Source organism: Burkholderia sp. AU30198 (assembly GCF_020419825.1).
GTDB lineage: Bacteria > Pseudomonadota > Gammaproteobacteria > Burkholderiales > Burkholderiaceae > Burkholderia.
Genome location: NZ_JAIZSA010000011.1, coordinates 222890 through 274148, shown reverse-complemented (window position 1 = coordinate 274148; position 51259 = coordinate 222890). Strand labels below are relative to the sequence as shown.

Annotated in this window: 44 protein-coding genes and 5 pseudogenes (1 of these 49 only partly in view); 29 read left to right on the top strand and 20 right to left on the bottom strand. The window is 63.7% G+C overall.

The annotated features are described in order from the left end of the window. Nucleotides 1-43: 43 nt before the first annotated feature. Entirely contained in the window at nt 44-1447 is a 1404-nt protein-coding gene (locus LGN19_RS24350) for a GntP family permease (RefSeq protein ID WP_122948269.1), read from the bottom strand. A gap of 316 nt (nt 1448-1763) precedes the next feature. Here LGN19_RS24350 and LGN19_RS24345 point away from each other — a divergent pair, with 316 nt between their 5' ends. The 5 genes from LGN19_RS24345 to LGN19_RS24325 all read left to right on the top strand — a co-directional run bounded on the left by LGN19_RS24345 (nt 1764) and on the right by LGN19_RS24325 (nt 7523). Further along, a complete protein-coding gene (locus LGN19_RS24345) occupies nt 1764-3242 on the top strand; it encodes a sigma-54 interaction domain-containing protein (protein ID WP_226217563.1) in 1479 nt (492 codons plus the stop codon). Nucleotides 3243-3296: 54 nt separating this feature from the next. Continuing rightward, nucleotides 3297-3824 (top strand): BON domain-containing protein, encoded by a 528-nt coding sequence (locus LGN19_RS24340; protein ID WP_226217562.1) that lies wholly within the window; start codon nt 3297-3299, stop codon nt 3822-3824. Nucleotides 3825-3885: 61 nt separating this feature from the next. After that, nucleotides 3886-4158 (top strand): hypothetical protein, encoded by a 273-nt coding sequence (locus LGN19_RS24335; RefSeq protein WP_122948266.1) that lies wholly within the window; start codon nt 3886-3888, stop codon nt 4156-4158. Nucleotides 4159-4261: 103 nt separating this feature from the next. Continuing rightward, nucleotides 4262-4561, top strand: coding sequence for an H-NS family nucleoid-associated regulatory protein (locus tag LGN19_RS24330; protein ID WP_122948265.1), 300 nt, complete (start codon nt 4262-4264; stop codon nt 4559-4561). A gap of 604 nt (nt 4562-5165) precedes the next feature. Further along, entirely contained in the window at nt 5166-7523 is a 2358-nt protein-coding gene (locus LGN19_RS24325; protein ID WP_226217560.1) for a GNAT family N-acetyltransferase, read from the top strand. 655 nt (nt 7524-8178) lie between these two features. Here LGN19_RS24325 and LGN19_RS24320 read toward each other — a convergent pair. Next, on the bottom strand, nt 8179-8730 hold the full coding sequence (locus tag LGN19_RS24320) for a hypothetical protein (protein WP_122948263.1): 552 nt from the start codon (nt 8728-8730) through the stop codon (nt 8179-8181). 173 nt (nt 8731-8903) lie between these two features. Then, complete coding sequence (locus LGN19_RS24315) at nt 8904-9725, bottom strand: IclR family transcriptional regulator (protein WP_226217557.1); 822 nt, start codon at nt 9723-9725, stop codon at nt 8904-8906. 663 nt (nt 9726-10388) lie between these two features. On the opposite strand from LGN19_RS24315, the gene LGN19_RS24310 reads away from it, so the two are divergent. Continuing rightward, nucleotides 10389-11237, top strand: coding sequence for an ureidoglycolate lyase (locus LGN19_RS24310; RefSeq protein WP_174957869.1), 849 nt, complete (start codon nt 10389-10391; stop codon nt 11235-11237). A gap of 132 nt (nt 11238-11369) precedes the next feature. On the opposite strand, the gene LGN19_RS24305 is transcribed toward LGN19_RS24310, so the two are convergent. Further along, a complete protein-coding gene (locus tag LGN19_RS24305) occupies nt 11370-11753 on the bottom strand; it encodes a VOC family protein (protein ID WP_226217555.1) in 384 nt (127 codons plus the stop codon). 253 nt (nt 11754-12006) lie between these two features. Between LGN19_RS24305 and LGN19_RS24300 the strand changes: the two genes are divergently transcribed. After that, nucleotides 12007-12651: a CGNR zinc finger domain-containing protein gene (locus tag LGN19_RS24300; RefSeq protein WP_226217573.1), complete on the top strand. Its 645-nt coding sequence runs from the start codon at nt 12007-12009 to the stop codon at nt 12649-12651. Nucleotides 12652-12683: 32 nt separating this feature from the next. Here LGN19_RS24300 and prpR read toward each other — a convergent pair whose 3' ends face one another. Then, nucleotides 12684-14666 carry a propionate catabolism operon regulatory protein PrpR gene (gene prpR / locus LGN19_RS24295; protein ID WP_226217553.1) on the bottom strand — a complete coding sequence of 661 codons (1983 nt, stop codon included), beginning with the start codon at nt 14664-14666 and terminating at the stop codon, nt 12684-12686. Nucleotides 14667-14836: 170 nt separating this feature from the next. Between prpR and prpB the strand changes: the two genes are divergently transcribed. The 4 genes from prpB (at nt 14837) to prpF (ending at nt 21103) form a co-directional block, all read left to right on the top strand. Next, nucleotides 14837-15730 (top strand): methylisocitrate lyase, encoded by an 894-nt coding sequence (gene prpB, locus LGN19_RS24290; RefSeq protein WP_011353756.1) that lies wholly within the window; start codon nt 14837-14839, stop codon nt 15728-15730. Between the two features lie 310 nt (nt 15731-16040). Further along, nucleotides 16041-17213 carry a 2-methylcitrate synthase gene (prpC, locus tag LGN19_RS24285; protein ID WP_122948256.1) on the top strand — a complete coding sequence of 391 codons (1173 nt, stop codon included), beginning with the start codon at nt 16041-16043 and terminating at the stop codon, nt 17211-17213. 78 nt (nt 17214-17291) lie between these two features. Beyond that, on the top strand, nt 17292-19886 hold the full coding sequence (gene acnD, locus LGN19_RS24280; RefSeq protein WP_122948255.1) for a Fe/S-dependent 2-methylisocitrate dehydratase AcnD: 2595 nt from the start codon (nt 17292-17294) through the stop codon (nt 19884-19886). Nucleotides 19887-19912: 26 nt separating this feature from the next. Then, the gene (gene prpF / locus LGN19_RS24275) at nt 19913-21103 is read left to right on the top strand and encodes a 2-methylaconitate cis-trans isomerase PrpF (protein ID WP_174957865.1); all 1191 of its coding nucleotides are present in this window, start codon (nt 19913-19915) and stop codon (nt 21101-21103) included. A gap of 57 nt (nt 21104-21160) precedes the next feature. Here prpF and LGN19_RS24270 read toward each other — a convergent pair whose 3' ends face one another. From LGN19_RS24270 to LGN19_RS24240, 7 genes are all read right to left on the bottom strand, one after another. Then, nucleotides 21161-22099 carry an alpha/beta hydrolase gene (locus tag LGN19_RS24270; RefSeq protein ID WP_226217552.1) on the bottom strand — a complete coding sequence of 313 codons (939 nt, stop codon included), beginning with the start codon at nt 22097-22099 and terminating at the stop codon, nt 21161-21163. 33 nt (nt 22100-22132) lie between these two features. Then, on the bottom strand, nt 22133-23287 hold the full coding sequence (locus LGN19_RS24265) for an acyl-CoA dehydrogenase family protein (RefSeq protein WP_122948252.1): 1155 nt from the start codon (nt 23285-23287) through the stop codon (nt 22133-22135). A 38-nt stretch (nt 23288-23325) separates the two neighbouring features. After that, nucleotides 23326-24648, bottom strand: coding sequence for an MFS transporter (locus tag LGN19_RS24260; RefSeq protein ID WP_226217550.1), 1323 nt, complete (start codon nt 24646-24648; stop codon nt 23326-23328). A 10-nt stretch (nt 24649-24658) separates the two neighbouring features. Further along, nucleotides 24659-25711 (bottom strand): porin, encoded by a 1053-nt coding sequence (locus LGN19_RS24255; RefSeq protein ID WP_226217548.1) that lies wholly within the window; start codon nt 25709-25711, stop codon nt 24659-24661. Nucleotides 25712-25795: 84 nt separating this feature from the next. Continuing rightward, nucleotides 25796-26596, bottom strand: a complete 801-nt coding sequence (locus LGN19_RS24250) for an enoyl-CoA hydratase/isomerase family protein (protein WP_226217546.1) — start codon at nt 26594-26596, stop codon at nt 25796-25798. Beyond that, the gene (locus tag LGN19_RS24245; protein ID WP_226217543.1) at nt 26593-27813 is read right to left on the bottom strand and encodes a CaiB/BaiF CoA transferase family protein; all 1221 of its coding nucleotides are present in this window, start codon (nt 27811-27813) and stop codon (nt 26593-26595) included. Before LGN19_RS24245 ends, LGN19_RS24250 begins: the two co-directional genes overlap by 4 nt. Before the next feature lie 64 nt (nt 27814-27877). After that, nucleotides 27878-28660, bottom strand: coding sequence for a crotonase/enoyl-CoA hydratase family protein (locus LGN19_RS24240; RefSeq protein ID WP_122948248.1), 783 nt, complete (start codon nt 28658-28660; stop codon nt 27878-27880). A gap of 134 nt (nt 28661-28794) precedes the next feature. Between LGN19_RS24240 and LGN19_RS24235 the strand changes: the two genes are divergently transcribed. The 4 genes and pseudogenes from LGN19_RS24235 to LGN19_RS24220 form a co-directional block, all read left to right on the top strand. Next, nucleotides 28795-29562 carry an IclR family transcriptional regulator gene (locus LGN19_RS24235; protein WP_226217540.1) on the top strand — a complete coding sequence of 256 codons (768 nt, stop codon included), beginning with the start codon at nt 28795-28797 and terminating at the stop codon, nt 29560-29562. A gap of 86 nt (nt 29563-29648) precedes the next feature. After that, on the top strand, nt 29649-30701 hold the full coding sequence (locus tag LGN19_RS24230; RefSeq protein WP_226217538.1) for a CaiB/BaiF CoA transferase family protein: 1053 nt from the start codon (nt 29649-29651) through the stop codon (nt 30699-30701). Nucleotides 30702-30842: 141 nt separating this feature from the next. Next, on the top strand, nt 30843-31091 hold the full coding sequence (locus tag LGN19_RS24225; protein ID WP_174957857.1) for a type II toxin-antitoxin system Phd/YefM family antitoxin: 249 nt from the start codon (nt 30843-30845) through the stop codon (nt 31089-31091). Then, nucleotides 31084-31362, top strand: a pseudogene (locus tag LGN19_RS24220) (type II toxin-antitoxin system RelE family toxin); the annotation flags it as partial. The gene LGN19_RS24225 and the pseudogene LGN19_RS24220, both read left to right, overlap by 8 nt. 117 nt (nt 31363-31479) lie before the next feature. On the opposite strand, the gene LGN19_RS24215 reads toward LGN19_RS24220, so the two are convergent. Beyond that, nucleotides 31480-31923, bottom strand: a complete 444-nt coding sequence (locus tag LGN19_RS24215; protein WP_122948244.1) for a PaaI family thioesterase — start codon at nt 31921-31923, stop codon at nt 31480-31482. 269 nt (nt 31924-32192) lie between these two features. Here LGN19_RS24215 and LGN19_RS24210 point away from each other — a divergent pair, with 269 nt between their 5' ends. Beyond that, the gene (locus tag LGN19_RS24210; protein WP_226217536.1) at nt 32193-33812 is read left to right on the top strand and encodes a methyl-accepting chemotaxis protein; all 1620 of its coding nucleotides are present in this window, start codon (nt 32193-32195) and stop codon (nt 33810-33812) included. Here LGN19_RS24210 and LGN19_RS24205 read toward each other — a convergent pair. Then, complete coding sequence (locus LGN19_RS24205) at nt 33785-34894, bottom strand: AGE family epimerase/isomerase (protein WP_226217534.1); 1110 nt, start codon at nt 34892-34894, stop codon at nt 33785-33787. The genes LGN19_RS24210 and LGN19_RS24205 overlap by 28 nt on opposite strands. A gap of 114 nt (nt 34895-35008) precedes the next feature. On the opposite strand from LGN19_RS24205, the gene LGN19_RS24200 reads away from it, so the two are divergent. Beyond that, on the top strand, nt 35009-35707 hold the full coding sequence (locus tag LGN19_RS24200; protein WP_174957853.1) for an MgtC/SapB family protein: 699 nt from the start codon (nt 35009-35011) through the stop codon (nt 35705-35707). A 526-nt stretch (nt 35708-36233) separates the two neighbouring features. Here the strand turns inward: LGN19_RS24200 and LGN19_RS24195 are convergent. The 3 genes and pseudogenes from LGN19_RS24195 to LGN19_RS24185 form a co-directional block, all read right to left on the bottom strand. Further along, a pseudogene (locus tag LGN19_RS24195) lies at nt 36234-36626 on the bottom strand (IS481 family transposase); the annotation flags it as partial. A gap of 84 nt (nt 36627-36710) precedes the next feature. Further along, a pseudogene (locus tag LGN19_RS24190) lies at nt 36711-36971 on the bottom strand (IS110 family transposase); the annotation flags it as partial. 8 nt (nt 36972-36979) lie between these two features. Beyond that, nucleotides 36980-37774: a hypothetical protein gene (locus LGN19_RS24185; RefSeq protein ID WP_226217575.1), complete on the bottom strand. Its 795-nt coding sequence runs from the start codon at nt 37772-37774 to the stop codon at nt 36980-36982. A 621-nt stretch (nt 37775-38395) separates the two neighbouring features. On the opposite strand from LGN19_RS24185, the gene LGN19_RS24180 reads away from it, so the two are divergent. The 5 genes from LGN19_RS24180 (at nt 38396) to LGN19_RS24160 (ending at nt 43413) form a co-directional block, all read left to right on the top strand. Beyond that, nucleotides 38396-38689, top strand: coding sequence for a helix-turn-helix transcriptional regulator (locus LGN19_RS24180; RefSeq protein ID WP_226217532.1), 294 nt, complete (start codon nt 38396-38398; stop codon nt 38687-38689). A gap of 12 nt (nt 38690-38701) precedes the next feature. After that, nucleotides 38702-39049 (top strand): hypothetical protein, encoded by a 348-nt coding sequence (locus LGN19_RS24175; protein ID WP_226217530.1) that lies wholly within the window; start codon nt 38702-38704, stop codon nt 39047-39049. Between the two features lie 265 nt (nt 39050-39314). Next, on the top strand, nt 39315-39695 hold the full coding sequence (locus LGN19_RS24170; RefSeq protein WP_226217528.1) for a hypothetical protein: 381 nt from the start codon (nt 39315-39317) through the stop codon (nt 39693-39695). Nucleotides 39696-39725: 30 nt separating this feature from the next. After that, on the top strand, nt 39726-41216 hold the full coding sequence (locus tag LGN19_RS24165) for a DUF3987 domain-containing protein (RefSeq protein WP_226217526.1): 1491 nt from the start codon (nt 39726-39728) through the stop codon (nt 41214-41216). A 1030-nt stretch (nt 41217-42246) separates the two neighbouring features. Next, nucleotides 42247-43413, top strand: coding sequence for an inovirus-type Gp2 protein (locus LGN19_RS24160; protein WP_226217524.1), 1167 nt, complete (start codon nt 42247-42249; stop codon nt 43411-43413). An 867-nt stretch (nt 43414-44280) separates the two neighbouring features. Here LGN19_RS24160 and LGN19_RS24155 read toward each other — a convergent pair. The 3 genes from LGN19_RS24155 to LGN19_RS24145 all read right to left on the bottom strand — a co-directional run bounded on the left by LGN19_RS24155 (nt 44281) and on the right by LGN19_RS24145 (nt 47050). After that, nucleotides 44281-45720, bottom strand: a complete 1440-nt coding sequence (locus LGN19_RS24155; protein WP_226217522.1) for a toll/interleukin-1 receptor domain-containing protein — start codon at nt 45718-45720, stop codon at nt 44281-44283. Between the two features lie 121 nt (nt 45721-45841). After that, on the bottom strand, nt 45842-46258 hold the full coding sequence (locus LGN19_RS24150; RefSeq protein ID WP_226217520.1) for a DUF2513 domain-containing protein: 417 nt from the start codon (nt 46256-46258) through the stop codon (nt 45842-45844). A gap of 57 nt (nt 46259-46315) precedes the next feature. Then, nucleotides 46316-47050, bottom strand: coding sequence for a hypothetical protein (locus LGN19_RS24145; RefSeq protein ID WP_226217518.1), 735 nt, complete (start codon nt 47048-47050; stop codon nt 46316-46318). A 484-nt stretch (nt 47051-47534) separates the two neighbouring features. Here LGN19_RS24145 and LGN19_RS24140 point away from each other — a divergent pair, with 484 nt between their 5' ends. The 7 genes and pseudogenes from LGN19_RS24140 to LGN19_RS24110 form a co-directional block, all read left to right on the top strand. Then, nucleotides 47535-48602, top strand: a complete 1068-nt coding sequence (locus LGN19_RS24140; RefSeq protein ID WP_226217516.1) for a hypothetical protein — start codon at nt 47535-47537, stop codon at nt 48600-48602. Between the two features lie 909 nt (nt 48603-49511). Continuing rightward, on the top strand, nt 49512-49829 hold the full coding sequence (locus tag LGN19_RS24135) for a hypothetical protein (RefSeq protein WP_226217514.1): 318 nt from the start codon (nt 49512-49514) through the stop codon (nt 49827-49829). A gap of 69 nt (nt 49830-49898) precedes the next feature. After that, a pseudogene (locus tag LGN19_RS24130) lies at nt 49899-50066 on the top strand (translation initiation factor IF-1); the annotation flags it as partial. Nucleotides 50067-50400: 334 nt separating this feature from the next. Further along, nucleotides 50401-50685 (top strand): hypothetical protein, encoded by a 285-nt coding sequence (locus LGN19_RS24125; protein ID WP_009906957.1) that lies wholly within the window; start codon nt 50401-50403, stop codon nt 50683-50685. Between the two features lie 47 nt (nt 50686-50732). Continuing rightward, nucleotides 50733-50941, top strand: a pseudogene (locus tag LGN19_RS24120) (hypothetical protein). A 33-nt stretch (nt 50942-50974) separates the two neighbouring features. Next, complete coding sequence (rpsU, locus tag LGN19_RS24115) at nt 50975-51187, top strand: 30S ribosomal protein S21 (RefSeq protein WP_009906956.1); 213 nt, start codon at nt 50975-50977, stop codon at nt 51185-51187. 18 nt (nt 51188-51205) lie between these two features. Next, nucleotides 51206-51259, top strand: the beginning of a protein-coding gene (locus LGN19_RS24110) for a hypothetical protein (protein ID WP_262390476.1). Its footprint extends 144 nt past the window's final position; 54 of the gene's 198 nt are visible here — the first part of the coding sequence; its start codon is at nt 51206-51208; the stop codon falls past the right edge of the window.

Below are 51259 nucleotides of genomic sequence, written 5' to 3'. Positions count from 1 at the left end.
GCCCGCCGGGCGGCGGCCCGGAGCCGGGCCGCCGCGGAGGGTGTTACACGAGCCCCGTCGTGTAGTACACGGCGATCACGAAGAACACGGCGAGCGTCTTGATGATCGTGACCGCGAAGATGTCGCGATACGACTCGCGGTGCGTGAGGCCCGTGACCGCGAGCAGCGTGATCACCGCGCCGTTGTGCGGCAGCGTGTCCATGCCGCCGCTCGCCATCGCGACGACCCGGTGCAGCACGTCCAGCGGGATATTGGCGACCTGCGCACCCTTGATGAACAGATCCGACATCGCGGCGAGCGCGATGCTCATGCCGCCCGACGCCGAGCCCGTGATGCCGGCGAGCGAGCTGACCGACACGGCCGCGTTGACGAGCGGGTTCGGAATGCTCTTCAGCGCATCGCCCACGACCAGGAAGCCCGGCAGTGCGGCGATCACGCCACCGAAGCCGTATTCCGACGCGGTGTTCATCGCGGCGAGCAGCGCGCCGCCGACGGCGGCCTTCGAGCCGGCCGCGAAGCGATCGCTGACGCGCTTGAACGCGGTCAGCACCACCAGCACGATGCCCAGCAGCAGCGCGGCCTCGACCGACCAGATCGCGACGACCGTCTTGATCGACGCCGTGACCGGCGCGTGCACGCCCGGCAGCACGTCCGGCGCGACCGTGTACGACGCGGCGCCGTACCACTGCGGGATCAGCTTCGTGAACGCGAAGTTCGACACGCCGACGAGGATCAGCGGCAGGATCGCGAGTGCGGGATTCGGCAGCGACGTCGTCTCGACGCGCTCCGGCTCGTTGACGAGCGACGTGCCGTAGCCTTCGCCCTTCGCCATTGCCGAGCGGCGGCGCCATTCCAGGTAGCTGAGGCCGACGACGATGATGAACAGCGAGCCGATCGTGCCGAGCGCCGGTGCGGCCCACGCGGTCGTCTTGAAGAACGTGGTCGGGATGATGTTCTGGATCTGCGGCGTGCCGGGCAGCGAATCCATCGTGAACGAGAACGCGCCGAGCGCGATCGCGCCGGGCATCAATCGTTTCGGAATGTTGCTCTGGCGATAGAGCTCGGCCGCGAACGGATAGACCGCGAACACCACGACGAACAGCGACACGCCACCATAGGTGAGCAGCGCGCACACCGCGACGATCACCGCATTCGCACGCGAGCGGCCGATGTAGCGGATGGCTGCGTGGACGATCGACTCGGAGAACCCGGAGAGTTCGATCACCTTGCCGAACACCGCGCCCAGCATGAACACCGGGAAATACAGTTTGACGAAGCCGACCATCTTCTCCATGAAGATGCCGGAGAAGACCGGGGCGACGGCGGCGGGGTCGGTCAGGAGCACCGCGCCGAGCGCGGCGATCGGCGCGAACAGGATCACGCTGTAGCCGCGATACGCGGCAAACATCAGGAACGCCAGCGCGGCGAGGACGATCACGAAAGACAAGGGAGTCTCCTAATGGCTTTGGTTGTTGTTCGATCGCGCGATGCGCCGCGGACCGGCTCAGGTTCGTGCAGGTTTCGTGCCATCGGCCGGATTGCGCCGCCGGACATGGGTCCGCCGGAGACCGGCGGGCCCGCGCCGGTCGTTGTCTGACGATTCTACATAAAACGTCTCCATCCGGAGACGAAATGGCCGTCCGGCCAGCCCGTGGAATCGGGCAGGGCTTTCCCGGACAACGCATCGCGGCGTGTCTCCAAAGTGAGATAATCCGTCTCGATCGGGAGACAACCGGTCGAAAATACACGGAGACGAAGACACGATGATGAACGACTGGGCCCGCCTGCCCGTCAACTACGGCGACGTGCTGCGGCGCGCCGCCGAGTCGCTGTTCCGGACCTTCGAGGATTCGAGCGCGGGCACGGTGGTCGTCGATCGCGATGCGCGCGTCGTGTGGATGAACGAGCGGTACGCGGCGCGTTTCGGTTTCGCCGATCCGCAGCAGGCCGTCGGCCTCGACTGCGAGGCCGTGATCCCGAACAGCCTGATGCGCGAGGTCGTGTCGACCGGGCAGCCGATCCTGCTCGACATCATGGAGACGGGCCGCGAGCCGCTCGTCGTCACGCGCTTGCCACTGAAGAACGAGGCCGGCGAAACGGTCGGCGCGATCGGTTTCGCGCTGTTCGACCAGTTGAAGACGCTCACGCCGATTTTTTCCCGCTACGCGCAGCTTCAGCAGCAACTGATCGCGACGCAGCGTTCGCTCGCGCAGGCGCGCCGCGCGAAATACACGTTCGCGAGCTTCGTCGGCACGAGCGCCGCGAGCCTCGAAACCAAGCGCCAGGCGCGCCGCGCCGCGCAGGTCGATTCGCCGGTGCTGCTGCTCGGCGAGACGGGCACCGGCAAGGAACTGCTCGCGCATGCGATCCACGCGGCGTCGGCGCGTGCACTCCAGCCGCTCGTGACCGTCAACGTCGCCGCGATTCCCGACACGCTGCTCGAAACCGAATTCTTCGGTGCGGCGCCCGGCGCGTACACGGGTGCCGATCGCAAGGGGCGCGTCGGCAAGTTCGAGCTGGCCGATCGCGGCACGCTGTTTCTCGACGAGATCGGCGACATGCCGCTGCCGCTGCAGGGCAAGCTGCTGCGCGTGCTGCAGGACAAGGAATTCGAGCCGGTCGGCTCGAACCGGATCGTGCGCGCGGACGTCCGGATCATCGCTGCCACGAGCGCTGACCTGCCGGCGCTGGTCGCGGCGGGGCGTTTTCGCGCGGATCTCTATTACCGGCTGAACGTGCTGACGATCCACGCGCCGCCGCTGCGCGAGCGCGCGTCCGACATCGCGGCGCTCGTCTACGCGACGCTCGAGGAACTGGCCGCGCAGCACGGGCGCGCCGCCCATTGCGAGCTGACCGACGATGCGCTGCGGATGCTGTGTGCGTATCCGTGGCCGGGCAACGTGCGCGAGTTGCGCAATACGCTTGAACGCGCGCTGATGCTGTCGGATCGGTCGGTGATCGACGCGCGTGCACTCGCGCCGTTCCTTGGGCCGGTGCGTGTATCGACGGACGGCGCCGCATCGGCGCAGCGGGCGGCCGTAGCGCCGGCCGAGCGGCGGGCGGGCGAGGTGCCTGCCGCGTCGGCCGCTTCGTATGCCGATGCGTTGGCGGCGTGGGAGCGCCAGTTCCTGACCGATGCGCTGGCGGCCTGCGACGGGAAGGTGGTGGAAGCGGCCGCGCGCATCGGGATCGGCCGCGCGACGCTGTACAAGAAGCTGGCGGCGCTGGGTATCGACCGGTAGGCCGATCGGCAAAGCCGACGCGGTCGGACGTGACGCATCGAACAGGAGATCACGATGAAGCGGATCGGCATCGCAGGGTGGCTGACGATGGTGCTGGCGACCACTGCGCTCGCGCAGCCGGGCGACGTCGACGCGCCCGAGGCGCGGCGCAACTGGTACAACGATCCGTTCATCGCGCTGTCGCAGGACGTGGCCGAATGCCCGTTGCCGCTCGGCCCGTGGATGACCCGGGCCGAGATGACGGACGATGCGCATTACCGGGCGGAGCGCGGCACCACCTGCTGGCTCGCGCACCGCTGCTCGAAGCCGAACTCGTATCTGTATGACGCACCGATCGCCGACGCGGTGAAGACGCACTTCGCCGGCTCCGATCGGTTGCATGGCACGAGCCTGTGGATCACCGTGCAGCGGCGTTTCATTTACGTCGAAGGATGTGCGGATACGGCGTTCGATCACCAGGCGTTGCAACGCGAACTCGAGGCGCTTCCGGACGTCGAGCAGGTATTCGTTCGCATCACCGAAGATCCTCGCAAGAGCCTGCCGTACAAGGCGCGCGGGCAACCGGGCCGCACGCCGAACTGACGGCGGAAGGGCCGCGCATGGCATACTCGCGGCATTCAAAAAAAGGTTGACGGGAAGAACAATGAAACACATGCTTGCGTCGGTCTGTCGGTGGCCTCGGGCGGCCGTCGTGGTGGCTCTGGTTACGGGGCTCGGCGGGTGTGGCGGTGCCGCGCCGCTGTTCACTTCGGACGGGCGCCCGACTACCCAGGTGCAATGCACCGGCCGTGACTGGAGCAATTGCACGGACAATGCCCGGGCGATCTGCAACGGGGATTTCGACGTGCTTCAGCAATCGAGCGATGACACCACGCGAAATCTTCTCTTCGCATGCAAGAAGAAGAGCGGTTATTGATCCCGAGATAACCGGCTGGGGAGACCACGATCGGGCGAAGCGTTTTTCTGTTGGCTGAGAGTCATCTATTTTTCACGAATAACCCTCACGGAGTCCCATCCATATGGCGACCTACAGACAACTGACCGCGCAGCTCGAACGGCTTCAGGAAAAGATCGACAAGGAACGCGAAAAGGCGATTGCCGATGCGATTGCCGATATCCGCGCGAAAATCGAGGAATACGACATTACGCCGGAAGAACTCGGGTTTCGTCCGGCAGGAGCGGCCGCTGCCACAGCGAAGCCGAAGCGTACGTCGCCGCCGAAATACCTGAACCCGAAGACGGGTGAAACCTGGAGTGGCCGCGGGCGGTCGCCGACGTGGCTTGGCAAGAACCGCGCGCGTTTCCTGATCAAGGACTGACTCCCGAAAAACCTCACCTTTCGCGTGCTGACTGACGGTGCGAACGGCCATGCGGCCGTCGCACCGTTTTGTTTTTGTGCATTCCCGGTGCGATTCCCTACGGTGTATTGAACTGCGACACCGCGCAATGAACGGATCCCGTTTTGCGAATTCGCCGCGATTCGACGGCATATCGCGGCGAATTCCGGTAAACACACCTGCAATTGCGCAGCACATGCGCATCGGCCTGCGCCATTCTCGCGGTGCACGCGTGCCGCGAATTCCGATCACCGCTCGCGTGTTTGTGGAGGGCGCCGTGCAATTCCCGAAGATACTCACCATAGCTCCTGTAAATCCTCACCTTTGACGAAGCGGCCGCGGCGTCGCGCCGCATGCCTGCGCCGCGAGCGCCGAGCGAATGGGCTCGGCCGGTGCGCGGCGATGTCGGGTCGTGCTCGTGTTGCAGGCCCATGGTGCGAGCGTTGACGCGTGTCGAATAGTCGGCCGTTCGGCATATAGGCAGCCGCATGCGCTTCGCCTATGCTTGGGGTTCGCGTCGATCGGCGCATGGCCTGTCCGTGCCGCATGCCGATCGAGTCGTCTTTCGTTACCGCAGGGAGCCGATGTGACCGTTCGCCATCTCGATGCGTTGTTCCAGCCCAAGTCCGTTGCGGTCGTCGGCGCGTCATCGCGCGTGGGCAGTATCGGCGCGATGGTGTGGTCGCGCGTGCTCGACGGCGCATTCCAGGGGCCCGTGTGGCCCGTCAATCCGAAGTATCGTGACCTGCACGGGCATGCGGTCGTGTCCGATGTCGACCGGCTGCCCGCGCCGCCGTCGGTTGCCGTGATCTGTACGCCGCCCGCAACCTGGGCCGGCATCGTGCGCAAGCTGGGCGAGCTCGGCACGCGCGTCGCGGTGATCGTCGGCGAGGCGCGCACGGACGCCGATCGCGCCGCGCTCGATCGCACGCTGAAGGCGGCGAAGCCGTTCGTGCTTCGTATCGTCGGGCCGGGCAGCCTCGGCGTGCTGTCGCCTGCGCGGCATGCGCATTTCGGTGCGCCGGCCTATACGGTGCGGTCGGGCGGCGTCGCGTGGGTGTCGCAATCGAATGCGCTGACGAACGCGGTGCTCGGCTGGGCCGATGCGCGGGGCCTCGGTTTTTCGCATGTCGTCGCGCTCGGCGGCGAGTCCGACGTCGATGCGGGCGACGTGCTCGACTATCTTGCGAGCGATCCCGGCACGCGCGCGATCCTGCTCGAACTCGATACCGTGCGCGCCGCGCGCAAGTTCATGTCGGCCGCGCGCGCGGCGGCGCGCAACAAGCCGGTGCTCGCATTGCGCACCGGCCGCGCGGATCCCGGCGACGCACTCTATACGGCGGCGTTCCAGCGCGCGGGGATGGTGCGTGTCGATGCGCTCGACGATCTGCTCGACGAGATCGAGACGCTCGGCGTCGGCCGCGTCACCGCGCGCGGCGCGGCCACGCTCGTCACGAGCGATGCGGGCGTCGCGAAACTCGCGGTCGATGCGGTGGCCGAGGTGCGCGACGTGCTGGCCGACTGGTCACCCGCGGCCACGTCGGCCGTGTCGGCCGCGCTGCCGCATCTCGCGTCGCCCGGCAATCCGCTGACGCTGGGCGACGATGCGCGCCCCGAGCATTTTGCGGCGGCGATCAAGGCGCTCGCGCCGTTCCCGCAAACAGGCACGCTGTTCGTCGTCCATTCGACCTCCCACAGCGCGCCGGCCGATGCGGTTGCGCACACGCTGATCGAAGCGCGGCAGCATGCGCATCGCGGCATCCTCGCGTGTTTCTTCGGCGCGGTCGATGCGGCGACGCGCGATGCACTGCACGCGAACGGCATTCCCGTGCACACCACGCCGCAGCGGCTCGCGCGCGCGTATGCGCGTCTCGTCGACTACAGCCTCGGGCGGCAACTGCTGATGCAAACGCCCGAGGGCACGCCGCCGCAGCCGGCCGAGTGCGTGGCATCCGCACAGGGCGACGCGCGCCGGATGGTCGAAGCGGGCCGGCACGAGCTGACCGGCGAAGCCGCGCTGCGCTGGCTGTCGCATTTCGGCCTGCAGGGCGAGCCGGCCGTCGAGCCGGCCGGCACGAAAGTCGTCGATGTCACGGTCGACATGTACGACGATTCGAACTTCGGCCCGGTGTTTCGCTATGCCGTGCCGCCTGCGGACGGCGTATCGGCGCCGTTCGTCGTCTATGGCCTGCCGCCGCTGAACTCCGTGCTCGCTCGCGCGGTGATGGAGCGCTCGCCGTATGCGCGCAGCACGCCCATCGAGCCGACACTCGACGCGCTGACGGCGCTGTCGCAGGTCGTCTGCGACGTGCGCGAAGTCGTTGCGATGTCGGTCACGCTGCGCGTGCGGGCCGACCGCGCGCAGGTGATTGCGCCGCGCATCACGCTGGCCGCGGGGCGCAGCCGGCTCGCGATCATGCCGTATCCGCGCCATCTCGAGCAGACGCTCGAGTGGCGCGGCGAGACGGTGACGATCCGCCCGATCCGTCCGGAAGACGAGGCCGCGCACAATGAACTGCTCGGCGCGATGACGCCGGACGATCTGCGGATGCGTTTCTTCGGCGCGGTGCGCAGCTTCGATCATTCGCAGGTGGCGCGCATGACGCAGATCGATTACGACCGTGAGATGGCCTTCATCGTGTCGTTCACCGATGTGTCCGGGCGGGATCACACGCTTGCGGTCGCGCGCGCGGTTGCGGATCCCGACAACGAGACGGCGGAGTTCGCGATCGCGGTACGACCCGATCAGAAGGGCAAGGGGCTTGGCCGGCTGATGATGGCCCGAATCATCGACTATGCGCGCTCGCGCGGAACCGCATGGATGATCGGCGAGGCGCTGCGCGAGAACTCGGCGATGATCTCGCTGGCGAAGTCGTGTGGTTTTGCCGTGTCGACGACGGAGGAGCCCGGCGTCGTGGGTTTCAGGATGAAGCTGCAGCCGTAGCGTCTGCTGGCACCCCGGCGCGCGGAGACGTTGCATGCCGTGGATGTCTCCGGCCTCCCGGCACGTTGCGGATATTTACAGTCAGGAATGCAGATCATTTGAGCCTGTCTCGCGAGCGAAGCAACCACGAACGTGTCGGCGCCTGTTCGCGACGGAAATATCGACGCTCATATGGCGCTGCGAGACGCGTGCCGCTTGCCGCGATATCCATCCCGCGTCGCTGTTTTCTGCAAGGTCTCCACACGCATTGACCGCCGCGTTCCAGCCTCGAAAATTCGAATTTTCCCAAAAGGTGAGACTTTTCGGGATCTGCTGGTGAGCTTATCCGGGAAGGTGGTGGTGAGTCGATACGGGAGCGCTTGGTGAGCCTTCCCGGGAGTGGCTGGTGAGACTCTGCGGGAGGCGTCGGTGAGCCTTTCCGGGGCGCCTCGGTGAGGATCTGCGGGAAGTGTCGGTGAGGACATCCGGGAGGCTTGGGTGAGGCTTTCCAGGAGCCTTGGTGAGCTTTTTCGGGAGGCACAGGTGAGTGCTTGCGGGATGCCAAGGTGAGACTTTTCGGGAGCATCCGGACGCGTGGCTCCCACCGGCGCAGCGCCGGCCAAGGCCGGCGTCGCGCAGTGGGGCGGGCACGCATGAACCGTGCCCGCGGTTACCTTCAGGCAGCGAGTTTCGACGCCGCGTCGTTCACCTGATCGCGCGAAATCGCGAGTTCCTCGAGGTGCGGATCGGCATAGACGGCGCCGGTTTCGCGCTCGAGGCGGGCGATCGTCAATGCGCAGCGCGCGGTGTCCTTCGGCATCGCGATGAAGCGCTTGACCGATTCGCCGGACGTGAACGCGTCGAACAGCGCGCCGCGCACGTCGTCCGGAAGCGTCTTGGTCCACTGGTACGGCTTGCCGTTGAACGTGATCGACGGCGGCAGCGTGCGTTCCTTCTTGGTCGCGGTGATAAGCCCGTAGGTGCGGGCCGCGTCGCCGATCTGGTCGGGCGAAAACAGCTCGTCGGGCGTGATGTCGAACTGCTCGATGTAGTTCTCGATCGTCTGCATTGCGGTGGCACGATCGTCGCGCTTCTTCTGTGCGCGCGCGACGATATCGCGCAGTTCGTCCGCCTCTTCGGGCGTGATCGTGAAGCTTGCCTGCTTCTGCTGAAGTTCGGAGAAACGCTGGAATTCTTGATCGTTCAGAAGTTTGGCCATGACATCCATCGGACACGACGGCCGCGACAACCGGCCGCCGTAGTTTTTGAGAGGGCCGCTATTTTAGCGTAGCGCGGTGGGCGCACGATCTGGCACCGTGCGCCGCGTCGCGCACCGGTGTTGCGCGCGACCGGGGCCGACGCAATGGCGTCGCACCCGGTGCGCTCCGCCGGGCCTGCGCGTCAGCAGGTCTCGTCGCGGCTCATCGACAGAAGAGCGGCCGTGTTGCGCAACCCTTCGACGACCGTGTCGACGGACGGTGCCATGTGCGCATCGATCCGGCGCATGTACGGGCACGTCAGCACCGCGATCGCATGGCTGGACGGCCCGAGGATCGGCGCGGTCAGGTCGGTCACACCGTAGGCTTGGCGGCTGTCCTGGCGCAGGTAGCCGGTCTGCCGGATGGACTGGCACGCATACGCGAGTTCCTGCTCGTTCAGCGGCGCTTCGCCTTTGACCTTGCGATGCTCGGTGAGCATGTGCGCGCGCTGCTCGGCACCCTGGAACGACAGCATCACGCGCCCCGATGCCGAATCGGCGAGCCCGACGCGCGAGCCGAGCCGGACCGAGACGCCCCACGAGCCGGGCCCGTCGACCTGCGCGATCACGAGCAGATTGCCGCGATCGTAGACGGACAGGTGGCACGACTGCTCGGAGGCGTCGGCGAAGCGCTGCATCAGCGGCAAGGCTTCGGCGATCAGCCGGCTCATCGGCGGATGCCGATGCGCGAGCGAGAACAGCTTGAGGCTGAGCGTGTAGCGATCGCCCCCGGTCGAGCGCATCACGTAGCGGCGCGCGACGAGGCGTTCGAGCATCCGGTAGATCTCGCTCGCGTTGCGGCCGAGTTCCTTCGTGATTTCGGTGCGGGTAAGGCCTTCTTTCTGCTCCGACAGGAGTTCGAGAATATCGAGACCCTTGTCGAGCGCGGGTGCGCGATAGCGGTCGATTGCGCCCATCGATTCCCGAGCGTCGCAGCCGGGAATCAGGTCGTTGGTTGTTTGCATTGTCGGTGTGAAGTTGGGGGTGACTGTCGATCGATTGGCGACGCACGCTGACCGATTCTGCAACACGCTTGTGTCGAGCCCGCGTGTGGCGACGAACGCCATCCGTTTGAGCTTAACAACAAACATTTAGTGTGCAATGCAGCGTCTTTTTACCGATCGTTACCAGATAAGAACGGATCAATTCGCTTTCAGGATGACAGGGAAGCCCCGAATACCCGGTATTCATGACAGGTGGCACCGGTTCAAGGTTTTCGAAAGGAAATGGCGGGCGGCGCCGTCCGCGATGCTGCGCCGCAGCGTCGGCGGGCGCACCAATAGTCGGTATCCGTCGCGGGTCATTTCACGGCGCGCGGCCGATGGTACAAAGGCTGGCGGGCCAGCGACGGTGCGGCCGCGCGTGAAGCCGGCCGGTACGGGCCGGACCATGTCGCGGGTGCCGGGCCGTCGTCGCCGATGCGCAGACCGGCGGCTGCCCGTTCGATGTGCGCCGTACTTCCGTGCGGCGCCACGATCGCTGCGCCCGCGCGACCCTCGCGCGTCGAACGGCATGCCGGATTCGGCGCCGACGCGCGCAATCGACGATCGACAATCAGTCCGGCGCGCGGCCGTGAAGGGCCGCGTCGGCCGGTATCCTGTCCCATTCGACAACAGAGGTTGAGCACGATGAAACTGCTTCGCTATGGCCCGTCCGGCCAGGAAAAGCCCGGTATTCTCGACGCGGACGGCCGGATTCGCGACCTGTCCGCACATGTGCCGGATCTGTCCGGCGATGTGCTGTCCGACGCGGGTCTCGCGCGGCTGCGCGCGATCGATCCGGCCACGCTGCCGCTGGTGGCAGGCGAGCCGCGCATCGGCGCGTGCGTCGGGCAGGTCGGCAAGTTCATCGGCATCGGCCTGAACTATGCCGATCACGCGGCCGAAGCCGGCATGCCGGTGCCGAAGGAGCCGGTCGTGTTCGGCAAGTGGACGAGCTCGATCTGCGGCCCGAACGACGGCATCGATATCCCGAAGGGCTCGGTCAAGACCGACTGGGAAGTCGAGCTGGGTGTGGTGATCGGCGCGGCCTGCAAGGACGTCGACGAAGCGCGCGCGCTCGATTACGTCGCGGGCTACTGCGTCGTCAATGACGTGTCCGAGCGTGAATGGCAGATCGAGCGCGGCGGCCAGTGGGACAAGGGCAAGGGCTTCGACACGTTCGGCCCGATCGGCCCGTGGCTCGTCACGCGCGACGAGGTGCCCGATCCGCAGCGTCTCGACCTGTGGCTCGAAATCGACGGCCACCGCTATCAGAACGGCAACACGCGCACGATGGTGTTCACCGTCGCGCAGCTGATTGCCTATCTGTCGCGCTGCATGACGCTGTTGCCGGGCGACGTGATCACGACCGGCACGCCGCCGGGTGTGGGCATGGGCATCAAGCCGTCGCCGGTGTTCCTCAAGGCCGGCCAGATGGTGCGCCTCGGGGTCGAAGGACTCGGCGAGCAACTGCAGCACACGCGCGACGCGCGATAGCTGCGCACCCGGCGATCCCGTCGAACGACCGCTGCTGGCGGTCGTCGGGCGCCGGATACCGATGGTTCAAAGGCAAGGGCCCGATTCCGCACTGCGCGGAATCGGGCCCTTGGCATGAGTACGCAAGCGCGATTACACGATGTTGTCGAGTTCGCAGTGCGCTTCCAGCCGATAGCCGTCGGGATCGACGACGAACGCCGCGTAGTAGCCGGGGCCGTAGTGTTTGCGCTTGCCGGGCCCGCCGTTGTCCTGGCCGCCGTGCTCGAGCGCGGCACGGTAGAACGCGTCGACTTCAACCGGCGACGCCGCCTTGAACGACAGGTGCAGCCCCGACTGGGGATCGGCGGCAATCGGGCGAGCCGCGTGCTGCAACCACAGCTCCGGTTCGGTCGTGCCGTACCCGATGGAGCCGTCGTCGCTGTACAGCCGTTTGTAGCCGAGCGCGCCGAGCGTGCTGTCGTAGAACGTCCGGCTTCGGCCGATGTGTGCAACGCCGAACGAAAGGTGATCGATCATCTGTGGCTCCTTGGACTGAAGAGGGACGTCGGTGCGGCAATCCTGCTTATAACCACCATGCCAGCCGCTTGTAGCGGAGTGCGCCGAGTGTGCGGTCATAGAACGCGCGGCTGCGGTCGTTGTGGATAACACCGGACGAAAGGCGATCGATCATCTGTGGCTCCTTGAACTGAGGCGGGTGTCAGTGCAGCAAACCTGTTTATAACTACCATGCTGGTTATGTTAGGAAGCGCCCGTGGGCTTGTCAACCGGCATGGTGGTTAGATACGATCCGGACATGAGCGATACGCAACCTTCCGTCACGATGGACTGCCTGATTCCGGCGCCGCCCGAAACCCTGAGCATCGATTTCGCGAACACGCTGTACTGGCGTGGCAGCGATCCGCCGACGGAAACCTTCGGCTCGATGGACGACCTGCTGGCGTGGTGTCGGGCGCAGGCCGGCGTGCCGGCCGACCTGGCGCAAGCGTGCCGCGCGCGCGGCGAAGAGGCGGGTGGGCCGGCGATTCTGGCGCGCGCGCTCGCATTGCGCGAGGCGCTGTACCGGCTCTTTCATGCGCAGGCCGAGCAGCGCGAGCCGCAGGCCGACGATCTTGCCCTGCTCGGCGGTTTTCTGGCGGAAGCGGCGCCGCGCGTCGCGCTGGCGCGCATCGATGGCGGCTATGCGTGGCGGGTCGGAGCGGCGGGTGCAACGCTCGCGGGGCTGCTGAGCCCGGTACTGTGGTCGGCGATCGACCTGCTCGGCGGTGTGCGGCTCGCGAAGGTCAAGCGTTGCGCGAACGACGCCTGCCAGTGGCTGTTCATCGATGACAGCAAGAACGGCAGCCGCCGCTGGTGTTCGATGTCGTCGTGCGGCAATCGCGCGAAGGCGTACCGCCACTATCACAAGGCCGACTGACGGTCGGCTCGGTCACTGCGCGGCAGCCGGCCCTACTTCACCGACAACTTCCGCCACAGCGTCGTCTTGCTGATGCCGAGCATCGCGCATGCGCGGTCGCGGTCGCCGCCGCATGCGTCGAGTACCGCGCGGATCTCGTCGGCTTCCGCGCGACGGCGGCGTGCGTGCAGCGTCTGCGCATCGTCGGCGTCGGCCGTATTGGGTGGCGTCGCGAACAGCTCGGGTGCGATCGCCTGAAGCGCGTCGGGATCGAGCGTGCCGCACGCGGCGGCCGGATCGTTTTCGTCGGCTTCCTCGGCCAGCTCCACCGCGATCCGCTCGATCACGTTCTGCAGTTCGCGCACGTTGCCGGGCCACCGGTAGCGCGCGAGCGCAGCCTGCGTCGTGCCGAGCACGCGCGCGGCATCGGCGGCGTCGCGCAGGCGTTCGGCGAGGCGCGGTTCGCGTCGTGCGGCCTGCACGAGCAGCGTGGCCGCGAGCGCCGGGATGTCGGCGGCGCGTTCGCGCAGCGGCGGCAGGCCGACGTTCAGGATGTTGAGCCGGTAGTAGAGATCCGCGCGGAACGTGCCGGCCTCGACGGCCGCGAGCAGCGGACGGTGCGTCGCGGCGATCACGCGCACGTCGATGCGGATCGGCTCGGTCGAGCCGAGACGGATCACCTCGCGCTCCTGCAGTACGCGCAGCAGCCGGCTCTGCAGCGACGGCGGCATCTCGCCGATCTCGTCGAGAAACAGCGTGCCGCGGTGCGCGGCTTCGAACAGGCCGGTCTTGCCGCCGCGCCGCGCGCCCGTGAACGCCCCTTCTTCGTAGCCGAACAGCTCGCTTTCGAGCAGCGCTTCCGGAAACGCGCCGCAGTTGACCGCGACGAACGGGTAGCTGCGCCGCGCGGACAGCGCGTGCAGGCTCTGCGCGATCATCTCCTTGCCGGTGCCGCTTTCGCCGAGCACGAGCACGGTCGCGTCGGATTTCGCGTAGCGGCGCACGAGATCGCGCACGCGCGCCATCGGCGCCGATGCGCCGACCACGTCGTCGAGCGCATAGCGCGCCGCGAACTGCTGCGTGGTGGGTTGCGAACGCAGCGCGCGGTCGAGCCGTTCGACCGCGCGCGATTCCTGGAACGTCAGCACGCTGCCCGACGTGACGCCGCGATCGACGAGCGGCCCGCGATGCACGACGTAGCGCACGCCGCGCACGGTCGCGAGCGCGTCGCCGTCCTCGCCGCGCAGCGTGCGCAGCTCGGGCCGCAGGTCGACGAGCGCGCGGCCGACGGCCGCCGCGGGTTCGACCCCGAGCGCCGATGCGAGCCGCTCGTTGATCGCCTCCACGCGGCCGCGCGCGTCGAGCGCGACCACGCCGTCGCGCAGGTGCTGGAGCAGGTTGTCGAGCCGCTGGCGGCGGAACGCCTCGGCATGCGTCGCATACGCGACTTCGAGCGCCGTATCGACGGCCTTGCGCACCGATGCGTGCGAATACAGGAACACCGCGCCCATGCCGGCGCTGGCCGCGAGATCGGTGACGAGGCCGGGGCCGACGATCGTCTCGATGCCGCGGTCGCGCAGCTCGTGCACGCAGGCTTCCGCTTCCTGCGCGGACTGATATGACGCAAACTGCACGTCGAGGCCGTACGCGGCGACGAAGCGGCGTACTTCGGGCGGCGTTTCTCCGGCGCTGACGAGCGCGATCCGCGACGCGTCGCGCCGGGCGCGCGCGAGCGCCTGCATCACGTCGAAGCCGGTCGGCGACACGACCACCACCGGCACCTGCGCACGCGTCTTCAGGAAGGCGCCGTTCGAGCCGGCCGCGACGATTACGTCGGGCCGCGCGGTGCCGGCCTCGGCGATCGCGCTGAGCGCATCCTCATAGGCGCGCGTGACGATGCGCACGTCGGCGCGTTCGTCGAATTCGCCGGCGATTTCGCGAAACAGTTCGCGCAGGCGGCTGATGCCCATCGCCCAGATGCGCGGGCGCGCCGCACGATCGGCCGGGCCGACGGGTTTGGTCGAGGAGAGGTCCATGACGGTCGATTATGCGCGTGCGATTTCATTTTTGAAACGTGAAATTGCCGAATTGAAATCTCCGGGTGCGGCATCGCCCGTGCCGGTTGCTTAAGAATCAGTGGGTTAGCGACATTGCGCGAGCTGGCCCGGTCCTTGCTGTTAATGGTCATTCCTTCAGGAGGCCGTTCATGAGCAATACGCATCTTCAGAGCGCCGGCGCGAAATTCCGCGCGGCAGTCGCGGCGGAGCAGCCGCTGCAGGTGGTCGGCGCGATCACCGCGTACGCAGCCAAGATGGCACAGGCCGTCGGCTTCAAGGCCGTGTATCTGTCGGGTGGCGGCGTCGCCGCGAACTCGCTCGGGATCCCCGACCTCGGCATCAGCACGATGGAAGACGTGCTGATCGACGCGAACCGGATCACCAACGCAACCGACCTGCCGCTGCTGGTCGACATCGATACCGGCTGGGGCGGCGCGTTCAACATCGCGCGTACGGTGCGCTCGTTCATCAAGGCCGGCGTCGCGGCCGTGCACCTGGAAGACCAGGTCGGCCAGAAGCGCTGCGGCCACCGTCCGGGCAAGGAAGTCGTGCCGGTCGAAGAAATGGTCGATCGCGTCAAGGCGGCGGTCGATGCGCGTACCGACGACCAGTTCGTGATCATGGCGCGTACCGACGCGGCTGCCGCCGAAGGGATCGACTCGGCGATCGAGCGCGCGGTGGCCTACGTCGAAGCCGGCGCGGACATGATCTTCCCGGAAGCGATGAAGTCGCTCGACGACTACCGCCGCTTCAAGGCAGCCGTGAAGGTGCCGATCCTCGCGAACCTGACCGAATTCGGCTCGACGCCGCTGTTCACGCTCGACGAGCTGCGCGAAGCGAACGTCGACATCGCGCTGTACTGCTGCGGCGCATATCGCGCGATGAACAAGGCCGCGCTGAACTTCTACGAGACGCTGCGCCGCGACGGCACGCAGAAGGCAGCCGTGCCGACGATGCAGACGCGCGCCGAGCTGTATGACTTCCTCGGTTATCACGAATACGAGCGCAAGCTCGACGAGCTGTTCGCGCAGGGCAAGAAGTAACGCGTCCGCGCGCCGGGACTCGATTCCGGAACGTTTTGCATGGGGCCGGACCAGGCGCTGAAGCGCCAGGTCTGGCCGACAGCTTCGCATCGATCGGGCCCGGCGCCGCGGCGCCGGTTCAACCGACAGCTTTGCATGGGGTCGCACCAGGCGCTAAAGCGCCAAGTCCGGCCGACCGCGAAGCATGGGGCCGCACTAAGCGCTAAAGCGCCAAGTCCGGCCGACCGCGAAGCATGGGGCCGCACTAGGCGCTGAAGCGCCAAGTCCGGCCGACAGCTGATACCCCCGATACACATTGGAGAGCAGAAACATGAGCGAGACGAAAGACGCAGCAGCACCGGCCGCCGCAGGCGCATTCAAGCCGAAGAAGTCGGTGGCGCTGTCGGGCGTGACGGCCGGCAACACGGCGCTGTGCACGGTCGGCAAGACCGGCAACGACCTGCACTATCGCGGCTACGACATTCTCGACGTCGCCGAATCGTGCGAATTCGAAGAAATCGCGCACCTGCTCGTTCACGGCACGCTGCCGAACCTGACCGAACTGGCCGCGTACAAGACGAAGCTGCGCGCGCTGCGCGGCCTGCCGAACGCGTTGAAGGCGGCGCTCGAGCAGATCCCGGCGTCCGCGCACCCGATGGACGTGATGCGCACGGGCGTGTCGGTGCTCGGCACCGTGCTGCCGGAGAAGGACGACCACAACCTGCCGGGCGCGCGCGACATCGCCGACCGCCTGATGGCATCGCTCGGCTCGATGCTGCTGTACTGGTATCACTTCTCGCACAACGGCAAGCGCATCGAGACGGAAACCGACGACGACTCGATCGGCGGCCACTTCCTGCACCTGCTGCACGGCAAGACGCCGTCGAAGTCGTGGGTCGAAGCGATGCACACGTCGCTGATCCTGTACGCGGAGCACGAATTCAACGCGTCGACGTTCACCGGCCGCGTGATCGCGGGCACGGGCTCGGACATCTACTCGGCGATCACCGGCGCGATCGGCGCGCTGCGCGGGCCGAAGCACGGCGGCGCGAACGAAGTCGCGTATGAGATCCAGAGCCGTTACAGCTCGCCGGACGACGCCGAAGCCGATATCCGCCGCCGCGTCGAGAACAAGGAAGTCGTGATCGGCTTCGGCCACCCGGTCTACACGATCTCCGATCCGCGCAACAAGGTGATCAAGGGCGTCGCGCACAAGCTGTCGAAGGAAGCGGGCGACCTGAAGCTGTACAACATCGCCGAGCGCCTCGAATCGGTGATGTGGGACGCGAAGAAGATGTTCCCGAACCTCGACTGGTTCAGCGCGGTGTCGTATCACATGATGGGCGTGCCGACCGCGATGTTCACGCCGCTGTTCGTGATCTCGCGCACGTCCGGCTGGAGCGCGCACATCATGGAGCAGCGCATCGACAACAAGATCATCCGCCCGAGCGCGAACTACACCGGTCCGGAAGACCTGCAGTTCGTACCGATCGAAAAGCGCTGAAACGCCCACCGTGCACACCGGCCTCCCGCGTGACGGGGGCCGGCGTGCGCCGGACGCCATACCCGAGTTCCCCACACCATGAATACCGCCAACCGCAAACCCCTGCCCGGCACGTCGCTGGACTATTTCGACGCGCGCGCCGCGGTCGAAGCGATCGCGCCCGGTGCCTACGACACGCTGCCGTACACGTCGCGCGTGCTCGCCGAAAACCTCGTGCGCCGCTGCGATCCGGCGATCCTTGCCGATTCGCTGAAGCAGATCATCGAGCGCAAGCGCGAACGTGATTTCCCGTGGTTCCCGGCACGCGTCGTGTGCCACGACATCCTCGGGCAGACGGCGCTCGTCGATCTCGCCGGCCTGCGCGATGCGATCGCCGACGGCGGTGGCGACCCGGCGAAGGTGAACCCGGTCGTGCCCGTGCAGCTGATCGTCGACCACTCGCTCGCCGTCGAATGCGGCGGCTTCGATCCGGACGCGTTCGCGAAGAATCGCGCGATCGAGGATCGCCGCAACGAGGATCGCTTCCACTTCATCGAGTGGACGAAGAAGGCGTTCGAGAACGTCGACGTGATCCCGCCGGGCAACGGCATCATGCACCAGATCAACCTCGAGAAGATGTCGCCGGTGATCCAGGCGCAAGACGGCGTCGCATATCCGGACACCTGCGTCGGCACCGACAGCCACACGCCGCACGTCGACGCGCTCGGCGTGATCGCGATCGGCGTCGGCGGCCTCGAAGCGGAGAACGTGATGCTCGGCCGCGCGTCGTGGATGCGCCTGCCCGACATCATCGGCGTCGAGCTGACCGGCAAGCGCCAGCCCGGCATCACCGCGACCGACGTCGTGCTCGCCCTGACCGAATTCCTGCGCAAGGAAAAGGTGGTCGGCGCATACCTGGAATTCCGTGGCCCGGGCGCGGCGAGCCTCACGCTCGGCGATCGCGCGACGATCTCGAACATGGCACCCGAATACGGCGCGACGGCCGCGATGTTCTTCATCGACGGCCAGACGACCGACTACCTGCGCCTCACCGGCCGCAGCGACGAGCAGGTGAAGCTCGTCGAGACCTACGCGAAGGTGGCCGGCCTGTGGGCCGATACGCTGAACAACGCGCAGTACGAGCGCACGCTGACGTTCGACCTGTCGAGCGTCGTGCGCAACATGGCTGGCCCGTCGAACCCGCACAAGCGGCTGCCGACGTCCGACCTCGCCGCGCGCGGGATCGCCGGCCAGTGGGAAGAGAAGGCGGGCGAGATGCCCGACGGCGCGGTGATCATCGCCGCGATCACGAGTTGCACGAACACCAGCAACCCGCGCAACGTGATTGCAGCGGCCTTGCTCGCACGCAACGCGAATGCGCGCGGCCTCACGCGCAAGCCGTGGGTGAAGAGCTCGCTCGCGCCCGGCTCGAAGGCGGTCGAGCTGTACCTGGAAGAAGCGAACCTGCTGCCCGAACTCGAGAAGCTCGGCTTCGGCATCGTCGCGTTCGCGTGCACGACCTGCAACGGGATGTCGGGCGCGCTCGACCCGAAGATCCAGCAGGAAATCGTCGATCGCGACCTGTACGCGACCGCCGTGCTGTCCGGCAACCGCAACTTCGACGGCCGCATCCACCCGTATGCGAAGCAGGCGTTCCTCGCGTCGCCGCCGCTGGTCGTCGCGTATGCGATCGCCGGTACGATCCGCTTCGACATCGAGAAGGACGTGCTCGGTCACGACCAGGACGGCAAACCCGTCACGCTGAAGGACATCTGGCCGACCGACGAGGAGATCGATGCGATCGTCGCGTCGAGCGTGAAGCCCGAGCAGTTCCGCAAGGTCTACGAGCCGATGTTCGCGCGTAGCGCCGATGCGGGCGAGCGCGCGGCGCCGCTGTACGACTGGCGCGCACAGAGCACGTACATCCGCCGTCCGCCGTACTGGGAAGGCGCGTTGGCCGGCGAGCGCACGCTGCAGGGCATGCGCCCGCTCGCCGTGCTCGGCGACAACATCACGACCGACCACCTGTCGCCGTCGAACGCGATCCTGCTGGACAGCGCGGCCGGCGAATACCTCGCGAAGATGGGCCTGCCGGAAGAGGACTTCAACTCGTACGCGACGCACCGGGGAGACCACCTGACCGCGCAGCGCGCGACCTTCGCGAACCCGACGCTGATCAACGAGATGGCGATCGTCGACGGCGCGGTGAAGAAGGGCTCGCTCACGCGCGTCGAGCCGGAAGGCAAGGTCATGCGGATGTGGGAAGCGATCGAGACGTACATGAATCGCAAGCAGCCGCTGATCGTCGTGGCCGGCGCCGACTACGGCCAGGGTTCGTCGCGCGACTGGGCCGCGAAGGGCGTGCGGCTCGCGGGCGTCGAGGCGATCGCCGCCGAAGGCTTCGAGCGGATCCACCGCACGAACCTGATCGGGATGGGCGTGCTGCCGCTCGAGTTCAAGCCGGGTACCAACCGGACGACGCTCGGCATCGACGGCACCGAAACCTTCGACGTGATCGGCGAGCGCACGCCGCGCGCCGACCTGACGCTCGTGATTCACCGCAAGAACGGCGAGCGCGTCGAGGTGCCGATGACGTGCCGGCTCGATACGGCCGAGGAAGTGTCGATCTACGAGGCGGGCGGCGTGCTGCAGCGCTTCGCGCAGGACTTCCTCGAATCGTCGCAGGCGGCTTGATCGGGTCACACAGGGATAACGCACACATGGCTCACACTCCTCAAATCAGGATTCCCGCGACCTATATCCGCGGCGGCACCAGCAAGGGCGTGTTCTTCCGGCTGCAGGACCTGCCGGACGCCGCGCAGGCGCCGGGCGCCGCGCGCGACGCGCTGCTGCTGCGCGTGATCGGCAGCCCCGATCCGTACGGCAAGCAGATCGACGGGATGGGCGGCGCGACGTCGTCCACCAGCAAGACGGTGATCGTGTCGAAGAGCGCGCGGCCTGGCCACGACGTCGACTACCTGTTCGGCCAGGTCTCGATCGACAAGGCGTTCGTCGACTGGACCGGCAACTGCGGCAACCTGTCGGCGGCGGTCGGCCCGTTCGCGATCAGCGGCGGGCTGGTCGATCCGGCGCGCGTGCCGCGCGACGGTGTCGCCGTCGTGCGGATCTGGCAGGCGAACATCGGCAAGACGATCGTCGCGCACGTGCCGGTGACGAACGGCGCGGTGCAGGAGACGGGCGACTTCGAGCTGGACGGCGTTACGTTCCCGGCCGCCGAGGTGCAGCTCGAGTTCATGGACCCGGCCGCCGAGGAAGAAGGCGCGGGCGGCTCGATGTTCCCGACCGGCAACCTCGTCGACGATCTCGTGGTGCCGGGCGTCGGCACGCTGAAGGCGACGATGATCAACGCGGGGATCCCGACGATCTTCGTCGAAGCGGAAGCGATCGGCTACACGGGCACCGAGCTGCAGGACGCGATCAACGGCGATGCGAAGGCGCTCGAGAAGTTCGAGACGATCCGCGCGCACGGCGCGCTGCGCATGGGCCTGATCGACACGCTCGATGAAATCGCGACGCGGCAGCACACGCCGAAGATCGCGTTCGTCGCGAAGCCGGCCGATTACGTCGCATCGAGCGGCAAGCGCGTGAATGCGGGCGACGTCGACCTGCTGGTGCGCGCGATGTCGATGGGCAAGCTGCACCACGCGATGATGGGCACGGCGGCGGTGGCGATCGGCACGGCCGCGGCGATCCCCGGCACGCTCGTCAACCTGGCGGCGGGCGGTGGCGAACGCAACGCGGTGCGCTTCGGCCATCCGTCGGGCACGCTGCGCGTCGGCGCGGAAGCGCAGCTCGAAAACGGCGAGTGGACCGTCACCAAGGCGATCATGAGCCGCAGCGCACGCGTGCTGATGGAAGGCTGGGTGCGCGTGCCGGGCGACGCGTTCTGAGCGTTGCCGGTTGGGCGGTGCAGATGCGGGCGGCTTCGGCCGCCCGCGTCGTTTTTGTCATCCGTGCAGGAACCGGCGCAGCGCATCGTGGCTGAGGCGGCGCGCCGTTTCGGACACGCGCGCGCCGGGCACGATGTCGAAACCATGCACGCCGCCGGGGAGCACGTGCAGTTCGGTCGGCACGCCCGCGCGAAGCAGGCGCTGCGCGTAGTCGAGATTTTCGTCGAGGAACAGGTCGAGCGAGCCGACCGACAGGAACGCGGGCGGCAGGCCGTCGAGCCGTGTGGCGCGTGCGGCGGCGGCATATGGCGACACGCCGTCGAGGCCCGGCGCATGACCGAGCAACGCGCTCCAGCCGAACCGGTTGTTGGCCGCATGCCAGACGAACTCGCCGGCATGCGGATGCGGCGCGCGCGTGCAGGTGCGATCGTCGAGCATCGGATAGATCAGATGCTGGAACGCGAGCCGGTATTCGCCGCGGTCGCGTGCCAGCAGCGCCAGCGCGGCGGCGAGCCCGCCGCCCGCGCTTTCGCCTGCCACGCCGATCCGCGCCGGGTCGATGCCGAGTGCATCGGCCTGGCGGAAGACCCACGCGAGCGCCGCGTAGCAGTCCTCGATCGCGCCGGGAAACACGGTTTCCGGCGCAAGGCGGTAGTCGATCGAGATCAGCGCGCAGCCGAGCTGCGTCACGAGCGACCGGTGTACCGCCTCGAGATCCTTCGCCGCGCCGCGCACGTAGCCGCCGCCGTGCATGTGGACGATCGCCGGGAGCGGGCGCGCGCCGGCCTCGGGCCGGTAGACGAGGACCGGAACGTCCGGCGCGCCGGCGGGACCAGGCACGGCACGGCGTTCGAGGGTGCTGCCGGCGAGGTCGGGCGGTGGCAGCGGCAGCACGCGTTCGCGCGACTGCGCGAGGTTGTCGGCGCTGAGCGTGACGGTCGGCCAGACCGCGAGCAGCGGGCGGATTTCAGGATCAACGAGTTGCAGGGTATCCAACGCATGGCTCCATCGTGGCGGTGGGCCCCGCGTTCACAGCACGCTGCGCGCGACGACCCAACGGTGTACCTCGGTCGGGCCTTCGAAGATGCGCATCAACCGCGCTTCGCTGGCCATCTGCTGTAACGGCATTTCCTTCGTCATGCCCATCGCGCCGAGCGTCTGCATCGCATGATCGATGACGCTCGATGCCATTTCGGTTGCGAACACCTTGACCATCGAGATCTGCGTGCGCGCATCCTGCCCGGCATCCACGCGCGCGGCCGCTTCGTAGGTCATGAGGCGGCACGCGTGGATCTGCGTGAGTGCGTCGGCGACCCACCACTGGACAGCCTGGCGTTCCGCGAGCGGCACACCGAAGGTCGTGCGCTGTTTCGCATGGTCGCACAGCATCGCCACCGCGCGCTCGGCGCGGCCGATGCACCAGGCGGCCATCTCCAGCCGCCGGTTCGCGAGCCGTGCCTGCATCGGCGCGAACCCGGCGCCTTCCCGGCCCAGCAGTTGCGCGGCGGGAATGCGGCAGTTCTCCAGCACGATTTCATACGTGGACAGCCCGCCGATCATCGGGATCCGGCGTTCGATGATGAAGCCCGGCGTGTCGCGCTCGACGATGAACGCCGACATGCCGCCGCGCTTGCCCTTGCTTCGATCGGTGAGCGCCATCACGATCGTCCAGTCGGCTTCGGTCGCATGGCTGATCCAGATCTTGCGGCCGTTCAGCACCCAGCTGTCGCCGTCACGCACGGCCGTCGTGGACAACGCGCCCGGATCCGAGCCGGCGCCCGGCTCGGAGATCGCCATCGCCGCACGCGTGGCGCCGCGTGCGTACGGGTCGAGATAGCGCGCGCGCTGCGCGTCGTCGGCCACTTCGCACAGCATCCGCAGGTTCGGTGAGTCCGGCGGCAGGATGTACGGGGTCACGGTCGTGCCGATCGCTTCGTTCACGCCGACCATCGCGACGGCCGGCAGGTCGGCGCCGCCCGCATCGAGCGGCGCGTCGAGCCCCCACAGGCCGAGCTGCCGCGAGCGCTCGTCGAGGTGCGCGCGCTCGTCGTCGAGCAGCCCGAAGCGCTGGCCGTCGGCCTCGCGCGCCATCACGGCCGCTTCGAGCGGAATCAGTTCGTCCTTCACGAAGCGTGCGACGAGGTCCCGGATCATCCGGTGGTCGAGTTCGAGTTCGAAATTCATGAGAGTCGATGAGGGTGAGGAAGGAAATGCCGACGCGGTCAGCCCGCGTCCGGACGAGACGATGCGCGGGCGCGCAGCGTGAACAGCAACGCGACGGCACCGGCTGCGAGCAGCGCGGCGTTGAAATAGAGTCCGCCGCGCATCGACCCGGTGGCCGTGTTGAGCACGCCCATCAGGAACGGACTCGCGAACCCGCCGATCGCGCCGGACATCGTGATCGCCGCGATCGCGACCGCCATCGAGCGCTTCGGCAGCGCGAGCCCGGGCAGCACCCAGAACGCCGGTAACGTCGCGGCGTGCGTCGCGACCGCGACGCAGAGGGCGATCAACATGGGCGTCGTGCCGGTGACGCGCGCCAGCCCGACGAGCGCCGCTGCGCACGCGATCATTGCGAATGCGCCGTGCCCGCGCCATTCGCGCCGGCGTTCGGTGCGCCAGCCCATCCCGAGCATGCCGACGATCCCGCACAGGTAGGGCAGCGCGGACAGCAGCCCGATCTGCATCGCGCCATGCAGGCCGCCGCGATGAAGAATCACGGGCATCCAGAACACCAGCGCATAGCCGGCGGCCGCGATCGCGAAATTGCCCGTGCACAGCAGCCAGAAATCGCGGTGCGCGAGCAGCGGGCGGGCCATGTTCGCCTCCGGCGTGCCGGCTTCAGCCTGCGTATGCGCGGCGCGCAGCGCGGCCTTGTCGGCGTCCGACAGCCAGCGCGCGTCGTCCGGCCGGTCGTCGAGGAAACGCAGTGCGACGAAGCCGAGCACGCTGCTCGGCAGTCCTTCCACGAGGAACAGCCATTGCCAGCCGCTCAGGCCGGCGGCGCCGTCGAAGTACGACAGGATCGCGCCCGACACGGGGCCGGCGATCATCCCCGCGAGGTACAGCGCGGTCATGAAGAGCGCGAACGCTTTCGCGCGCTGCTTCGGCGGATACCATGCGCCGAGATAGAACAGGATGCCGGGGAAGAAGCCGGCCTCGAACACACCCAGCAGGAAGCGGCATGCGTAGAACTGCGCGGGCGTCGTGACGAACATCGTCGCGGCCGAGCCGAGCCCCCACAGCACCATGATCCGGGCGATCGTCCTGCGCGCGCCGATCCGCGCAAGCAGCGCGTTGCTCGGAATCTCGAGCGCCATGTAGCCGATGAAGAAGATGCCTGCGCCGAGCCCGTAGACGGCGTCGGAGAAGTGCAGTTCGGCCGCCATCTGCGCGTGCGCGAAGCCGATGTTGATCCGGTCGATGAACGACAGCGTGTAGCAAAGGATCAGGAACGGCAGCAGCCGGCGCGAGATCCGGCGGTAGAGCGCCGGCGTCGCGCCATCGTCCGCTGCGGCCGGGTGGGTCGAAAGGGTTGGGGTCATGAGCACTCCGTCAGAAGCGGTGAACGAGGCCGAGCGCGAACACCTGCTCGGTGCCGCCCGGTTGCGGCTGCAGGCCGACGACGACCGTGTTGCGGGCATCGCCGCCGTTCTTCATGTAGAGATAGCGTGCGTAGAGCGAGGTCCGCTTCGACAGCGGGTGGTCGTACCCGATGCCGAGCGCGGTCGCGTCGTTCGCGGAGCCTTTCACGTCGCGGCGCACGACCGAGACGAGCACGCGATCGAGCGCGCCGACGTCGATCGACGCGCCGGCACTCGCGGTCGAGAACGCGGGCAGGTTCGGCGCCGTGCTGACGCTGTAGAGAAACGCGGCGTACAGCTTGACGTGCGCGAACGCGTAGTTGGCCGCGAACACGTAGTGGCGGGTCGTCGACGGGGACACGACGGGCGACAGGTTGCCGGCCGACGTGTCGCCCTGGAAGCCGGCGCCGACGTAGAGCCCGCCGATCCGGTACTGGAGCCCCGCGCCATAGTTGCGGCCGGCCTGCGTGGACAGCGCGTTCGGCGTCGGGAAGCCGTACGTGGCCATCACGCGCAGGCCGTTCCAGTCAGGGCTCAGGTACGACGCCGCCTGGTTGAAGCGCGGAATCGGCGGCGTCGTGTTGCTGGTGATCGTGTCCGTCGACGTCGCGAGCAGCGCGAGCGGCGACAGCCGTTCGTTGAGCCCGAACGGATCGCCGTCATAGACGACGTAGAACAAAGGCGTGTATTGCCGGCCGAGCCGGAGGTCGCCGTAGCGCGCGTTCTGCATCGCGACATAGGCCTGCCGGTAGAACAGCGTGCCGCCCTGGAACGACCCGTCGGCCGGCGAGAAGCCGCTTTCCAGCACGAACTTCGTCGACGTGCCGCCGCCGAGATCCTCGACGCCCGTCAGTCCGAACCGGCTCGTCGACGATCCGCCGCCGCTTTGCCGCACGCTCGACAGACTGCCGACGCGATCGAATTCGACGTAGCTGTCGACCACCCCGTATAACGTGACCGACGACGCGTGCGCCGATGTGGCGCATAGCACGCACGCGCCGACCAGGAATGCTTTCCGTTGCATGAAGGTGTCTCCGTTCCATGTTTTTTTCGCGCGCCCGCGTTCTGGGAGCGGTTGCGCGCGTGATGCCGCCGTGTTGCGTCGGGCTCAGCGCCCCTTGAATACCGGCTTGCGCTTCTCGAGGAACGCGCGGGCGCCCTCGATCCGGTCCTCGCTCGCATAGACGTCGGGGCCGACGTCCAGCCGCAGCGCGGCGGCCACCGGCAACCCCTGGCTGCGGGTCGCGGTTTCCTTGATGCGGCGGATCGTGAGCGGCGCGTTCCCGGCGATCGTCTGCGCCAGTTCGCGCACGGTGTCGTCGAGTGCGGCGCCGGGGACGACGCGGTTCAGCAACCCGGCGCGCTGCGCCTCGTCTGCGTCGAAGCGGCGGCCCGTGAACAGCAGCTCCATCGCGATCGCGCGCGGCAGCATGCGCGGCAGCAGCACGCTCGCGAAGTTCGCGCCCATGCCGACGCGTGCTTCGGGTAGCGCGAAATACGCGTGATCGGCGGCGATCCGCAGGTCGCAGGCGAGCGCGATCTCGCAGCCGCCGCCGATGGCGTAGCCGTTGACTGCCGCGATGGTCGGCTTGCGCAGCTCGAGGATCAGCTCGTGCACGTTGCGTGCGAGCCCGCGCATCGGCTGCATCCCGCGCATCTCGGGGTCGCCGAGATCGACGCCCGCGCTGAACGCGCGTTCGCCCGCCCCGCGGATCACGATGACGCGAATCGACGGGTTGTCGTCGAGCGTGACGAGTTCGTCGCACAGCCGCCGGATCGCTTCGGCGGACAGCGCATTGGCGACGTGCGGACGATGGATCGTCAGCCACGCGATGCCGCTGTCGTCGTTGCGCAGGATCGACGGGGCGTCGTCGCCCGTCAGCGAAGAGAACGAGCCGGATGGGGTCATGACGCGCTCCCGGTGGCGTCCGCACGCGTGTCGTGGAGCACGCCCGCTTGCCGCAGCGCATCCCGGCTGGCCGCGTCGATGCCGAGCGTGTCGAGCACGGCGTCGGTGTCGGCGGCGAATGGCTGCGGCGGCCGGCGTATCGATCCGGGCGTGCGCGAGAGTTTCGCGGGGACGCCCGCGCCGGTGTAGGTGTCGGTCTTGACGAACATCGCGTTGTGCGCGGCTTGCGGGTGGCCGAATGCATCGGCGATGGTGTTCACCGGGCCCGTCGCGACGCCGGCGTTCAGCAGCCGCTCGACGATGTCGTCGGCATGCAGTTCGGCGGTCAACTGGCCGAGCAGCGTATCGAGCGCATCGCGATGCGCGACGCGCTTCGCGTTGGTCGCGAACCGCGGATCGCACGCCAGCTCGGGCACGCCGAGCGTTTCGACGAGCCGCGCGAACGTGCGGTTGTTGCCGGCGCCGGTCGAGATCGGCTTGTCCTTGCACGGATAGACGCCGTACGGCGCGATCGCGGCATACACGTTGCCTGTCGCGACGGGCACGTCACCGGTTGCCATCCAGGTCGTGCTGACCGGATGCAGCATCGACAGCGCGGTGCTGAACAGGTCGATGTCGACGTGCTGCCCGAGGCCGGAGCGGGTCCGTTCGACCAGCGCGAGCAGGACGCTCGACACGGCGCTCAGGCCCGCCGCGTAATCGACGACCGGGAACGGCACCTTGAGCGGCATACCACCCGGCTCACCGTTGATCGACATGAAGCCGGCGAGGCCCTGCGCGACGGCGTCGTAGCCCGGAAACCGAGCCAGCGGGCCGCCGGTGCCGTATCCGGAGATCGAGCAGTGGACGAGGCGCGGGAAGCGCTCGCGCAGGCAGTCGTCGTAGCCGATGCCCCAGCGTTCGAGCGTGCCCTGCTTGAAGTTGTCGATCAGCACGTCGGCCGTGTCGAGCAGGCGGAACAGCACGTCGCGGCCGTCCGGATGCGACAGGTCGAGCGCGAGATTGCGCTTGTTGCGGTTGAGCCCCCAGTAGTAGCTGGAGATGCCGCTCGGCATCGCGGGCCCCCAGTCGCGCGTTTCGTCGCCTTGCGGCGGTTCGATCTTGATGACGTCCGCGCCGTGGTCGGCGAGCGTCTGCGCGCAGAACGGCCCCGCGTAGACGCGGCTCAGGTCGACCACGCGCACGCCTGCGAGTGCGCCTTCGGTACTGCTTGTCATGACGATGTTTCCTTCGATGTGGAATTCGGGTGGCCGGCACGCCGGCATGCGATGCGTCGCGGATTCAACCGCGCGCGGCGAACAGTGCGTTCACGGCTTCGCGGTGTTCGGGGGTGGCGTGCGCGAACGCCTGGTACGACGCCGACAGGTCGAGCAGCGTGTCGAGGCTCGCGTGGCGGCCTTCGCGCAGCAGCCGCTTGGTCAGGCGCAACGCGGTGCCCGAATGCCGGGCGATGCGGCCGGCCAGTTCAAGCGCGTGCGCAAGGAGGTCGCCGTCGGGAACGACACGCGACACGAGCCCGCAGCGCAGCGCAGCCTGTGCGTCCAGCGCATCGCCCGTGAACGACATTTCCGCGGCGACGGCGGCGCCGACGATCTGCGGCAGGAACCACGCACCGCCGTCACCGGGCACGAGGCCGAGGGCGATGAAGCTCTCGGCGAAGCGGGCACGTTCGGCGGCGATGCGGATGTCGCACATGCACGCGAGATCGGTGCCGGCGCCGATGGCCGGGCCGTTGATCGCCGCGATGGCCGGCACTTCGAGGTGCTGGAACGCGTGCGCAATGCGCTGGATGCCGCGGCGATAGCTTGTCCGGATCGCGGCGAGGTCGTGCGGGTCCGATTCCATGAACGCACGCATCGCCTTCACGTTGCCGCCCGACGAGAACGTCGTGCCGGCACCGGTCAGGACCAGCACGCGGATCGATTCGTCGCGGTTCGCGTCGTCGCAGCATTCGGTCAGTGCGTCGATCGCATCGTTGTCCGAAATGGCGTTGCGTGTTTCCGGACGGTTCATCGTGACGGTCAGGATCGGTCCCTGCCGTTCACGGATCAGAAAGGCTGTCATGGTGTCTCCGAGTGTTCCGTGCCGCGCGACTTCACGCCGCGGGCCGAAGCCTAGTATCGTCACGACGGTTGGCGCCGGGAAATTCCGTTCCACATACGTGGAACGCTCGCCCGGTGGCGTGAGGAGGCGGCGGGATGAGCGGAAACGTGGTCAAGAGCGCGGCGCGCGTGTTTGAAGTGCTGGAGCTGTTCAGCGCATTGCAGCGGCCGCTGAGCGTGCGGGAGATCGCCACGCGCTGCGGCTATCCGGGGTCGAGCGCGGCGGCGCTGCTGACCAGCATGAAGGCGCTCGGCTATCTCGCGTACGACGACGCCACCCATACGTATGCGCCCACTGCGCGGCTCGTCAATCTCGGCGAAGCGCTCGTCGATTCGACGGCAGGCAGCCGGCGGTACTGGCATGCCGTCGCAAAGCGGCTGGCGGTCCGTACGCGCGAGGCCGTCGTGATCGCGGTGCAGAGCGACCTGTACGTGCAGTACATCGATGCGGTCGAGGGCGCGCATACGCTTCCGATCCAGTTCTACGCGCCGATCGGCACGCGTCGCGAGATCTGCATGTCGAGCCTCGGCTGGGCGCTGCTGAGCCTCCAGCCGGACAGCACGATCCGCCGGCTCGTGTCGCGCAGCATGCGCCGGCTCGGCAAGTCGGGCCGGACGATCGACGAGGATGTCGTGCTCGACAAGGTCGAACAGACGCGCCGGTTCGGCTATTCCTATTCGGCGAACACGGTCACGCAGGGCGCCGCGATGATCTCGATGGTGATCGCGGACGGCTGGAACGGCCTGCCGCTGGCCATGGGGGTGGCCGGGCCGGTCGAGCGGATCGACGCGCAGCGCGACGCGATCGTGCGGGCGATGCGGGAGGCGCTGGCCGGGCAGCGGCCGGATGCCGCAGCGGGCTAGCCGGCTGACGTTGGCGCGCGCAGGCATTCGCATAGAATCGGGAGGTTTCGTTGCTCCTGTTCCGGCTGCATTCCAGCGAGGTCGCCATGTCATTGAACACGCCGCTTTCCGGCATCCACATCGTCGAATTCGAAGGGCTTGGCCCCGGCCCGCTGGCGGGCTGGATACTCGCCGGGATGGGCGCGCGGATCACGCTGATCGCGCGCCCGGCCGGCCGCACGAGCGCGCCGGATGCGTTGAAGGCCAGCGACGGCGACCTGCTGCGCGAAGGCAAGACGATCGTCGAACTCGACCTGAAGTCGCCAGCCGGCCGCGAGGCCGCGCTCGACCTGGTCGCGCAGGCCGATGCGCTGATCGAGGGCCTGCGGCCCGGCGTGATGGAGCGGCTCGGCCTCGGGCCCGACGATTGCGCGCGCCGCCATCCGACGCTCGTGTACGGGCGGATGACCGGCTGGGGCCAGCATGGCCCGCTGGCGGCTGCGGCAGGGCACGACCTGAACTACGTCGCGTTGACGGGGCTGCTGTCGCTGTCCGCGCCGCGCGACGGCCGGCCGGGGGTGCCGCCGACCGTCGTCGGCGATGCGGGCGGCGCGCTCGGGCTCGCGTTCGGGATCGTCTGCGCGCTGTTCGACGTACGCGGCGGCGGGCCGGGGCGCGTGGTTGACGGCGCGATCGTCGATATCGTGTCGATGCTTGGTTCACTTGCGCTGTGGGCGCGCGCGAACGGGCAGCTCGACGGGGCGCAGCCGAGCCTCTTTCACGACGCGCCGTTCTACGACGTGTACCGCTGCGCGGATGGCGAATGCGTGACGATCGGCGCGCTCGAGCCGCCGTTCTATGCGCTGCTGGTCGAACGGCTCGGGTTGACCGACGTCGATCCGGCGTCGCAGTACGATCGCGCGCGCTGGCCCGCGCTGAAGGCCCGCTTCGCCGACGTGTTCGCGCAGCAGCCGTCCGCGCACTGGCGTGCGCTGCTCGAAGGCACCGATGCGTGTTTCGCGCCGGTGCTGAGCATGGCTGACGCGGCCGCGCATCCGCACAACGCGGCGCGCGGGATCTATCGGACGGATGACAATGGCAACGTGCGGGCGCGCGTGGCGCCGCGGTTTCTGCCGTTGGCGGGGGATGGGGCGGAGTAGGCACGCCGGCATGTCGAGGTCGTCGAACTGGTCGCGAAATGTACTTCACTGCAAGGCTTCGCGAGTGGAGGGCGCCAGCTATGGTGCTGAATTTGGTGCCAAATTAGATGCAACCGCCGTTCTGTAGAAGAGGGAGTTGATATGCCTCATACCATTCTGGCCAACGTTATCGCGAGCGTTTCGGAACTGAAGCGGAACCCGATGGGCACGGTCGCGGCGGGAGAAGGTTTCCCGGTTGCAATTCTGAATCGCAACGAGCCCGCGTTCTATTGCGTCCCGGTGACGACATGGGAGGCGATGGTCGAACGTCTGGAGGATATCGGAGACAACGCGCTGGTCGACAAGCGCACCAAGGGGAAAGTCGTCAAAGTCAAGCTGAACGACCTTTGAACTTCAATTTCTCGAACCGGCGCTGAAGGAGCGGACGATGCTCGATCGCACCGTTCGCGACCAGTTCAAATGCCGGCTCGCCGAGCGGCTCGAGAATCCTCGGATACTGTCTGCAAAGCTGCGGGGTCATCCGGACCGCTACAAGATCAAGCTGCGCAGCGTCGGTTACCGGCTTGTATACGAAGTGCGCGATTCGGAAGTGCTCGTACTGGTCGTGGCGGTCGGTCGACGTGAGCGCGATGCGGTCTATCTTGCCGCGATGAAGCGTTAGAACCACATGTGCGGCACATGGAAGCGGCAAGCTTGTCCGCCTATCTGACCGCTCGGCTCGTCTACGCGCTCATCGTCTTCTGGATGAACGGGCGATCCTTCAAGCGCGGGGAACCGCTCACGCCGTTTCCTCCGGCGCATCCGGCATCTTGCCGTCGCCGACACGGTTGATCGTGCCCTGCGCGATCGCGACGAGCCGCTCGTGATCGCCGTCGATGACGAACACATGACACTGGCAGGTCGCCTGGTGCCGGCCCGCATAGACGAGCTTCGCGCGGGCGACGAGCGTGCCGCTCACGGCCGGCCGCAGGTAGTTGATCTTGTATTCGGCGGTGATCACGCGCGGGCCGAGCACGAGCGCGCCGGCGAACGTCAGCGCGTTGTCCGCGAGGTAGCTGATGACGCCGCCGTGCACGAAACCGTGCTGCTGCCGCAGTTCCTCGCGCACGGGCAGGCACAGCGACACTTCGTTGTCGCCGATATGCATCAGCTCCGTGCCCAGCAGCATGCTGAACGGTTGCGCACGCAATGCGCCGCGCGCGTGATCCGTGATGTCGGTCATCGAACTTCCTTCGAAATGAGTGCCCGCTTGCGCTGAACTCTAGGAAGGGGGCTGCGGATAAGCAAGGAAATTCGTCCGCGTTTCGTGCGATTTCTGGTGCGATGCGACGCGATTATTGCGTCGAATGCCGTAGACTTCCCCGTTTGCGGGCCATTCGGCGGGAATGCGCGGGCAACGCGCACTTTGCCGCCGTCCATTCCTAAAGTCCGACGAAGAAATGCCGCTAATGCCGGGGCATTGCCTCATCGTCCGCTTTCAGGAATTCCCCCATGTTCGGAAAAATCAAGCTCGCGTCGGGTCTGCTCGGCGTGTTGACCGTGTTCTGCCTCTTCCTGTTCGCGATCGAGGCGCTCGGTTTCTGGGCGCTCAAGTCGACGCGCAGCGGCGTCGACGATCTGTCGAACGTCGCGATCGCGCAGGTCGACGCGGCCAGCCAGGCGACCCAGCAGCTGCTCGACGCGCGCATCAACCTGTCGCGCGCCGGCACGCGGATGGTGCGCGGCGGCCCGAAGCCGGAAGACATCATCCGCCATGCCGGCGCTTCGCTCGCGGAGGCGGACAAGGCGTTCGCCGCGCTGACGGCCGCGCAGCCGGTCGACGATACCAACCGCGCGCGCGTCGCGGCACTCGCCGAGCGCTATCGCGCACTGCGCGGCGCGCTGGGCGAACTCGTGCAGTTCCTCGATGCCGACAACATCCAGGCCTTCCTCGACCAGCCGACGCAGAGCATCCAGGACGCCTATATCGCCGAGCTGCATCGCTTCACCGACTATGGCGGCACGTCGAGCCGCACGGCGCTCGACACGATCGATGGCGGCATGCTCTGGTTCAAGTCGGTCGGCATCGTGCTGCTGGTGGCGATGCTCGTCGCGAGCGCGGCGATCTACGCAGCCGCGCGGCGCGCGGTCGTCGCACCGCTGGAGGAAGCCGGCCGCCATTTCGAGCGGATCGCGCAGGGCCGGCTCGATGAAGTCGTGCGGGCGGGCGGCGTGTTCGAGATCGACCGGATGCTGCGTAGCCTCGCCGCGATGCAGACGAGCATCGCGGGCACCGTGCGCACGGTGCGCCACGCGTCCGACGCGATCCACCTCGGCGCGGGCGAGATCGCGGGCGGCAACGCCGACCTGTCGGCGCGCACCGGCACCCAGGCCGCATCGCTCGAGGAAACGGCCGCGAGCATGGAGGAACTGACGGCGACCGTCCGGCAGAACACCGACAGCGCACGCGCGGCGAGCGCGCTGGCCGATGCGGCGCTCGAGGCGACGAGCCACGGCGGCGGCGTGGTCGACAGCGTGATCGACCGGATGCGCGGCATCGCGCAGAGCTCGGGGCGGATCGCGGAGATCATCTCGGTGATCGACGGCATCGCGTTCCAGACCAACATCCTTGCGCTAAACGCGGCCGTCGAGGCCGCGCGGGCCGGTGAACAGGGGCGCGGCTTCGCGGTCGTCGCGGGCGAAGTGCGCTCGCTCGCGCAGCGCAGTGCGCAATCGGCGAAGGAAATCAAGTCGCTGATCGAGGATTCGGTCGCGCAGATCAATGGCGGCGCGGAGCTCGTCGAGCGTGCCGGCGACGCGATGCGGACGGTGTCGGCGTCGATCACGCGCGTCGTGCAGACGATGTCCGAGATCACCGCGGCGTCGGTCGAGCAGAGCGTCGGGATCGAGCAGGTGAATCAGGCCGTCACGCAGATGGATCAGCTCACGCAGCAGAACGCGGCGCTGGTGGAGGAGGTCGCGGCGGCGGCCGCGTCGCTGAACGACCAGACCGCGCACCTGATGCAGGCGGTGTCGGTGTTCGAACTGGGCGATGGCCGCGCCGCACGCGGCGAGCGCGCGGCGCCGTCGTTCGCCGAGACGGGTTACGCGCCGGCCGGCAGCGCCGCGTAGGCGGTCGCGAGGTGGTAGGGCGTCGTCGACGGCATGTCGGCGCGCGCCACCTGCCCGTCCGCCGTCTTGCACTCGAACCAGCCGCGCGGATGCAGGAAGCGCGCGGCGAACTGCTCGATCTGCCGCGCGAGCGGCGCGGAGGCCGGCGTGCCGCCGTGCGTCGCGAGCGCGCGCAGGTATTCGGTCTGCGCCCAGATCCGCTGCGTGCCGTCGATGCACGCGCCTTGCGCGTCGAGCGCCGCACAGACGCCGCCCGTCTGCGGATCGACGCCGTATTGCTCCGCGAACACGAACGCGCGCGCCAGCGCGCCGGGGAGCCCGGTCTGCGCGAGCCGCGCACCGGCCGCATCGACCAGATAGAACCATTCGAACTGATGGCCGGGCTCGAAACGGTTGTCGGCCGCGCCGAGCGGCAGCTCGGCCACGCAGCCGGTTGCCGCGTCGACGAACGTGTGCTCGATGGCCTGCGCGGTGCGCGCGAGCGCGTCGTCGAACGCCGCATCGCCGAATGCATCGGCAGCCGCGAGCCAGGCTTCGGTCAGGTGCATCAGCGGATTCTGCAGCGCTCCGCTGCCGGATGACGAGAAATCGGTATGGCGCGCCGCATCGAGCCGCGCGTCGCCGGGGCGTGGCGCGAAACGATCCTGAATCAGCGCGGCGGTCTCTTCGGCTGCCTGGCGCGCGGCGGTGTCGCCCGACGCCGCATACCACGCGGCGCACGCGAACACGATGAATGCGTGCGTGTAGAGATCCTTGGTCGTGTCGAGCGGCGCGCCCTGCGCGTCGACGCTGTAGATCCAGCCACCGTGGCGCGGGTCGCGAAAGCGCCGGCCCAGCGCGTCGAACAGCGTGGCCGCGTGCGCGGTGTCGCCGGCCTGCGCGAACACGAACAGTTGCCGTGCGCAGGCCATGGCGCGATAACGGGTCACGGGCAGCGGCGCGTGGGTGGCCGGATCGACGGCTTCGAACGGCAACTGTAATGTCTGGTCGAACCCTGAACCCCGCCAGATCGGCAAGACGACGTGCGCGAAATGGTGGCGCAGCTGGGCGGCCTGGGCGGAAGCGGAGTCGGAAACGGACATGACGGGGGTGAGCGCTGGGTTCGAAACGTGTCGGCGCGGCCCGGAGAATCGGCGCGGCCGGGGCCAAGGATAAAACATTCCGCGCGGCCGGCACCAGAAAAGGAGATAAATCGCATGCTGAGCAACCTGGAACTCGTGATGCGGCTCGTCCTCGCGGCGGCGCTCGGCAGTGTCATCGGCTTCGAGCGTGAGCGCCTGTCGTGGGCGGCCGGCCTGCGCACGCACATGCTCGTATGCGTCGGCTCGACGCTGATCATGATCGTGTCGGCGTTCGGGTTCGCCGATGTGCTGGGCAGCAGCGAGCACATCGTGCTCGATCCGTCGCGGATCGCCGCGCAGGTCGTGTCGGGCATCGGCTTCCTCGGCGCGGGGTCGATCCTGCTGCGCGGGGAGATCGTGCGCGGGCTGACGACCGCCGCGAGCCTGTGGTCGGTCGCTGCGATCGGCCTCGCGGTGGGCGGCGGGCTCTACGTCGCGTCGATTTCGGCGACGATCATCATCCTGATCATCCTGGCCGGCATCAAGCCGCTGGAGCGGCGCTACTTCACGGTGCGCCAGCGGCGCCAGCTCGCGCTGACGGTCGTGAGCGGCGCGCTGAACTTCGATTCGCTGCACGCGGCGCTCGGCGCGGACAGCGCGCGCGTGAAGCAGTTCATCGTGCAGCGTGCCGACGACACGGGCGAGCACGACGAGGTGCGCATCGCACTCGCGCGGGTGTCGGAACTCGAATACCGGGCGATCTGCGACAAGCTGCGCGCGCTGAAGGGCGTGACGCGTTTCGAAGAGGGCAACGGGTTGTCGGGCGACGAATAGGCGGAATCGTCATCGGGGCGTGCGACAATGACCGACTACCGATTCCGTTCGACATCCGGTTCCGTGCTCGCGGGCCCCGCCATTCGATTTCCATGACCTCCGCCTAGGGTATCGTAAAAATCAAGTAAATTCAAATAGTTGGACGAAATTTTGTTTTCCAGCCCATCGCAAGGCCCATCATCTGACTCTGGCTGGCTCTAGGGCACTGGATCGTAGCCCGGTTCATCGCACTCAAGCGCGTGGCCCGCAAATTGATGCTTGTACAAAGAGACTAGAGCAGTCCCGATGTCTCCTATACTCGGCTTGATGCAATTCAAAAAAGCGGGACACGAGTACACGCCTGAGTCAAGCTGTCGTCCGATCCGCCGATTGAGATCCGTGCTTTTTCGCAGGCCATCGCCTAGGCTGTTTGCTCAACTGGCGAGAAGGGCCAAGAAGGTCTGGACTGCGTGAGCGGCAAGATCGTCGCATGCCGCTGTCCGATGCTAGAGCCCCGCTGTCCCCCAGTGTCGAGTTCGTACTATCACGCCACGGCGCCGCGCAGGAATTTCACGGCACTGCCCTTCGTATCGTCACAATGAATTGCCGTGAGCGCAATCCGAGCGTGACCGTCTACGGCGACGAATAGATACTCCCAGCCAACGCCGTCCACCGTATCGCGCCGATTGCCGGTGATGCGATGGCCAGGACGCACGATTCGACCGAGCTTCTTGATGTAGATGTGCAGCAAGTCGGCCGGTGCCTCGTGCTCGTAGCGCTGAACCGGTTCACGCGGTTGCAGGTTGCTCAACCAAGATAGTCAGGCACGCGCCAGCAAGCTGCTGATGGTCAAGGCGAACATGCCCAGGTGGCGGGCGATCTGACGATGCCGCAATCGCTGCTGGAGCAATTCCATGATCAGCGAGGCTGTCGTCTCGGCGTTCGGCGGGATCGGCTAGCCGATAGACTTCGGTTACGGTGTCTTCGCGCGAGAGGTTTTCGAGGCAGTGGTTCAGTCGCCTAACAGCGTTTTCTCGCTGGTTGCGGCAAGCGCGGCGGGCGACGGGCCGCGTTCGAATAGATCGAGCGCGGCCGGATGATCGAGGCGCGGCCCGAGAACGCGCTCAAGTGCGGGATGGATCTGGGTGAGCAGGCCGCGAATGCCGTTGCTGGTTTGAGTGACTTGGGCGGCGAGATCATCGTTGAGGCCGCACAGCATGGTGAGAGCAGTGAGCGGCGTGTCAACCAACCGAAGCGAGTGCGGCGTATGTGGCATCAAGTGGGCGTGCGAAATTACTTACGCTTGCTTGCCGATGGAAAGGACGGTGGAACATAATCCCGGACAATCCTACGGATAAGGCTATCGCTGAGGCCAAACTCTCTGATCGTCCTCTGCGTACAGTCCCTAAATTGTCGTTTCATATCACGGTGATAAGCAACAATTGCAGCATTCCTCTCAGCGATGGACCCCCACTTCCTCGATGCGTCTTTTGCATCAGACTCATCATTTCCAACGTCACCATGGTCAATCAACAGATCATCTTCATCTCGGACCACCAGCCCGCACCGTATTAAATACGCAATCGCTTGCTCGCGGGAGATAAGGGGCGTACCAGACAGATCCCGGATAGGAACATTGTCTTCATCAACAAAGATAATTCTCCCAATGCTGAATTCGTGCAGCAACTCCGTCCGGTGTTTATCTTCAATTCTGATTTGTTCAGCCTTGCGTCTATTAATCTCATTCGCATCAACAAAAATTGCCTCCCACGTTTTATTCTTTGATTTCTTAGAGAGAGCCACCTGAAAATCGGACATTTCCTCTTTCGTCATTGGGTATCGCAACTGAGGCAGGTGCCCCAGATTCCATAATCGCTTCAGCTCACGACGATCAGTATCCGACAACGAAGTGGAAAATGAGAATGCTGCATTCTTCGGATCGTGCCTCAGGAATCTCTTAGAGAGAATGCAATCAATATTTTTTAATCCCCCTTTCTCTCCAGTTGGGAATTTCGCATAAGAAATTGCCCAGCAAAGACCTGCAATACCAATCAGGGGGCCAGGCGACAACACTACGCACTCTTCCATCTGGCAACCTCTTTCAAGTTTCGATAGTAAATTCTAACTCATCAAGTTGGTCAGATGTCGGCATGAAATCCATCAAGCCTCACTGTTACTATCTTCGTCCCGATAATCAGGGCTTTGGCTAGCCAGGCCCGGTATGTTTCCCACCCCCGGTCACGGTCATGATCCAAATTGGTGAGGACCGCCCCGATCACCAGATCGGCACCGTCGGGGGCATCATGGCTGGGGTTACGTAGCCTTCCGCTAAAGGGGGGCATGGACATGATTGCTCGCGTTGGCGTGGATCTGGCGCGGTTGCAAATTCATCCGGTCGATAGCACCGCAGGTGTACTCGTCGCCTATCTGCGGGGACTGGCCATGCCTGCATCGCCGCCTGCATGCCGGTGACGCCAAGACCGATGCCCGCGATGCCACGATCATTGTGGCTTGTTCCGCTTGTAGTTCCGCCCGGCCGTGGTTTTGTTCCGCCTTGGACGTCCGTGAGCCTTCCTGGACAAGGGCAGAAAAAATGTGGTTGCCCGGAACCGCTGTTCCGGCCGCATTCTTCGTCACTCCCGGCACCCGCCGGATTCCGGCAAACGAGGATAGACAACCTCGTTTGCCCTAACAGTGATGGAGAAAGTCATGAACAAGCAGCACGCGCAGAACGCCGTTCCGCGCCAGTCCACCCCCACGCACCATGATGTGCCGATCAACATTTCCGAGATGGCTCGCCAACTCTGCAAGGCGCTGCGCATTCTGCGGATGAAGCAATTGATCGAGCGCACTAATCTGTCGCGTGCGACCTTGTACGTGCTTATGTCGAGCGACCCCACCTTCCCCCGCAAGATCAAGCTGACTGCACGCTCGATTGGCTTCCTCGAATCGGAAGTCGACGCTTGGATCGAAGCACGCGCGCAACTGCGCGGCACGATGTAAGAGGAGGATGCGATGACCCTGACTATTCCTCCCCAGCCGCAATCAACCGTCACTGACGGCGAAGCAGACGTACAACGCTTCATCGACCAACTCGACGCGTTGCAGCCAAGCAAACTGCAACAAAAGGCTCTTCTGTTTCAGAAGGCATATCTGGCCATCGAGCGCGCGATTGCACGCGAAGTTCCGCAGAAGCAAATTGTCGCAGAACTCGATAGCTTGGGTCTGTCGCTCTCCATCGGCGGTTTCCGCTCGTTGCTCGAGGTTGAGCGGAAGCAACGCAAAGAAAGCGGCGGGCGTGTGCGCTGCGAGCGTTGCGGGTCGAGCCTCCCGCACGAGGCCGAAGAGGAAAACGGTTCGTAGGCACCCACTGACGCGTAAATGTCAGATCGAGTCCGGCCATGCTGGGTTCGTGCTAAATCAACCGTGATGTAGTTGCAGTCAACTGAAAGTCAGTGAAGATCAATTCAATTTATTAAGGAATACAGACTATGATTTCCAGTATTCAAACATCGTTGCGTGCTGTTGTCGCGTGGAAGGACGTGCTCGACGATTGCATGATGGGGCAATGTGGTGTTGTGGCGCACATCGGTCAATACAGGCCCATGACGAGCGCACGGGAGGCCGCATGAGCGTCCAAGTATCTTTATCTGTCTACTCGCCAGCCAACGATACGCTGAGAACCTGGCAAGCAATCAATGTCCTTACATCCCGTTGGTTTCGCTCGGCGAACGAACTGAACGTCACCCATGGGACGACATACGCGGCGATTCTGGTCGATATGCCCGCAGTCGCAAGCGAGGTCGTACTTGAAGGCGCTGCTGCCATAGGTTGGCATTCAATGTCAGTCGCTTCGGAGAGCATGAGCGATCACGAAGAGGTCAAACAGGATTGCGATGGAGCTGTCCAGGAGCCTGCCGTGATCGTGTCTATGTCCGACGCGGACAACGGGCACACCTCTTCGTTTGTTCTGTCGGGAGCGTTAGCGTCTTCCGCGGTCGCGCCTTAACGAGGACCGAACATGCCAATAACGAGGTACATGAACGGTGATATCGACTATCAGTGGCCCACGTCCCACGGGTGCTACCCGGCGGAGGTGTTTCCGCCCATCATTCGTGATGCTGTATTCGAGGTGACCGAAAATCTAAATTTGCCGGTCGAACTAGCGGCCCATGCTGCGCTCGGAGCGATTTCACTTGCCGTCCAGCGCTTTGCCAACATTAAGTGTCCCGGCCATGAGCCCGCGCCGTGTTCCCTTTTTTTGATAGCGATCAGTAATTCAAGCGGCGGAAAGTCGTTGGCCGAGCAGCGCTTCATTCGAGAATTTGTTGCGTTCGAGCGCAGACAGTCTGAAGAGGTCGCTGTCAAGGAGCCACAGTTTCGTGCTGAGCAGAAAATCTGGCAAGAAGATGATCGGCGACTTTCGAAGGAGTACGGTCGCGTCGAGAAAGGTTCAGCCGAGGAGCAGCTTATTTGTCAGGCGCGTTTGCAGCACGAGCTGGACCGGCCGGTGAAACCTGAACAACGACAATTAAGATATGCGGAATTGTCGCCGCAGGGATTGCGGGATGTACTCATTGAGCACGGTGCCATCGGCATTTTTTCACCGGAGGCTGGACCGGTTCTCACTGGTATAACGTTCAGCCAGCAAGCAATGCTGAGTAGCTATTGGAGCGGTGAAGACCGGCCGACGGCTCTTGTTAGTGGAGATCGCCGCCCAGTGGAGCCAAGATTGACCATAGTGCTTCAGGTCCAAGAAGGCAAATTTTCCAACTACATGAAGCGTCGCGGTAGTGAGGCTTTCGAAGTAGGATTGATGTCGAGATTTCTAGTCGCGGCACCGTACGCCGACGACAAGCCGGGGCAACGGGTTTATGTTGAAGACATGTCCGAACTGAAGCTCGGGCTTTTCAATGAGCGGGTCAGACAAATCTTGGAACAGACTGTACCGTTGCCGCATGATCGGCAAGTACGCAGATTGTCGGATGACGCCAAACTCTATTGGAGGTATTTTAAGGAGCGGGTTCATGATGATCTGATTTGTGGATCATATTCAGATGACATGAAGTCATTTTTTCGTAAGCTTGCCCAGCAGGCGAGTCGCATTGCCACGTTGCTTGACTATTTCGAAGGACGGTCTGGTGATGTTTCGGGAGATTCGATGGAGAGCGCGATCGCACTGTGCGAGTGGTATGCACACGAATTCATACGAATTTTTTCGGAGTATTTCCCGTCGCAACGGCAAAAGATCGACGAGGCTAAGCGAGATCTTCTTTTGTGGCTTCAGGGAGTGCGTGCAGCGCCATATCGCTGTCAAAAGCTTACGCCTGGCCGCTATACGGAGCGAGAGCTCAATAATTATTCGAATATTCGTGGCGAGCCAGCTGTTTTGGGGATGGCAATTGACGAACTCGGAGATGAAGGGCATATTTCGGTGGACCGTGGGAGGAAGGGCGGGCGCATCATCGTTTTTCCTCCTTTGGGCGAACCGCTAACTCATCAATTTCTCCGTCCGATTAAAAATTTTTAATCTAGAATGGAAAATTCCATCAGATGTCCTGGTGCCATAAGCCTTGGGATTGAGCAATAAGGCGCGTGCTATTTGCATGCGCCTTATTGTTTTGCGTCCAGGCAACAGGTTCTGCGAGAACGGGGCTCATCATACCGAGGCTGCCCGTCCTGAGCTTACGCGCGAAGCAGGTAAGTGAGAGGTAATTGTTGCCGGTGCTACACTGCTACATTTGCTACCGTAGCAAATGTAGCAGTGTAGATGCCCCTATCCATTCTTGTATCGTACGCCGCTGGAGGCTGATTTGCACCGTGTTGGTGCCAACTCTCGCGGTAGATGTGTGTTCGTCAAAGCTACCGGACACGGTGAAGATTCGTGTCGCTCTGCCGCATTTTGGTTGCCTGAGCAGCCGGCATTGACTGTTCTAGTTAAAGCGCTGCGCATATTGAACGGGTGAATTCAAAAGGGGGTAAATGCCATGGTATTTCGCCGGTCGGTGGCGGCTCTCTATCCGATGGAGGTAGTCGGAGTGCGTTATATCGGGTATGTTTGCGTCATCTGGTTAAGGTGATTGTCTGGATAATTCGATAACGATTATCCCCATGAAATTGATCGCTTAAATTCCCTGGGATGCTTGTGTTTTCTGGCTATAATGGTGATTGTTGGTGGCGTTTGTTGGGCGGTGATCTTGCTGTCTCCTATATTAAGATTGCATTCGAGAATATTCTTGGCTATAGACGAGCGGAGTATTGTGGGTGTGGTGAGATGTCTTGTGGGGAGAAATGAGAACTCCATGATTGAGTGTCATGGAACGAGAGTGATGAATCTGACATTGCTGAACGTCATCAGTGATAGATGTAATCATCATCATGGATCCACATGCATGGAGAGTGTGACCTCATTGTACTGACTGCTTGAGGTATCGAATCACATTGCTTTACTTCTTGCCGTGAACTGAGTGGTATGTGCTTGGTGTATGAGCACTCGTTGTCTTGTGTTGTAAGAAATCACAGCGCTCATCTATTGGATGTCCTGATAACGGAGATTCAAGATGAGTCGCCAAGCAAGTCATGGTAATCGATTTGGATTCGATTCGAACGTCTTTGAGAAAAATCAATCTTATCCTGGTTTTGTCAGGTATTGGGAGATCGATGAGTATGCTGACCTGATGCGAGATTTGGTACGCTTCCTTGATACGGTACTGGAGACTACTCAAGTGCCGTTTGAGATCCGTGGTCGAGCAGGATATCAGCGAGCAGTACGTAACCCGATTGGGCATTCAGGCTATAGGAGCCTGTCAGGCTTCATGTCTCAATGTGGGCAATGGATGGGCCTGTACTGGCCTGAGTATGCCTACAGTGCTGATCTCCAACTCTTTTTCGACTGCTTCATGCAGCATCGTTTTTCTCAGGTTTTCAGTAACGGTGTGCTATCGAGTAACGTCGACAAGGCAGTAGCAGCGGATCTATACAACAACTTCATTGGTTGTCTGCGTACGGAGGCAGTGCGTAGAGGAGTCAGGAAGTCGCTATTCAACTGGAGAGGTAACCTCGTCAGCCAAGAGGGCTCTATTCGACGGTACTTGAATACGTTATATGGGCGTCATCGGAGGCTTATTCCGCTGCGTCTAGATCTGTCTTACTCGATGGATGCGTTTGACGACAACGATGCACGGGTACGAACGAGCTGGGCGAGGGTGGCTAATGGAGATTGGACTCAAGTGGTGTCGAATGTTCCGATAGGTGACGGCAAAACGGAGACGAGAGCACGTATTGATCCCGTCGTAGCGATGGGGGATCGAGATCGGTTCTTTCGCAATCGTGGATCAGATCGAGCGCTTTTTGATCCGGTGGTCGGCTATATCTGCAAGATGGAACAGGGAGGGGAGCATTGGGCATTCCACTTCCATTGCATCTTCTTCTTCGATGCTGAGCTGGTAAGACGGAATCAGTTGAGCGAGCTGAAGGATAAGATAGCGAATCGCTGGAGTGGGGTGACGCGTGGGCAAGGTTTGATGTTCGACTGCCATGAGAGGAAGGATCAAGCGGAACTCAGAGCACAAGGGAGATGGGCCATTGACGCTATCGACTGTAGTAATCCAGTCCAGGTCGCGAGGTTGTCTGATTACGTAGCTGACTACTTCGCGAAGGATGACGGACAGATGGTGCGTGTCAAGCCCACTGCCAAGGCATGGACGCTGACGATGGGTAGGAAATAAATCGCGGTACGTCTGAACCGGGTGTCTATTGTGAAGGCCGGGCAATACCTGGGCTCAAGGGAGCTGATCGTATCCGTACGTTCGGTATGGGGCAGGTGCCTAAGAAGATGAAGGCAGGGCGTCCTCGTGCAACTGATAGTGAAAATGAAACCGAGGAGGATGCAAGTTAGCTTGCTAAATCGTGTGTGGGCAGCGTGAGACGCCTGGAGGAGAGCAATTCCACATCTCGGGTAAACTCTACTCGTCGACCCTGAAATACCCGGCGTAAATTGATATCGTAGTAAAAATTAACCATCTTCCGGAAGAGGTGTTGATGACTACGGGTAAAAAAGACGCATCGCTGGCCAGTAAGCAGCTAGCAAGCAAAAAGAGCACCCCTGCCCAGAAGTCCGTCGCAGGTTCCGATCTAGCTCAGGCGAAAAAGCCGCCGGCGCCCAAATCGAAGCCGAAGGGCAAGTAGTTCGGCGGTATCGCAGCAAACCAAACCCGCTCCGGCGGGTTTTCTGCGCAGCTTGAATATCGGTAAATCAGTGACGGTGCATGTTTGTTGGCACGGTCAAATACCGTTAGTGGTGGACCGGAGCGGTGCGCGATCCGACCGATGCGTACACTACTAAGCCAAAAAGGATCGGGGTGAGTTAATCGGGCCATAACGACTTCTTGTGACGTGCCGTAGCATAGGGCTGGATGCTGTCTTTCCATGGGCGCTATTGGGCTGTAATCGACTCCGATTGACGATTAGAATGCGATGTCGTTCCGCAAGACATGAAAGCGGTAAAGGCCAGAGGTGAAGCGGAATACCGACGTATAACGTATTTCGGCAGTAGACAGTGGCGAGAGGGCAGGTGATTACCTGCGCCCCTACGCCTATTTTACTAATTCGTCGAAGTTAATGGCTGCGGTGAAATTGAATTCACTGAAACGTCCCCTTCCGAGTCGCCCAAATCCGCCAAGTTTCGTATTCGCGTTATCCAGCGTAGCTTTCAATGCGGTACCCGTATCCACGCCTAGCGCGACGCGAATTCCTCTGCGGACGTCGTCATCCGATGCGCGCATGAAGAGCGGCAGCTTGTTCGACGAATATACCGTAGTTCTCGCCCACCATACGCTTGACGAATTGAGTGCATCAAGCCTCACGATGGATTCCAGCATCAGGAAAACCTCGGCCTCTGCGAGTTCGTCAAAACTCGTCTTATCGACGGAGCACCGCTCCTTTAGAAGATCCGCGCTGACCGATATTCGATTCAGTTTCAGATCGTTGTTGCGATGTTCGTCGAGAGATACGAGATGTGTATCGAACGCCATGTAACTTGCTGCCTTGAGTTCCCCGTGGCTGCTTCTGAGGACGTATGCTGCACTGACAAGTTTGCGTAGCGACTTCCAGCGCCCGTGTCGGATAAGTGCGGCAACTTGAATAAGAAACGCTTCAAGGGCGAAATACGAGTACAAGTCAGACCATCCTGGATAGTACTGCCCTGACGTGACCGGAGGTCCGAACTGCCCACCAAGCCCTTCCATTAGCTTTAGGAACGGGGCAACGGAACTCGGGTCGTCAAGCGAGAACGCGGCGACCGTTTCTGTGTAATCAGCAACTTGGTCCCGGAGACCTTTCGTGCCCGTGATGGCTTGGTATACGCCTTCGTGGTAGTCGTTTCCAGTGGGCGTGACATACAGCTTGTCGAGTTCCGTCAGTACACCTTTAATGAACAACGCCTCAAGTCCCTGACGGTTCGGCTTACCGTCCTGGATAGCTCGAATCGCAGCTCCGAACTCCTTGACGTAGCTAGTCCCGCCGCTGGTTACGAATGCCGGAGGGCCGCCAAGCTTTGGCTTTTGATGGAAAGGTTGCTCATAGACGAGCCTCAAAAGTTCGTCAAGGCCGCTGCCGTACCGTTCGTCTGTAGATACGTCGATGTAAATCCGGCCTTGCATGAAGACAGGAAGGCATGGCTGTCCATCGGCGTCATACTCGCAAACAACGGGAATGAACTTGGTTTGCTTGACTTTCCCGTAAAGCTCTTGCGAGATGATCTGAGACTCTGTACCAACGCCGCCCGCACGATTATTTGCTTTCTCCTGGTATTTGCGGTCACAGAGGACGAGAACCTTCAATACGTCTGGGTCGACAACCATCGATTCCATGAACACGTACTTGTCCTGGCCGGGTTTGAGGTCCCATTTGTCAAGAATTGCGTCTACGCCGTGGTTGCGAAGCGAGGTTGCCAGGTCGATGACGAACTGTTCATGTTTGGCATCCGTCCAACTGTACGAAATGAAAACCTTTGGATGTTCAGTCGTTCCGCTCATGGCCTAGAAAGTTTGGGTTTTTCGGAAAATGAGGTGCTCTCTGCATCGTGAATATCCGTGATTTTAAGAGAGTTCCTGTGTCCCCGGACACGTGGGGCGACTCCAATCTTGACATGACGCGTTATGTCCCGATGAGTTGCTTGAGCGCCCAGCCTGCGAGTGTCTTGATGGCGTCGAACGTCAATTCAATACCTTTCGTTTGAGCGGTTGCTTTGATCTTTTCCCATACGGGCAGTGATCGCATCGTGTCGAGAAGATCGTGGCCCGCCATTGTCAGTCGTGGACTCGACAGGCCGAACGAAATGTGTCCGTCAGCGCCCCGTAGGACGTGAATGCCTTCGACGTACCCGTTGTCGATCAGCAATTCAAGATGGCCGGCGATTCGACCTTCTATCGAGCGGTATTCGTCGTACTGGCGCGTGTACTCCGCCTCCGGCTGGTCTGTCCATGTCGGAGCATCGGGAATGTCGTCGAGTACGTTGCGGTCTTCCTCGACGTCGGTAAGTTGCTTGCGCAGTAGATCCCAGTCGCGTTTCAAGGTTTTCTCCGGAAATTCTTGGTTAGCTCCAAAAGAGTTGCGTTGTCAGCCGTTCGATTAGACAGCGATCGGAGGCGATTCAGCGGCACCGACTTGAGGGCTGCCATGATCGTCTGTCTTGGTCGCGCGGCGTGTCCGCGGCTTTTTGACTGCGTCGGTGAGTGGTGTGCTCGGACTCGATCGTGTCGCGTGCGGCAGCGGATAAATTGCGTTGGCATTGAGCAATCGGCGTGCAGCATCTGCGCGGAGCGCGACCAATGTCAGCGCCGGCATAGCGATCAGATCCAATGTGAACAACACGGCAACAGCGATGGGATCAACGAGCTTCAAAACTACACCGAACAGTATCAAGCCGAGATAGGGGGCGACGATCAGCGCCATCGCGATGTGAAAGATGTGCTGGAACGACAGCTTTGGACGGATTCGTGCATCTTCGAAGCATTGTTCGTCTGCCCGAAATTTTACGAGCAGCCCTGCTTGCTTGATATTGCGGAGAAGTGTAAGTGGACTATCACGCTGAAGCGCGAAGCGGATTGCGTCGCCGGGTAGTTCCACACCGAGCATGTCTTTGGTAGCCAGCTGCAATGCTCCTGAGGAGGCAGTGTGTCCGCCGTTCTTCCGGTTCATGATGTCATATAGTCGCTTCGTTCGGCCTTGGGCTAATCGCAGGCTTCCGAATCGGAACTTGACCAATGTAACAGCCCCAAGGATCGGCGCGGTGAAAAAAGAGATAGTCGCAATTGTTGCGACGTGGCCCTGCTGGATAAAATCGACGATGGAGTTGATGCTCATGCTGGCTCCAAAATGCTCCTCCAGAGCAAAGTATTACAGACTGGAGGGGAGTGTGGTGAATTGGTGCGTAGCGCTTGTGTATTCTTCAGTAGCGAAATCGAAAAAACTCACTTGGTGTTTGGGTTGCCGCTGTTCGGACCGGAGATAGTCAGCTTCCCGTCGGGTTGTCCGTTGTTGACCGTTACATCTACGACCGGCTGACTATTGGTGCGGCCATGGAGCTGGAATGTGTCGTCGAGACCACCATTCTTGAGTCACGTTTCGATTCGCTTCGGGCCGGAGTACGGCGCCGAGCAGGTCGCGTCGTCGCTAAGTAATCTATTGTCGATGCCAACGTCCCACTCGGCTGAGTTACTGGGGCAACCCCACTTGGAAAGACGGAGTCACTGGGCGCTTATGGCGGCGACAGCTTAGGTCATGGAATGGTGCTTGAGGTGACTCGACTGATGGCACAATGGCCTCATCAGGTCCATTTCTTAATTTAATGAGTATCGATCCCGCTAGCCTAGCCGTTCGCGACGCATTGTTTTCTCACGAGATGTTCGATGCTAGGCAGACAAACGCAATCGGATATTCTCTCGACGAGCTGCGTGATCATGAGCCCGCGCTCGCTTTTGAGCGGGAGCCGATCGAAGCCGAGCTTAACACCCTTGAGCGGGAGCGTCTCGTGAACGCAATGGGCGCGAATGCGTGGTTCGCAACGCCAGCGGGCCTCGTGGCTCGTGAGCGTCGGTGGCGTGAGCGCGGCTTGCGTAACCCGGCGCTAGGAGATCCAGGCGTGCCGGTGCGCGACAGGATCATTGCGCTCGTGCACAGCAGCGGGGAACTCGACGAGAGCCTCGCGAGCCAGGGACTTGCGAGGCCGGCACTGCTTGTGTTGCTCTTTGATGTAGATCCGCTCGTAGTGGTCCTTGAGCTTGAGGCGCTGCAAGCTGGGGGACTCTTGCGAGAAGATGCTGGCTGGTTCGGTACCGAACCAGCCAGCGTGTATCTTCGTGCAGACGGACGACGTTACTATGTCAATGAGGTCGTTCAACGGCTGGGGCTGGTGCCGCCGGCGACCATCCTTGCGCCACTGCAGCAGGAACAACTGCCGTTCGACGAACTTGGATTGCCACCCGACATCGCGAACAACTTACGGTTCCGCTGGGAGGAGGCAGCGCGCTGTACAAAAGCGCGCGCTTGGCTGGCTGCGGTCGTGATGGAGGGGTCGATCCTGGAACTTGTCCTGCAAGCGTGGTTACGTGAGGATGAAGTTCGTGCGATGTCTGCCACAGGCGTTCCCCGAGGCAGGGGTGGTGCCATCAAGGCTGTAGAAGACTGGACCGCGGCGGAGATGATCCGGGTGGCGGCCTCACTGGACTGGCTCGAACCGAGCCTGGCGAAATATGCCGATGGCTTGCGCGATACCCGTAACCTCATTCACCCGGGGAAGCAGGTGCGCGAGCGGAGTCAGCCGGACGCGGGCGTTGCCGGAATTAGCAGCCAGGTCGTCAAGGCGGTTCTGGGCGCGCGGGCGAAGTGGTGTCGCACTCGCGAGTCGGCAGGGTGAGTGCGTCATGGTTCGATTCGTACTCGTCGTGGCGCATCCCTAAAGCTAGTGTAGCGAGCGAAATGGCGCGGGAAATACGGGCCAGCTACAAACGTAACTAGGGTGCGATGACAACCGCGCCAATGTCCGATGGCAAGCGGGAAAGTTCAACGGCCATCAACATCATCAAGCACTGGCTAACCTGCCAACGCCTTAGCCTCGGAAGCGTTGATGAGCTCGGACGCGCAAAGCAACTTTTCCCGGCCGTATGTGCCACCAGCCATCGACGTGCCGACGGACCCGCCAACGTCACACCAATCATTCAACAATAAGTGTTCTTTGTCGCTGCCGAAATAAGAGAGTTGCTCGACCGGAGATACGCGTATGATGGCCTCATCCGAGCCACGTTTGCCGATTGATCGCTCGCCCTCCGCTGCAGTCTGTGTCGCGCCCCTACTTGCGCACCACATTCCCCCCTCACCGTACCCGTCGTGCAGCAGCCGCACAGCTCGGCATCGGCTCCGACGCTGCCTTTGAGTGAACTCGAGTGTTCTCGAAAGGCAACAAGCCAAGATACAAATCATAACCAACAGGCGGAAAATATGAGCTGGTACTGCGAAGTGGAACGCGAATTGGTCCATATCAGGCGAGCGATCGGACTACTTGAGCAAGCACAACATGCCTTCATCAAGAGATCGCCCGTAAGCGATCCAGCGTATTGGAAAGTCAAGCTCAACAAACTCCGCACGCAATCGCAGCGAAACAAGGTCATCGAACTCCAAGTGGATGAGCTTTTGGGGCGCCTCGAACGAATGCACGATTCGCACAGCTGAAAATAGGAACCTGTTCTCTCATCCTCAACATTTTCCTTGGCTCTCTCAATCCCGGAGGCAGTTTGAGCGAGTCGAATCAAACCTTTGGAGCAACATCATGATTGACGCCACACCAAGCAACACGTTTCGACACCTTCCACTCTCGCCAGAGCAAGACGCAGAAATCCGCCACTATATAAAGAAGAAGGAACAAAGGAGGGAACAATGGGACACCCCCGAACTGGCGATGATGCTCGGAGATATGCTTTCCCCTCCACCCAGCGACGATGAGGAGCCAGAGCCTACGGTTGAAGAAGCCAAACTGGCTTGCGAGTATGCATTAGCTTCGATCGACGAAGCCATGGAATCCGTTTCCGCAAGCGAAGAACGACTTACCGCGATGGAAGCCAAAGAAATGAAGCATCCACAACGATAGTGTTGCGCCGGCGCCAACTTGTCATGTCCACGAATTGACGATCATCAGTGCCCGCCATTGCGGTTCGCAGCATACGCATCGGGACGCATGTGCAGGTACCGTATCAGAATCCTCGCGGGGGATCACGTAAGGCTGGAGTTGTCCGTCTACGATCTGACCAAAGGCCGCATCAATTTCCGGCACAGAGACGACCGGGCGCCGATCGCTTCGACGGGAAAGCGATTCGTTCGACGCTAGCTTGATCACGGTCGTCATCGAATGGACACGTGACAACGTCACCCCCTGACGCTCGCAAGCCGATACCGCGCGCTTGTCGCACCGTCTGCCGATGCGTTCTTGCTCAAAACCCGAAATAATTTGGACGTGCATCAAACGATGCGCGTATGATGGGTCCATCAGGGGGACCATCAGTCCTCTGACCTTTCGCCCCTCCATCCGCCCTCTTGCTGCATCGCCCCTCCTTCGCGCTGCAACGTAGTCCCCTTCACCAACCAGCCTGCTCTGCAACGTGGATACCGGCTGGATGTGTTCGCCCATGCGACTCGTCGTGGCCGAACGCCAGGAGTTTGTCATGAGCATGCACGTCTACCGTGGATTCGAGATTTATCCACTGATTTACCCTCACGTGACGGCGCCGAATGGCTGCCCGCATAACTACGACGCAGGGTTCGACGCGGCGGTCAAGATTTGCCTTCGCGGGACCACCGATACGCTGACGCAGAGCCAGACTTTCAGATTGCACGACACATCGCCATTTGACAGCGCCGGCGACGCCCGTCGTGCCTCTGTGCTCTATGCCGAGAACATCATCGACGACAATCGCGGCAAACAGGGGTTCTTTTCCAGTGCGCGCTGAGGCGACTCGTCAGCGCAACACAAATCCCCTGTCTTTTGGAGAGCGAAATGATCATCGACGAACTGCTCGGCTTGATCAGACGACATGAGGTCACCTGGATCGACACCGTCGTGCCCGCCAGAATCGCCGATTCAGCGATGTGCCATCCACATGAGTTGCAAATGTTCATGGCTATCGTGCACTGTCGATCGGAGCCGGATATTCGGAATTCGAATCCGACGAGATAGCAAGCGCCGTCATGACACAGCTCGGCTAGGTGTCCATTTGAACCTTTCGAAACAGGATCTACATGACGACAATTACTCTAAAGCTCAACGAACCGATCGATGTCGCGCTGCGGCGATTCCGACGTGGCATCGAGAAAACAGGGCTGATCCGCGAGTTGCGCAGTCGCACTGGCTATGAAAAGCCAACGACAGAACGCAAGCGAAAAAAAGCCAGCGCCGTTGCTAGGCAGCGCTTGCGTGCGAAGCGCATGTTGCCACCCCGAAAAATGTACTAGGAGAGCATCGTGTACAACATGTCGATCGAGGTGCCTCCGTTTTTCCCGCTGACTAAATGCGAAGTTGATTTC

Bases quoted from the DNA above. Each gene is read 5' to 3' on its own strand.
- prpC (WP_122948256.1), top strand. From the start codon at position 16,041: ATGAGCGAGACGAAAGACGCAGCAGCACCGGCCGCCGCAGGCGCATTC.
- LGN19_RS24230 (WP_226217538.1), top strand. From the start codon at position 29,649: ATGTCATTGAACACGCCGCTTTCCGGCATCCACATCGTCGAATTCGAA.
- LGN19_RS24300 (WP_226217573.1), top strand. From the start codon at position 12,007: ATGGTGGTTAGATACGATCCGGACATGAGCGATACGCAACCTTCCGTC.
- LGN19_RS24245 (WP_226217543.1), bottom strand. From the start codon at position 27,813: ATGACAAGCAGTACCGAAGGCGCACTCGCAGGCGTGCGCGTGGTCGAC.
- LGN19_RS24140 (WP_226217516.1), top strand. From the start codon at position 47,535: ATGAGTATCGATCCCGCTAGCCTAGCCGTTCGCGACGCATTGTTTTCT.
- LGN19_RS24175 (WP_226217530.1), top strand. From the start codon at position 38,702: ATGACCCTGACTATTCCTCCCCAGCCGCAATCAACCGTCACTGACGGC.
- LGN19_RS24225 (WP_174957857.1), top strand. From the start codon at position 30,843: ATGCCTCATACCATTCTGGCCAACGTTATCGCGAGCGTTTCGGAACTG.
- LGN19_RS24315 (WP_226217557.1), bottom strand. From the start codon at position 9,725: ATGCAAACAACCAACGACCTGATTCCCGGCTGCGACGCTCGGGAATCG.
- LGN19_RS24310 (WP_174957869.1), top strand. From the start codon at position 10,389: ATGAAACTGCTTCGCTATGGCCCGTCCGGCCAGGAAAAGCCCGGTATT.
- LGN19_RS24160 (WP_226217524.1), top strand. From the start codon at position 42,247: ATGAGTCGCCAAGCAAGTCATGGTAATCGATTTGGATTCGATTCGAAC.
- LGN19_RS24185 (WP_226217575.1), bottom strand. From the start codon at position 37,774: ATGGAAGAGTGCGTAGTGTTGTCGCCTGGCCCCCTGATTGGTATTGCA.
- LGN19_RS24205 (WP_226217534.1), bottom strand. From the start codon at position 34,894: ATGTCCGTTTCCGACTCCGCTTCCGCCCAGGCCGCCCAGCTGCGCCAC.
- LGN19_RS24200 (WP_174957853.1), top strand. From the start codon at position 35,009: ATGCTGAGCAACCTGGAACTCGTGATGCGGCTCGTCCTCGCGGCGGCG.
- LGN19_RS24260 (WP_226217550.1), bottom strand. From the start codon at position 24,648: ATGACCCCAACCCTTTCGACCCACCCGGCCGCAGCGGACGATGGCGCG.
- prpR (WP_226217553.1), bottom strand. From the start codon at position 14,666: ATGGACCTCTCCTCGACCAAACCCGTCGGCCCGGCCGATCGTGCGGCG.
- LGN19_RS24255 (WP_226217548.1), bottom strand. From the start codon at position 25,711: ATGCAACGGAAAGCATTCCTGGTCGGCGCGTGCGTGCTATGCGCCACA.
- acnD (WP_122948255.1), top strand. From the start codon at position 17,292: ATGAATACCGCCAACCGCAAACCCCTGCCCGGCACGTCGCTGGACTAT.
- LGN19_RS24125 (WP_009906957.1), top strand. From the start codon at position 50,401: ATGAGCATGCACGTCTACCGTGGATTCGAGATTTATCCACTGATTTAC.
- LGN19_RS24145 (WP_226217518.1), bottom strand. From the start codon at position 47,050: ATGAGCATCAACTCCATCGTCGATTTTATCCAGCAGGGCCACGTCGCA.
- LGN19_RS24320 (WP_122948263.1), bottom strand. From the start codon at position 8,730: ATGGATGTCATGGCCAAACTTCTGAACGATCAAGAATTCCAGCGTTTC.
- LGN19_RS24235 (WP_226217540.1), top strand. From the start codon at position 28,795: ATGAGCGGAAACGTGGTCAAGAGCGCGGCGCGCGTGTTTGAAGTGCTG.
- LGN19_RS24330 (WP_122948265.1), top strand. From the start codon at position 4,262: ATGGCGACCTACAGACAACTGACCGCGCAGCTCGAACGGCTTCAGGAA.
- LGN19_RS24240 (WP_122948248.1), bottom strand. From the start codon at position 28,660: ATGACAGCCTTTCTGATCCGTGAACGGCAGGGACCGATCCTGACCGTC.
- prpF (WP_174957865.1), top strand. From the start codon at position 19,913: ATGGCTCACACTCCTCAAATCAGGATTCCCGCGACCTATATCCGCGGC.
- LGN19_RS24215 (WP_122948244.1), bottom strand. From the start codon at position 31,923: ATGACCGACATCACGGATCACGCGCGCGGCGCATTGCGTGCGCAACCG.
- LGN19_RS24180 (WP_226217532.1), top strand. From the start codon at position 38,396: ATGAACAAGCAGCACGCGCAGAACGCCGTTCCGCGCCAGTCCACCCCC.
- LGN19_RS24345 (WP_226217563.1), top strand. From the start codon at position 1,764: ATGATGAACGACTGGGCCCGCCTGCCCGTCAACTACGGCGACGTGCTG.
- LGN19_RS24250 (WP_226217546.1), bottom strand. From the start codon at position 26,596: ATGACCCCATCCGGCTCGTTCTCTTCGCTGACGGGCGACGACGCCCCG.
- LGN19_RS24155 (WP_226217522.1), bottom strand. From the start codon at position 45,720: ATGAGCGGAACGACTGAACATCCAAAGGTTTTCATTTCGTACAGTTGG.
- LGN19_RS24170 (WP_226217528.1), top strand. From the start codon at position 39,315: ATGAGCGTCCAAGTATCTTTATCTGTCTACTCGCCAGCCAACGATACG.
- LGN19_RS24265 (WP_122948252.1), bottom strand. From the start codon at position 23,287: ATGAATTTCGAACTCGAACTCGACCACCGGATGATCCGGGACCTCGTC.
- LGN19_RS24340 (WP_226217562.1), top strand. From the start codon at position 3,297: ATGAAGCGGATCGGCATCGCAGGGTGGCTGACGATGGTGCTGGCGACC.
- LGN19_RS24165 (WP_226217526.1), top strand. From the start codon at position 39,726: ATGAACGGTGATATCGACTATCAGTGGCCCACGTCCCACGGGTGCTAC.
- LGN19_RS24210 (WP_226217536.1), top strand. From the start codon at position 32,193: ATGTTCGGAAAAATCAAGCTCGCGTCGGGTCTGCTCGGCGTGTTGACC.
- LGN19_RS24335 (WP_122948266.1), top strand. From the start codon at position 3,886: ATGAAACACATGCTTGCGTCGGTCTGTCGGTGGCCTCGGGCGGCCGTC.
- prpB (WP_011353756.1), top strand. From the start codon at position 14,837: ATGAGCAATACGCATCTTCAGAGCGCCGGCGCGAAATTCCGCGCGGCA.
- LGN19_RS24305 (WP_226217555.1), bottom strand. From the start codon at position 11,753: ATGATCGATCACCTTTCGTTCGGCGTTGCACACATCGGCCGAAGCCGG.
- LGN19_RS24135 (WP_226217514.1), top strand. From the start codon at position 49,512: ATGATTGACGCCACACCAAGCAACACGTTTCGACACCTTCCACTCTCG.
- rpsU (WP_009906956.1), top strand. From the start codon at position 50,975: ATGACGACAATTACTCTAAAGCTCAACGAACCGATCGATGTCGCGCTG.